The organism is Fangia hongkongensis FSC776 = DSM 21703 (genome assembly GCF_000379445.1).
Classification (GTDB): Bacteria; Pseudomonadota; Gammaproteobacteria; order Francisellales; family Francisellaceae; genus Fangia; species Fangia hongkongensis.
Map to the genome: position 1 here is coordinate 230,687 of NZ_KB902240.1, position 50,465 is coordinate 281,151.

Sequence of the window (50,465 nt, forward strand, 5' to 3'; positions counted from 1 at the left end):
CAAAAATGGACGTTTGATGCAACCAAATTTAGTACACGTAACTTTGATTGTAATGATGACAATGTGATTGCTTTGGGTAAATACATAGCCAAGGCGTTGGCAAGTAAAGATGATTTTCTAATGCTTAAGATAAATTGTTTTGTGAAAGTTGGCAGCGGGCAAGAGGTATATCCTAGTGAAGAATTAGTGTTAGATAAAGGAAACAGTAAAACTAAGAAAAGCAAGATACTATACTCAGTCAATGGAATTGCAGGCATGCATTCACAAAAAATAGGTAATGCACTAAGAAGTATTGATACATGGTACGCCGAGTTTCATGACCCTGAGAAGACGGCAGGTGTGATTGCTATCGAGCCTTATGGCGCAGTAACTAATTTGGGCAAAGCCTACCGAACACCTAAAGAAAAACAAGACTTTTATACTTTTTTTGATCAATGGGCTAGAGGTACTAACCTTAAGCGCATTGAGGATGAGCACTATGTTATGGCTGTACTTGTTCGTGGCGGTGTTTTTGGTGAGAGCGATAAGTAAGGTAAGATATGAAATATTATATTGATATAACAATACTGCCAGATGCAGAGGCAAGTTTAGATTTTCTTTGGCGCAAAATATTTCAACAAATTCATTTAGCGCTGGTTGAAAATAAAAACAAGGATAACAGCTCATCCATTGCTATTAGCTTCCCACTCTACTGTAAGGCTACGTTTCCATTGGGAAATAAACTAAGGCTATTTGCACTATCAGAGAGCCCATTGAAAACAGCAAACATTGATTATTGGCTGAAGAGATTAAAAGACTACTGTCATATCACATCAGTTAAAGCTGTTCCTATTCAACATACATTTGCTTGCTTTAGTAGGAAACAGGTGAAATCCATAGAAAATAAAGCTAGACGACGAGCTAAAAAATTGAACGTTGACTATAAAGAAGCTCTTAAGTTTTTTAAGCATAAAGAATCAGAATTATCATGTACACTCCCTTTCATTCAAGCAGTCAGCCAGTCTACATCTACCCCGCAAAAGCACCAAAACACTTTTCCTTTATTTATTGAAAAAAAAGAAAGTGATGTAGTAATAAATGGATCATATGATTGCTATGGTCTAAGCAAAACTGCAACGGTCCCAATATTTTAACCTTTATTTTTGGAAGGTTGAATCAGCTCTTTAAAAATCAAGCATCTAGAGTTTAAGTAAAATTATTGGTGTTTTTATACAAATCGCCCTTAAACGCTGACTATTACTGTATTTATGGGTATAATTTTACTGTTCACTGCCGCACAGGCAGCTTAGAAACTTCATACGTAAAATAATCTCTAAGATCATCTGTTCACTGCCGCACAGGCAGCTTAGAAAGTCAATGATACCCTTGCAGTAGGTTGTCAACAGTTCACTGCCGCACAGGCAGCTTAGAAAGTCTGAAAAAGGGAAGTTAGCTACAATTACGTGTTCACTGCCGCACAGGCAGCTTAGAAACTTAACAATTAAATCCATCAACGAGGCGTTGAGTTCACTGCCGCACAGGCAGCTTAGAAAGCATCACTTAAGATACACTTTAAAAAGCCCCCGTTCACTGCCGCACAGGCAGCTTAGAAACACCGAGGGCTGACTTTATCTAATGGGAATTTGTTCACTGCCGCACAGGCAGCTTAGAAATTATTGTTAAAGGGCTCAGCCAGTATCTCTTAGTTCACTGCCGCACAGGCAGCTTAGAAATCATGATCTTCTTATTAACGTTGATTATATTGGTTCACTGCCGCACAGGCAGCTTAGAAAAATCTGAGTAAGGAGATAGACATGAGATTCAAGTTCACTGCCGCACAGGCAGCTTAGAAACAAAGGACGGGGGATTGTCAGACGTGGTGGAAGTTCACTGCCGCACAGGCAGCTTAGAAATAGTCAAGAAGAAGCTATTGCGTAATTGATTAGTTCACTGCCGCACAGGCAGCTTAGAAAATTGTATGTAAAGTTATCTTTAATTAAATCGTGTTCACTGCCGCACAGGCAGCTTAGAAAATATACTTCTTTAGCTGCGTCAAGATATGATCGTTCACTGCCGCACAGGCAGCTTAGAAAAGATTCTTGGTTATACGGAACTATACTTATATGTTCACTGCCGCACAGGCAGCTTAGAAAATTATATACATAGATACCACTGTGTCAACAAAGTTCACTGCCGCACAGGCAGCTTAGAAATACCAGTTGAAGTATCTCCGGTATGTCCTCCAGTTCACTGCCGCACAGGCAGCTTAGAAAAGCTTATTGCGCTTAGGCATAATGACGGTTTCGTTCACTGCCGCACAGGCAGCTTAGAAAATATCAGCAGCAATTAGCAGCTTAATAGCGTAGTTCACTGCCGCACAGGCAGCTTAGAAAACTCATTTTTATCTAGATCTGCTAAAGCTCTTGTTCACTGCCGCACAGGCAGCTTAGAAATCAATTAAAAAGTCAATATCCTGCTCACCATCGTTCACTGCCGCACAGGCAGCTTAGAAATCAAAGACATTAGTTGAAGCCCAGTTGCTACCGTTCACTGCCGCACAGGCAGCTTAGAAATCTATCTTTTCATGAGACTTCTTTGCGATTTTGTTCACTGCCGCACAGGCAGCTTAGAAATCATCATAGGATCGAGTAACCGTTTGATTGGCTGTTCACTGCCGCACAGGCAGCTTAGAAATTCACCCACATCTTCTTTTTCGCCCACCCAGTGTTCACTGCCGTATAGGCAGCTTAGAAATTTAAAAGACATCAAGGCTCCGCAAGGATTGCGTTCACTGCCGTATAGGCAGCTTAGAAACAACTGACATAGCCCTCTACCTCTGGCGCAAAGTTCACTGCCGTATAGGCAGCTTAGAAATCTTCTTTGTACTTTTCGCTGTGTTTTCTCTAGTTCACTGCCGTATAGGCAGCTTAGAAATCGCCATCATGATATTTGACGTTGAGTGATTCGTTCACTGCCGTATAGGCAGCTTAGAAAATGCCCTTTAAGCTTGTGGTCATATTAAGATAGTTCACTGCCGTATAGGCAGCTTAGAAATAAAGTAGGAAGGCCATCAGCAGCATTATAAAGTTCACTGCCGTATAGGCAGCTTAGAAATCGATAAAGAAATCAGGCGAGCTAAAAGTGCCGTTCACTGCCGTATAGGCAGCTTAGAAATGCAATTAATACAGGGGTATTGACTGGAAAGAGTTCACTGCCGCACAGACAGCTTAGAAAGGTTGTAGAAATCATATAATATTCATGAGTTTTTCACCACCGCATAGAGTGAAAACGACTAATGCATTGCGCTAAAGCAATGCGCGTTTGAGGGCCATTTGTTATGGATTTTCAAATTGAGTGCTTCCCCTTTAAGGCATGGATAACCGAAAAGGGAAAGGCTTAGAAATATCAGCTCTCTTTTTGAGTCACCAACATCCCCTTTTGCACCGCTTCTCTTTGCGCTACTTCATTTGCCCATCTGATAAGCGATGGATAGCTTTTCACATCTAAAAACCTCGCTGCTTCATAGACTTTATTCAGCACAACACCGCCATACCATGGGAAAATAGCAATATCGGCAATGGTGTATTGATCCCCACAAATATACTGATTGTTTTTAAAATGCTGATTTAACACATCCAGCTGCCTTTTTGCCTCCATGGTAAAGCGATCAATACAATACTCGATTGGCATCGGTGCATATTTATAAAAATGACCAAAACCTCCGCCTAAATAAGGCGCACTCCCCACCTGCCAAAATAGCCAAGATAAACACTTTGTTCTATTTGTTATATCCTCCGGCAGTAGCGTGCCAAATTTCTCAGCCAAATACAGCAAAATGGCGCCTGATTCAAAAATAGAGATATGTGGCGTGAGTGATTGATCAACCAATGCTGGAATTTTAGAATTTGGATTAATCTCAACAAAGCCACTTGAGAACTGATCCCCTTTTCCTATATCAATGAGATGTGCATCATACTTTGCGCCTTGATAACCTAATGCTAAAAGCTCCTCCAACATAATCCCAACCTTGACACCATTGGGTGTTGCTAGTGAATAAAGCTGAAGTGGGTTACCCCCAACTGGCAGCTTCTGTTGATATCTTGCACCAGCTGTTGGCTGATTAATTGAGCCCCATGTGCCGCCTAAATCTTCTTTTTGTTGCCAAACCTCTGGCACAACATAGTCTTTTTCAGTTGTCATATTTGCTTCCACCTTATAGTTTAACCAACATTTTGCCTATATTTTCACCCTTGAATAAGTTAATAAATGCTTCAGGGGCCTTATCAATTCCTTGATAAACATGTGTTTTATAATGAACTTTCCCCGTTTCAAGCCATTTATCCATCTGAGTATAAAACTCAGGCTTCACATCATCATAATCAGAAACGATAAAGCCTTTAAGTAACAATCTTTTACCAATAATTTGTGCTAAGTTAGTGGGTCCTGGCTCTGGGTGATCTAGATTATATTGTGAAATCATCCCACATACGACAATACGCCCATGAGCATTCATATGATTAATCGCAGCCTCAAGGTGTTTGCCCCCAACATTTTCAAAATAAACATCAATACCATTTGCTGCCACCTTCTTTAATATACTATTCAAATCAGGGTGCTTTTTGTAATTAAATGCTTCATCAACACCAAGCACTTCTTTTAACCACTTGACCTTTTCATCACTGCCAACACTGGCAATCACCTTGCAGCCTTTTAGTTTTGCAATTTGACAGACAAGCGAGCCCACAGCGCCTGAAGCCGCAGAGACAAAAACACACTCACCTTCTTTTGGTTTACCAATTTTCAAAAGACCGGTATAAGCGGTCATCCCCGGCATCCCCATCACGCCAAGATAGTCCTCCTCATGCGCCCTTGCTGGCAGTTTAATTAACTCTCGCTCATTAGCAATAAACGCCTCTCGCCAGCCTTTCATGCTAAGCACCATATCCCCTTTTTGATAGCGTTGACTTTTTGACTCTTGAACAATACCAACAGCTGAACCCTCCAGTGCTTGTTTAAGCTGAAAAGGTGGAATATAGGATTTTCGATCAATCATTCTGCCGCGCATATACGGATCAACCGACATCCAGTTATTTTTCACTAAAACTTCACTTTCCTGAAGCGCAGACAGCGTTTTATCAACAATCGCAAAATCGCTTAATTTGACCTCGCCTTGAATATAATGCTTAAGTGTTACTTCTTTTGTCATATTTTCACCTTTGAGAATATTTCCATCGCGTAAACTAAAGATATGTCAAAGTGACAGGCAAAACAAATGGTTTATACCACTCACGAATCATTTTACGGTGTTTAATGTTGAAGAAGTTTTTGATAGTTTTGAGTCATTGGGTTGCAGGTAATAGCTTGGACTATTAGCAATATCTGATGACTTAAAAGAACAAGAAATTCAATGGCAGAAATAGGGTAAAGTGGTTTGCGGGTGGTATACCCCCCTAATGGGATCTTAAGGGATATCAGTTAACTCTCTTTGGAGCAGCAATCCTTTTCAAGATAGTCTATTACCGAACGAATAACGTTAAAATCAGCGCTACAAAAAAGCGTTTGTTTTTCTCTAGATTGATGAATCAAACCCACTTTAACCATCCGACTAATATGATGAGATAAAGTTGATGCTGGGATATTTAACTCAGCCTGAATCTCGCCGACAGACACACCTGTTTTGCCATATTCAATGGCACAGCGTAGTATTTGTAATCTTGCAGGATGCCCAAGCTCAGCAAAGATAGCTGCCGCTTTATTTGTCGTTAGCATTTATTGATCTATTGTCATTGACATTACTCTCTAGTCTAGCTGAATTCTTTATTTGATAGCTAGCATATCTTTTAGGTTTTCACTCTATTTTCTCTAGGATTAATTTGCTCTGCCTCTTTGCAAGATAAGCAAAAACACCCCTCCGATGCACACCAAAACACCTTCTAAATAATAATGGTGAATGGATATATAAGACTCGACAAATACAATCACTCCAAAGGCGAAATATTGAATGAGCGAGAATAAACCGGATGCTGCATTAAAGGCTGTTTTCACATGTGTGAACACTTTGGTGCTGGCAATTGCAAATGCCATGGCAGAGGCAAGATTTAACAATACCCCTGGAATAATATAGATCACTGCACTATCCCATAGTTTCACCCCTAAAAATATCGCCAAAACCCCAGCTATTAAGAAAATAATCACACTTAATTTCATAATGGCTTCTTTACTCATAAAACGCTCAAGAAAGCTGACAATAATGGGACATAAAAGCCCCGGAAGCGCCAAGGGAAACAAGTATAAAGCAAGGTATTTAGAGCCGATAGTAAAGATGCTTGCCAACCAAAATGGCAGCGCAATAATATACGTCCATGCCAAGCCGTTTAAAATGGCGACAAATAGTGCATAACGCAAAAAACCTTTGGTTCTCATATGCATAAAAATCATCATTGCATTTTTAAGAAAACCCACCTTTTCAATCGCGACTGGCTCAGTGTTGCTCTTTAGTCTATACATTGCAATAAAGACAATAAAAAGCCAAAGGAGCACAAGTGAATAACCAAACTCCCAGCCTAAATAAAACCCTATCCATCCTGAAAAAAGTGGAATCATAAATGAGCAAAAATAAACGCCCATAAATGTAATGCCTATTGCTTTTTGCTTTTGCTCCAATTGATCAAAATAAATAAAGGGAAAGCTCCTTGAGCAGACGGATAAGGAGAAAATAATACTTGTTGCAATGATATAGGTAATGGTAAATATCGTTACACTTGTTGTAATCAACATCAATATTGTGATCACAAAACTGAGCACACTTGCAATGATAGCAAAGCGCTTGAGGCTTATATAATCAATTAATGGCCCCCATAATAAAGGGGATAACGATGAGATGATTAAAGAGAGAGACAGTATCTGTTGAATACGCTGATGAGAGACAGCAAAAAACTGACTCATCTCATCAACAAAAGGCAACCCTGCTTTTGTAATCACCCAATAGGCAATCATTAAAATCATTGGATAAAAAACTAATGATTTATTTGACTGCATGCTTTCACCTGTTTTTGTTTTTTCCATGTACGCCACTCCATTTACATACAGCTTAACGCAAACTATTTATATTAACGACTAAACAAGGGTTTTGTTATTTCAACCTCAAGAACTTATCGATTCTCTCATAAAGCATCGCTGTCTCTTGTGGCACAATTTTCGCAAAGTTAATAAAGGCATGAATCATATTATCAAAATGATAGTGATGCGTTTGCACCCCCGCTTTTAATAGCTTTTGCGCATATAAGAGCCCCTCATCTCTAAGTGGATCATACCCCGCAGTAAACACAAAGGTTCTTGGAATATTGCTCAAATTTTCCTCATAAAGTGGTGAGATATTTGCTGCACGTAAATCAGTCTTCTCAGGCAGATATTGTGTTTGATTCCATAGCACTTGTTTTGCTTCTAATAAATAGCCTTGGGCAAACTCTTCCATAGACGCTGTCTCATGCGATAAATCAGTAGTTGGGTAAATCAGCACCTGATCACTTACCACAAAATCTCCTGTTTTTGCCGCTTTATTGACACAAAGCGCGGTATAGTTTCCACCAGCACTATCTCCGATCATGGCAAATTTTTCATTTGTCGCTTTGATATCAGCTGCATGTTCAAAAGCCCATTTTGCCACCGTGTACACATCATTAAATCCAGCTGGATATTGATGCTCTGGTGCTAATCGATAATCTACTGCAACCACCACACAGTTTGTTGCCTTGGCCAAAGAGCGACATGGTGCATCAAAGCCATCTAAAGTGCCAGATACAAATCCGCCTCCATGTGTGTATACAATAATTGGCAGCCTCTTAGCTGGATTTGGATGATAAAGCCTGACTGGAATATCATGATCTGCCCCTTTGATGCTGAAATCTCTAACCGAAGCAATCTCTTCGACTTTTCCGGCATACAACATCAAAGATGCCGCGCTCTTACGAATAGAATCAAGCTTATAGTCAGTTCCTGTTCGGTATTTATTAACAAAACTTAAGAGGTTTTGCAGCTTTTCAGGAATGGCTTTTGTTCCATGATAAAGCGTCAGTTTCTCAGCTTTAAACGCTTTTGAATAAGTGCGCTTGGCATTAGATCGTGCCAAGACATCAAACCAGCTTGATTGGCGCGGTGTTAGCTTATCACTTAGACTACTGATACTCCCTGCAATTCCAAGATCATTACAATCTTCTTTTTCATATTGTGTAAGATTTTCAAGCACCCACAAAATAAGATTTTTTGCTTTATCATAATTTTCAATGCGTGTTTGTAAAATACAATCGTTATTGGTAATTTCATCAGACCATGGGACATAGTCCACAATAAAGTTACATGGCAAATAGTGCATCCCTGCCTCTCTTGCCAAAGCGAACTCTGGAAAAGCGGTCATTCCCATCACGCCAGCGCCCATTGTTTGATAACATCTAGCATCAATCATAGTTGGAAACTGCGGTCCATCGATACATGTATAGGCTTGCCCAAAGTGCATTTTAAAGTCAAATTGATCTTTGTGCTTTTTAACGGTATCGGCAATTTCTTCACTTATTGGATGTGTCAGTGAGACATAAGCCAAAAGCCCATCATCACAAAAGGTAGATTGCCTCACACCCTTTGTTCGATCAATATATTGATAAGGGATTACCATATCCCCTGGCGCCAATGTTTTAAGTAAGCTTCGCACTGATGATAAGGCCAAAATAGCCGTTGCACCATGTTTTTTAAGCGCATAGATATTTGCACGATAATTAATCTTATCAGGCAACAAGCTCTCGTTTTGCCCTGTACGGCACAAAAAAAGTGCCTCTTTGTCCGCTATTTTAATGCGATAAAAGCCATTTGAACACAAACCAAATGGTGTTTCTCTTGGTAATCTCTCAATGATTTCAAACTCGTCGAAATCTTCAAATCCACTACTACCTGTAATTGCCCACATCGTTATACCTTTATTAGATATTTGTTATCATTGTAATCTAAATTCAGATTAATTGTACCTGCCAGCTCCCTTTTAGCACAACAGTTTCACCCAAATATAGCTGCCAAGAAAATACATCAAAAGCCCTAATCACACCGACACCTTCAGGTGTGCCTGTCATGAGGATATCATTCTCTTCAATACTGAAATAATCTGTTATATCATCTATAAGCGATAAAGGCTTATGAATCATATATGGGGTGCTGCCATGTTGCACTAATTGATCATTAATCCACAATTTAAAGCTTAATTTATCAATATTCTCGACATTGAACTCGATAAACTCAGAAAAGACAGCAGAGCCATCAAATGCTTTGGCTTTCTCCCATGGCAAGCCTTTTTCTTTCAAGGAAGATTGAAGGTTTCTATCGGTAATATCAAGGCCAATTCCAACGCCTTTAATGCTTATTGTATTTGACTGATCTTTCTTATTTGAAAGCAAAAAGCAAAGCTCAGTCTCATAGTGATAATATTGATCTTTTTTAACCCTAAGCTCACTTGAAATGCTGGAGTTGGGTTTGATAAAAATAACAGCTGAATCAGGCACTTCATTGCCAAGCTCTTCTATATGCTTTAAATAATTACGCCCAACACAAAGCACTTTTGAAGGCGTTAAATGTGCTGTCTTTAAAATAACTGAATTCATTATGCGTACATCAATGTGTGTTTTTCTCAGTCTAACAAGACCAAAGGGAAGTTCAATAGAAATAAGTACACTGTGTATCTTCTGCTTCTTTTTAGCTTCAGAAAGCGTTATAGTACATTCCAAGCGATAAGATCCGCTCTATCGACTTATATTTAATACAAAAAACAAATTTAACTTACATAAGGAACTTGATCCATGCGACAGGTATCTAGCATCACCACCAATAACCCCTGTTATGGTATTATTGGCCAAGGGCGTTTAGCGCGCCATTTAATCCATTACTTTTCATTAGTGGACATCCCCTTTATATCCACATCATCACGCGATGATAAAGGCATTAAAACTGTTGCCACAAAATGCGATATTATCCTTTTGGCAATAGCTGACAAGGCACTTTTAGATCTCTATCACACTCATAGCATCTTACAAATAAAGCCTTGCGTTCACTTTTCAGGGGCGCTTTATCTTGAGAATATTATCGGTTGTCATCCACTTATGACTTTCTCTTATGAGCTTTATCCACTTCAAACCTATCAAAGTATTTTATTCACACTGGATAGTGATAGTCATTTTAGTACCCTTTTTCCAAAGCTGAATAACCCACATATTCTCATTAATGCCAAGGATAAGCCTTACTATCATGCACTTTGCGTCATGGCAAATAATTTCACTACCTTGCTGTGGCAGCATTTTTTTGATCAGATGCAAAGCAAATTTGGCGCAGCACAAAAGGCGCTTTCCCCTTTTTTAATGCAAACACTTCAGAATATTAACCAAGATTATAAACATGCACTAACCGGTCCGCTTGCAAGAGGTGATCAAGACACCATAGAGAAAAATCTAAGCGCACTTAATAATGATGCATTTAAGCCTGTGTATGAGAGTTTTATCAATGCTTATACCCAACAACAAGCCAGCGACAAGCTGCAACACACCCATAGAAGAGACCATATAACTGAAAAGGAAGTAATATTATGAGCGCACAAGGAAAGACAAAACACCCCTCAAAGCTATCTGCTGGAATGCTGCAAAACTTAAAAAAAGAACATCGCAAAATCTCAATGCTGACTTGCTATGACTATAGCTTTGCCAATATTGCCAATCAAAGTGATATTGATATTCTCCTTGTCGGTGATAGTGGGATTATGACGCTTTTTGGTTACCCCGATACAACCTATGGCACTATTGAGCTTATGGAGATGATGACAAAAGCAGTGGTTACCGGTGCGCCTGATAAATTCATTATTGCTGATATGCCCTTTCTATCGCACAGAAAAGGCATTCATCATGCTTTAGATTCTGCTGAAAGACTCATTAAATGTGGTGCACAAGCAGTTAAAATAGAGGGACTATCAGGTCATAAAGATGTTATTGCCTATCTCATTGAATCTGGCATTCCTGTCATGGGACATTTAGGGCTCACACCGCAATCTGTCCATGCTACAGGTTACAAAGTCCAAGGAAGAAATACAGATGATTTTCAAGCAATTATTGCCGATGCGATGATGCTACAGGAACTGGGTGTTTTTGCAATGGTACTTGAGTGTGTGCCAACTGAGTTGACTGAGAAAATAACCCAAATGCTTGATATCCCTGTCATAGGCATTGGCGCTGGCAATGCAAGTGATGGACAAGTGCTTGTGCTTCAAGATATGCTTGGGATGACACAAAATATTAAACCTAAATTTGTGCGACATTATCTAAATGGTTTTCACACGATTCAAACAGCGCTCAATCACTATCATCAAGATGTCAAAAACGCCAGCTATCCCGATGCAACAGAAAGCTATCATCTTAGAAATAATCAAGTTCAAGGGAATACTGCCACAAAAATCAAGCAATTAATGGAGCAACTATCATGAAAATTTGTCAAGAAATTGATGACTGGAAGGCAATAAAAGAGACCCTTCCTAAAGATAAAACCCTAGGGGTCGTGATGACCATGGGCGCCCTTCATAGTGGGCATGCGAGCTTGATCAAACAAAGCCAAAAAGACAATGATTACACTTTGGTCAGTATTTTTATCAATCCCACACAATTTAATGACAAAAAAGACTTCGATCACTACCCAAATACTTGGGAAAGTGACATTCAATTATTAAAATCACTCAATGTTGATTTTGTGCTCTCACCTCATAAAGAAGCGCTTTATCATGATAACTATCATTATCAAATCAATGAAAAACACTTCAGTCATATCCTGTGCGGGCGTGCACGTCCTGGGCACTTTGATGGTGTATTAACCATTGTGATGAAACTGCTTCTTATCTCTGGAGCAACGCGTGCCTATTTTGGTGAGAAAGACTATCAGCAATACCAGTTGATTAAAAAAATGGCTGAAGCATTTTTTGTGCCAACCAAGATCATATCATGCCCCACTGTCCGTGAGAAGACTGGCCTTGCCTTAAGCTCTAGAAACTTGCGCCTAAATAATCAAGCAAAAGAAAAAGCCATCCGCTTTGCTCATATTATACAAACGCATCATTGCCTTACTGATGCCATTACCCAACTTGAAAAAGAGAATATTCAAATTGATTATTTAGAGGAACATAATCAAAGGCGTTATGCTGCTGTATTTATTGATGGCATTCGCCTAATCGATAATTTCCCCATTTCAGAGATTCACATGACACAAGATAAGGAGCCTTCATGAAGCGCACATTACTTAAATCGAAAATTCACATGGCACATGTAACCGAAGCCAATCTTACCTATTATGGCTCAATTAGTATTGATAAAAAACTATGTGATGCAGCGAACCTTGTCCCTTTTGAACGCGTTGAAATTTACAACTGCAATAATGGTGCACGCTTTGCAACTTATGTCATTCTTGGTGACGATGGCGAGATTTGTCTCAATGGTGCCGCTGCAAGGCATGTTCAAAAAAATGATGTTGTCATTATTGCCTCTTATGCAGAGTTTGAAGAAGAGGAGCTACAAACACACAATCCTGATTTAGTGTTTGTTAATCAAAGTAACTATATTCAAGAGATTCGAAAATATATTGATTCATCGATTAACAAGGCAGATGCCTTAGCTGAACCAACAGTTTAAACCAACTGCTCAAAGTATTTTTTTATCCAGTTTTTAGATTTATCTGGCACTTCTTCTAAGCTTAATACATGCTCTAAAAGCTCAGCTTTTAACTTAGACTCATTACCATACATCTCCATAAGCGCTGTCTGAAACTCATTTAATATTAGCTCATCGGCTTTTTCACCAATCTGCCTGAGAATATTGCGATTTCTATTTTGCCAATAAGCACCCATTGCTTGATCTAGCCATTCAACCATTTCAGGGGTTAGGCTCTTGCTGTCACTTTTTTGAGTAGCGCCAGATTTAAAGCCTTTTTCCCAAATACTATGCTTTAAACCCGCATATTTTTTGCCATAGAGATTATAAATAGCATGATGTGTTTTCTCAGCAATTTTAATGCCAATTTCACTTTTAGGGTCATCATCGATGTGCTCAGCAATTTGCTGACAAATCGCATACCATCTTTTTTCAAAAGCCGCTTTTGTTGCAGGTCGCTTTTGACTCAAGTCATACTCAAGTTCAGCATATGATTTAAGCTCATCAGTATTGAGAACTTCTCCAGCCCATGTATTTTCTAATTTTGTTACCATTTGATACACCTCTATTAACGCTAATGTTGCTTGCCAGTCGATAGAGTTATCCTCTTTCAAGCCATTTACTGTCTTTCTTAACACTTTAATAAGGTTGTTAAGCGCATTTGTCTTTTGTTCAAGAAAATCTAACTGTAATGGTAAAGATTGTGCCAAATTGGAGCGATTGGTTATCAAAAGCTTAATTTGGGATAACTTGAAGCCAAAAGACTTAAGCGCGATAATCTCTTGAAGTTTGGATAAATCCATCTCAGAGTACTTACGATAGCCATTTTGATGACGTATTGACGGACATAATAAATGAATTTTATCATAATAATGAAGGGTTCTTACTGTCACCCCTGTTAACTGACTGAATTCTTTTACATACCAGTGCATCATCAGCGCCTTGTTTTCCTCTTAATTTGGCAGTTTATGGTATGACGTAGCGTTAGAGTCAAGCAGCATGACTAAAAACTATCAAAAACTTCTTCAACATTAAACACCACAAAATGATTCGCGGGTGGTATAGAAGTTAAATAATCGTTTGTGATTGATTTACAGCTCAAGCGCTGTTTTTAGTGCAATTTCAATCATCTGTGTAAAGGAGTTTTGACGCTCTTCACTGGTAGTCACTTCATGTGTGACCAAATGATCTGAAACCGTTAATAAACAAAGCGCATTCTTGCCAGCGGCTTTTGCATTAGCAAAAAGCGCCGCAGATTCCATTTCAACCACTTTGCACCCATGCTCTTTTGATATCATTTTATAGTCATCAAAATTTTTGCGATAAAACACATCTGTACAGTGAACTTTAACGCTGTGTAACGGAATCTCAAGTGTACTTGCCGCAGCTTTTGCCTTATCAACCAAAACTTCTGATGGGCGTGCTAAGCGTGTTTTCTCTCCTGTGACAATCTCAATAAAATCAGATTCCGAATAAGACTCTGTCGCCAAAATAACATCATAGACATTAATCTCTTTGACATAAGCACCACAAGAGCCAATACGGATAATGCTCTTTACATCATAGTTTACAAAAAGCTCGTGCGAGTAAATCCCCATGCTTGGCATCCCCATGCCTGAGCCCATAATGGTCAGTTTTTTCCCTTTATATTCACCTGTGAAGCCCAGCATATTACGCACGTGGTTGACTTGTTGTATATTAGATAAATATTTCTCGGCAATTAACTTTGCACGAAGCGGGTCACCCGGCATGATAACCGTCTCAGCAATAAGTGATTTCTCTTTCGCTTCAATATGTGGTGTTGGAATCATATGTTGTTCTACTCTCTATTACTCCTATTAACAGAAGAGAAATAGTAACATATCCGCTGGCTACACACTATAGCCAGCATTTGAGAAAATTAATCTTCAATCACCCTATCTGTATCACCATGCTCTTTACACATTGCAACATAACGCTTTGAGGTGATAAGGATGTAAAATACGATAGAGATAACAATAACAAACCAAATTTTAGGCACAAAATACAACAGCCATAAATAAAGAATAAATGGCAGAATAAACAATAGAAGCTTTTGTAAACCTACTTTGTGTTGGACACAGGCATAAATCACAAGAAGCACGGTTAAAGTTGCATTCACCAGCATTAAATCATGAAGCGGAATTGTCATCATAATCAAACTTAAAATCACAAAGACGATCAAGCCAAAAATACGTGTTTTAGGTGAGATTGCCCCCATACTAATTGGTGCAGCCATATAACCGATGACATGATAACCTGTTACAACAACCATCAGCGCAGCCCAGCTATCTGCATTGAAAAGCACAATGGCTGCAAGCACCCAGTTAACAAGCATTGAACGCTTTGAGAAATTGTAAATTGGATCTAATTTTGCAATCCAACGCGGCATTTGCCCTTCTGCTGCCATTGCATAAAGCATGCGAGATGAAGCACCAAGATACGTATATCCTGTTGCTGATGGACTAATCACACTATCAGCAATCAGCAAAATGGCCACAAAGTTAAGTCCTAATAGCATCGCTAAGTTTAAAAGTGGAGAGGAAAAATTAAGCCCCTGCCAACCCCCTGATTTCACTAAAACATCGTGCGGCACTGCTGACATAAATGCATATTGAAGCGCCATGTATAAAATCATAATCACAATCACCGATAGAATAATCGATAAAGGGACATTACGCTTTGGATTTTTAATTTCACTTGCAAACGATGCACTGACCTGAAAGCCATTAAATGAATAGACAAGACCTGCACCAATAATGGCCCAAATAGCACTTGTTGGCCCAAAGGCATCGTTGGTTTCAAGATGAAAATTATTTGTGATCCCTGTATGATCCAAGCCTGCTATCAAAAAGATAATCACGGTAAAGATAGGCACAAAAATCTTAAGTACCGTCACAACGTTATTCACTCTTGCTAACAGCTTGACGCCATAATAGTTAATCACAAGATAGATAAATAGAATAAAAAGCGCTAATAGCTTTCCTGTATAGGTTAAAGCACCATGTTCCATTAATACAGCAGAGCCTGAAGCCGCTGATAAATACTGTGTTGTCGCCTGCGCCTCAGTTGCAATCACCACCATAATCCCAAACCAGTTTGCAAAAGCAAAAGGCATTCCAAATATACCGTTATGCGATAGCGAACTTGAACGCGTTGTCGCACCTCTAACAGGATATACTGCAACCACTTTTGATAAACACATCCCCACTAAAAGCACTAAGATAGCAGCTAAAACCCAAGCTAGAAAGGCCCAGTTTCCTGCAATTTTCGCTGATAATTGTGCACTAAAGAGCCAACCTGAGCCCACCATACAAGTGGCACTTAGCATTGTGGCACTTAATAGTGACACATTCGATTTTTTTGGTGTATATTCAGCACCCATTTTTTTCCCCTATTAGTTCCCGTTTGTAACTATCTTACTGATAGATACAACATTCTCGATTTACCCCTAGATGCTCGAGTGTATCTAAGTTAAATAATTTTGTAAATTGAGATTACATAGATTATTGTGAAAAAATCACACCAAATGTAGAAAACAAAAATTAAAGCGCTTGCGCTGCAGCCCAGCCAGAAGCCCACGCCCACTGGAAATTATACCCTCCAAGCCAGCCTGTTACATCCAACACTTCACCAATAAAGTACAAGCCTTTAACCTTGTTACTTTCAAATGTTTTGGAGGAGATTTCATCTGTACTCACGCCACCTAAAGTCACTTCAGCTGTACGATACCCCTCGGTTGAACAAGGCATAATTTGCCATTTTTGAAATAAATCTGAAATATTTTGGATATCAATCGCTTTTAACGCAGCAATTTTGCTACTAAGCAGCTTCTCATCAACAAAATGAGAGACTAAGCGCTTTGGAAACACGCTCTCCAAAATAGTTTTCAATTGCTGTTTAGAGCCCTCTTTTTGCTGCTTTAGGATATATTCCACTAGGGCAATATCTGGCCGTAAGGTGACAGTGATATGATCCTTTGGCTGCCAAAAGGAAGAAATTTGCAAAATAGCAGGTCCACTTAGCCCTCTATGAGTAAAAAGAATATTCTCCTCAAAACTCATTTGATTACAGCTGACATTGGCAAACACTGAAACACCTGCAAGTTCACTGTAAAGGCGCTTATCTTTCTCGGATAATACAAATGGCACAAGCGCCGCTCTTGTCGGAAGTACCTTCAAGCCAAATTCCCTAGCAATATCATAGCCAAAACCGCTCGCACCCATCGTCGGAATCGACAAACCGCCTGTCGCAATGACAAGCTTATCGGCTAAATACTGACAATCATTTGTCGTAACAGAGAAGTTCTCTGTTTGAGCATTTTTATTGATCTTAGTGACTTTTGTATTCAGTTTAATGGTGATGTTATACGCTTTGCATTCATCAAGCAAGATATCCACAATCTCTTTTGATTTCCCATTACAAAAAAGCTGCCCCAAGGTCTTTTCATGATATTGAAGCTGATAGCGCTCAACGAGTGAAATAAAATCCCACTGCGTGTAACGCGTCAATGCAGATTTACAAAAGTGCGCATTTTGTGAGAGAAATTTCTCTGGAGCAACATAGTAATTGGTAAAATTACAACGCCCACCGCCTGACATCAGGATTTTTTTGCCCACCTTATTGGCATGGTCAATCACAAGCACATTTTTCCCTCGTTTTGCTGCTTCTATTGCGCACATCAAACCCGAGGCTCCTGCACCGATAATGATAACTTGTTGTTTCATACTAATAACTTTTCATCACAAAGTTGTGAATTTCATTTGCTTAATATCGTGCAAAACTATCATAATTAGCACAAGTTCCTAAGCATTTTTATTGTATTCATAGAAAATAAAAGAAAAAAGATTATGTTAAACTACTTATCTATCAGCAACTTCACCATAATCAAACAAACTGAAGTACATTTTAAAAAAGGCATGAGCACCATTACGGGTGAAACCGGTGCTGGAAAATCGATATTAATTGATGCTTTAATGATTGTGTTAGGCGCTCGCATAGACAAAACACTTATCCCAAAAGAGCTGCCCTCTGAAATCTCAGCAATTTTTGAAATCGCTAAAATCCCTAAAGCCAAAGCCTTTCTCAAAGAGCATGCCTTAGGTAGTGATCAGGAGTGTATCTTACGACGAGTGATCTACAAAGATGGTAAAACACGAGCTTTTATCAATGGCACACCCGTGACACTTACACAGTTAAAAGCTATCTCTCAGCATATTATCAGTATTTATGGACAAAATGCGCATCACTCTTTGAAAGAAAACTCCACACAACTGGAACGCTTAGATAGCTATGCTGGCATTACACTTGAGGTTCAAGCGCTTGCGACACTTTATCACAAAATCACACAGCTACAGAAAAAAATTGATCATGAAAAAAGCCACATTGAAAAAGAGGCTTTAGAGAAAGAATTACTTAGCTATCAACATGAGGAGCTAAATGAGCTTAGCCTAAAAGACGATGAGTTGGAAACGTTAGATCATGAGCATAGCGCATTGGCAAATGCTGAAAATAAAACACAAACACTCTCTCAGATTATTGAACATTTGTATGAGAGCGATCAGAGTATTATCAACCAGATTTCTCAATTAACACAGCTTCTTAGTTCACACAATACACATGATGAGTTTAAAACATTAAAAGAGCTGTTTGAGCAAAGCATTTTATATCTAAATGAGACACATGATGAGGCCAAGCAACAGCTTGAATCGCTTGAAATTAACCCACAAAAGTTAGGAGAGATTGAATCTAGACTTGAGCAAATTTATGCTCTAGCACGCAAGCATAAGATTGAACCTTCAAGACTATCAGAGCATTTGGCTCATATTGAAAAAAGATTAGCTCAAATGCATGATAGTCATTTGAAGTTACATACGCTTATTAAAGAGCAACAGGTAATTGCTGAGACATACCAAAAAGAAGCGCAAAGCATTTCAACAAAGCGCCATGCAGCAAGCAAAGGATTTGCCAAAGAAGTCCTTAAAATATTAAGAGAGCTTAATATTAAAACGGGCAGTTTCAATGTTCAGCTTAAAACCTCAGCGCAAAAAGGCGTCACTGGAATAGATCACTGTGAATTTCTAATCAACTTCAATAATAATACTGAGGCTGGCAGTCTCGATAAAATCGCATCAGGTGGCGAGTTAAGTCGAATTGGTCTTGCTATTCATGTGGTAGCCTCCAAACGAATTGCACCACCAACACTTATTTTTGATGAGGTGGATGTTGGGATCAGTGGTGCTACAGCTGAAATTGTCGGCAGTCTTTTAAAGGAAGTTTCCCAAAATGCACAAATTATCTGCATCACCCACCAAGCACAAGTCTCCATTCAAGGAGATCAGCAATATCATATTAGAAAAAAACATCTTAAAAATGAAACCTACTCTGAAATTATTGAGCTGAATCCACAAGAGCGCATAGAAGAAACCGCGCGCATTATTGGAGGCATTGATTTAACTGAAAAAACCCTTCAACATGCAAAAGAGATGTATGAGCGCTTTCACTCACACTAATGATTAATATTTACACTTAATAAGCACATTATTGGATGATTGAGTGGTCGTTGCGCGGCAATTTAATCCAGCAAATGAAAAGGCAGGCTTTTTAGTTTTTCTATCAACCACTTTCAGCTTTCCTTTATCCCACATTACCGACAATAGCGCTGCCTTTGACTGATTGGGCGATAAAGCCTGCATTGGTTTTTTAACGATAAGACCAAGTGTACCAAGGTGGGCTCTCTTTGAGGTACTGTTTATTAAATTCTTAGCAATGGTTAAATGTACCAAAGGATAGTTTTGCGGCTTTGGACTTGCACACAACAATTGTAAATAAGAGATATCTGCATTGTTGATTATATAGTTAGTCAATTTCTGTGATATATAACTAAACTGACTCTCTGCCTCTACGCCACCATGATTTTTGTATTTAACATACATTTTGCTTTCAGAAGAAGCACAATAAGCCGGCATAAGCACTGTGATGCTTGCTTTGGTCTCTTGAACTACGGAGGTGGAGCTGTTTTGAGTAGCATAGGCATAACTTGCTCCCCCAACAAGAGCGCCCAAAGCTACACAAAGTTTTAATCGTTTAATTAACTTCATCACATATCTATCTTTATATTTTCACTCAGTTATAGCGCTTTAAAAAAGTGCTACTACTCTATATTTACTCTATAACAAGTTTAACAAGCCAAAACATCATTACTAATAAAGCTTGGCAAAATTTCAATAAACCACTTTCAACTTTACCATTAACTGAATAAACGGCTTATAATGCTACAAGTTTAAGTATAGCTTATTTTGCTTTCCCTATAATAATCACACTTGCAGGCATAATGGAAGTATAAAGTTGTAAACTTGTATTTATTATAACCAAACAACCCACTTCGGTTTTGTAATATTACTGTAACAATTCACTGTTACGCTATTAATAGGTGCAGAGCTTAATAAGGGAAATGATGAGTAAATTACATATGCAAAAGGTCATGGATTACCGTCCTTTGCAGCGTGATATTGTGGATGGCTCACAACGGCGAGACTATAAAAAAATCTTTGAATCTGTCATTGCCGCAGTGAATAAAGCGACCTCACTTTATCATAACAAATGGAAAGAGAATCAGGAAAACGCACTGAAAATCAATCTGATTTTACTCAAGTTTAACGTTAGAATGAGCTCACATAACAGACTTATTTGCTCTGATCCAAAGCTAGTTATGGGGCTTTTGGGGACTGGGTTTAAAGAGCACATGTTCTCTGGAATGAAGCATCTAAGTCAAAAGCACTTTACCCATAGTGAATATCTCTATGATCTGGATAATGATTTGAAGTTTATGGAAACTGAGCGAAATAGTGGTGCGAATCTTGGTAGAACCTCTTGCTATCATTTTATTCGTTTTTTAGTAGACCCGATGATTAATCTATTTAACCTATCAGACTATGGTCATAGAAAGTGCAGCGCTCAAGTCTCTGACGCTAATATTCGGCGGTTTTTCCAATCATGGGTGAATTTTTCACACATGCCACACCATCACCGCTCAGATAATCCTTTTATTTCTGATCATGGTGGCTGGATGTCAAAATCTGAACATCACAGTAGAAACAAATGGCAGCACTTTATTACACAAATTGCTAAATGGGAGACTTCCCTTAGCGAAAAAATTTCAACTGGCTGGGAAGAAGGCACTGAAATTGAAATGTATAATGGAACAGGAAAAAAGAAACTTAAGGCCATCCCTCAGCAGGTAGCACCAGAGGAAATGCTTTTACCTACCTATGACAGAAACCTAAATAATATTCTTCTCAAGTTCAAAGAATTACTTGTTCAAGCAGCGCCACAAACCAGACAAACCATTGATACAGATCCACTTTTATATAACTTTTTTACCGCACTTGAAAGCGAAGTCAATAAAGAAAATCTAAGAGCCAAGTTAGACACATCCGCTAATGGCAGCTTTAAGCAAAATGTTGATAGTGATTATTATCTCTATCAATACGCCACTTATTTTTTAAGCATCTTCCAACAGAGTATTGATCAATATCACCATCATACTGATAATCAAAAAGATGCTTGGAATTATAAATTTGCACGCACTGGTGAAGAGCTAGAATTTAAGGCAGAGTATTTATTAGATCCTTTTACCACAGAAGGCAGAATCAATTTTTGGGGTGAAGCAACCCTTGCAAATTCACTTCACTACCGTGATGGATGGCATGGGAAAACAGGACGAATCCGTGTGATTTATTATGCACTTTTTATTACACAGGTGGAAATCATTATTAAAACCACACGCATCTTGCGCGACAAGCTTGACGCCTCTTTCAAGAAAAAATTATATCAACATGCGATCTATCAAATTATAGATTGTCTCAAATATAGCTTTAAACATTTAAAAAATACCAGCATGTTTGGTGGATCAAAGGGCGAGTTTTCATTTTATACACTCCTTGAGAATAACACTAAGGCCTTTGCGCATGAACTAAATACAACCATTGTAAATGATGCTGTTATCGCATCAACTAAAAACAAAGAACTGACTTATTTGCGCGATATATTTAACTATTGGAATCAAAGCCTTGGTACGATCGCAACGCTCAAGCTCGCATAAAGGCAGATACTAATTACTGTAAATTATTTTTCTTGCCTTTTTTATATATTCATCGCTATAGGCATAGTTACAACAAAACTCATAAAAACTGTCTGATTTTGTCAATATATAGTCCTTTTATGATAAAAAATTGGATTTTTTTGGTCTACATTTGCATTTACAAACAACTTATACCTATCATATACCACTCGCGAATCATTTTGCGGTGTTTAATGTTGAAGAAGTTTTTGATAGTTTTGAGTCATTAGGTTGCAGGTAATAGCTCGGACTATTAGCAATATCTGATGACTCAAAAGAACAAGAAATTCAATGGCAGAAATAGGGTAAAATGGTTTGCGGGTGGTATATCAACTCCCATTTAACCCCGACTACCAATTATCGTCTTTTTACAGCTGCCAGCTGAGGAGGTAATACTTATGGTTTCTCTTTTTAGAATTTTCATGGCTATTGTGTTAAGCGGTATGCTTATACTTGCTTATGCGCAACTTCCACAAGATGAAAAAATAAGGCATATAGAATCACAAGATCAGGCATTATTACAAGATATTTGTAAATATCAATCGGCATTTAGTGGTAACCAGCTCACTACAGGAAAAAGTATTTGTTTAGCAGATGATAATATCAATTATTTGTATCTTCCCGAGGCTTCTAATTATAGCTCACTTAGTATCACTACAGGTTATGGAAGTGGTGATCTTTCGATATATACAAAAAACAACAGTTGGCCAACAAGCGACACATATGATTACCAATCAGCAACGCTTGGCAATAATGAATGTATTGTTGTTTCATCCCCCAAGGGATATTGGCAGTATATTATGATACAAGGTGAAAAGCATGGCGCCTCCTTGGTTGTTGATTTAGGTGCAACGAGTTGTCGCACGCTGGGTAATGGATCTCAAGGCAATAAAGGCTATCCTTATAACTTTGCTCATATCAAAGTTTTTCGTTTTTCATTTATTGATGCTGATTTCAGCTGGAACAATATTTTAGCGGATTTACAAAAAGCTCAAATATATTATAGCGCACAATCCTATCACAAATTTAACCTCACCTATGATCTATCAGAACCTGTCATTGTAATCGATCAACCCAAAGCAACATTTGATGATAATTATCATGCTTGGCGAGAGGTATACAGCGCAAAAATTAAAGAGCGCGGTGTTGATATTAACGCGCCAGGTGAAGGAAATGTGATTATGATCACAGCACCACAAGTAGGAAACTACAACTCCAGTGCTGCGCCACCTATTATGGAACTCTATCATTATCATGCAGGTGTGATTGCACATGAGCTAGGACATGCACTTGGTCTTCGCCATGCCAAAGCATTAGAGGCGGGAGAAGGTAGAGTTATTGGCGATGGGAACTATGAAAAAGAGAGCCTTAACTATGGCAATGTATACAGCATGATGGGAATGGGTGCTTATTCTATGCAAGAATATAACCTGCTTTATAAAAAGTATTTCAACTGGGTCTCTGAACGTGAGGTGCCTTTAGTTCAAAGCTCAGGCACCTACCGCATTTATGCATTTGACCAAAAAACCAATGAGCATTTGCCACTTGGACTTAGAATTCAATCAGGCAATAAACGCTATACATACTGGCTAGAATATAGGACAACAAATGCGCATTATCCAAACACAAAAAATGGGATACTTATTAACCTTGAGGGCTATTTTGCTAATGAAAAAGATAAGCGTTTTTGGGAAACCACATCGTATCTTTTAGATATGACACCCGGCTCCAAAACACCTGGTTGGTGGGCTGAAGATCAAACAGACTCTGAGTTACAAATCAACCAAACTTACGAAGATCATTGGGGTGGTTTTCGCATCACCCCCATCGCCAAAGGCACTCACCCAACAGATAAGCATCCTTGGATTGAGGTATATGTTGAAATATTAAAATAAATGGTGCCGGGAGAGAGACTCGAACTCTCACATCCTTTCGGATACCGGATTTTGAATCCGGCGCGTCTACCGATTTCACCACCCCGGCAAGTTGAAGCGTTTTTCATTCTAACGAAATCTCTTTACATGTCAAACACTATTTCCACTTTCAAATAAATATCTATCAGCCCTTAGAATCTCTGTATAAATCGCATACTACCCAGTTTATATTTTTAGCAAATATTAAAAGCATATTGACCATGAAACCGCTTGCAATAATGATCTAATCCCTACGCTTATAGAATTTGTAAATCACATCGATAACCTGCAAATTTGCGAAGGTTAATCACCCCATTATCTAAAATTAAATATTGGCCTTTAATTCCCAAAAGCTGCCCTTCCACGAGTGGGTCTTTATCCAAATTAAATGATTTAACCTTCTGTGGATAACTTAACACTGGATAGCGAATACGAACTGGTTTTTTATCAACAAATGAAACTGCGTTTTGACCATAATCAGATGTGATATCATCTAGTATTTCAGCAACTTCATTTAAAAACATCTCTTTATAAGATAATAAATCCACTTCTTCAGGCGCGCCTTTAAGCATCTTTTGCCAGCTTGTTTTATCAGCCACATGCTTTTTAAGTGCAACCTCTATAACACCTGACAAAAGGCGCTGGTTTACTTCAAGAATAGGAAGCGCCTCTACCGCACCTTGATCAATCCAACGCATGGGGACATTTTTCTCGCGCGTAATCCCTACTTTCAAACCTGATGTATTTGCCAAATAAATATAATGAGGCTTTAGACAGTGAGCCTCCCCCCAAGTGGGCTCTCGACACGTTCCCTCATCATAATGACAAAGCTCCGGCTTAATAATACAACTATCACAAGCCGCTTTAGAACGAAGACAAACAAAACAATAGCCTTGATTAAAGCTTTTCTTTGTTTTCCTACCACAACCAATACAGTTTATCTCAGAGAGAAATTGAATCTTTATTTGTTTAGAAAGATAGTCATTTACTACAATTTCTTCGTTGTTACTTCTCAGTGCATATTGAGCCATATTCTCAGCATCTAAAGCACTATCCATTTTATGTAAATGTAGTGTCGTATTAATTAACATGCACTACTTTTCCTTTTAAACTCATCAATCACCACTGAGGCATGTTCACAAACTCTCTGCCAATCAACAGGACCATTTTCATCGGCATAGTTAATAGGATCTTCAATATCTTGCAGCATAAAAGCCTCTATTCGCTCAATAGACGAGCTGGATTTATAATCACTATAGATCTCTCCGGCATGCATAATTGGTTTATATGAGGTGAAGGTATTTCGATATATCACTTTATAATCTAGATCCAGACTCTGGCAGGCCAAAAGCCCATCTTCTAGCACCTGTGATTTATCAACATTAATATAAGGCAAATAGTAACTAACCTTCTCACTGTCCCAGTTTCCCTCTAAAAAAGCTGCATAATCTTTATCTCTAAAGCTTTCTGTGCAATCTGGATATACTTGATGATCTCCCGCATGCACTCCCATAGCAATCTCAACCTGAGTGTCTTTTGCTACTGCCAGTGAAAGTGCTACCGATTGAATAATTGAGCTAAAAATCTTATTTCTATTTGGCACAACTGTTTGGCGCATTGTCTCTTCTTGATAATGCCCTTCTGGCACCTCAGCATTATTTTCAATTAGGGTTGAACTTAAAAGCGAAGAAAGTCCCTCTAATGTAATCACTTTATAGTGAATATCAAAGCCTTTATCTTGAAGCAACTTCACTTGCTTTTGCGCGCACATAAGCTCAGTCTTATGTTTCTGACCATAATCAAAAGACAAGGCAAAGACACTATAGTTATGGGCAAGGAGATGTAGTAATAAAGAGCTTGAGTCCATGCCACCTGATAGTGACAGCACTGCATATTTTTTTGTAGTCATATTATTTGGCAAATTTGGTTTTTAGCTATGCCAAAATCCTACCACGCTTTAAGTATTTTTACCATTTCTGACATAAAGAAAAGCCTTCCACCTAGGCAATATCACGCTTTTTTAACTGTCAATATCTAGCGGTAAGCTATTTAACAGTCAGTTTGCGCATAATGATAGGTTTATACGAAGGCTTTTCTTATGATGCCCCCACGGCATAAGGTGGATCTGAAGTCATTCTGAGGCCATTTAGATCATTCTCAGCTGTCACCGAAGCGTTAAAAAACTGCTTTTCTTCTGCTTTATTTTCACGAGAATCTGTTAGCAAAAACGAAACAATCACTCCATAAAACAAAGCGACCGTAATAACAGAGCAAGGTAGCCACACCCATATAAATAATCTGTTTTTTCTTTTTTTATCTACCACTGGCATATCAATACTTAATCCACATTATCAACTGACGATTTTTTTACATTCATATGTAAATTGTTTATATCTCCAGCCTCTTTCGATCCAGTATTTAATGGCACAGGCGCCGCTGACTCATTTTTATCAGACTGCCCCGTTTTTATAACGAAAAAAAACACGGCAAAATAAAGCACAAGCATAACCACAAAAAAGCATAATAGTTTTATGCATAGAGATAACTTTCCCTGCTTTTGAGCCCTCAGCATCTAATGTTAACCATAAAGGTATCTAAATTGCTCTGCATAAGTCAGATACAGTAATGCACTAAAAAACCCGACAAAAATACTTGTCATAGCTACTACAATAAACTTCGTTGCTTTTTTGACTTTATTTAGCATATTACACGCCTCTGGCAAAAATACTGCTATATTTGCCAATATCATGCCCTTGAGACAATAAGTACTGATCATCTACTTTTTGATAGTCAAATGACTCACGCTCAGCGGTAATAACAAATAATTCAAATAGGACAAGTAATGCGAAAATTACTGTAAAAGCAAACGCACTTAGTTTAAGCTTTTGATATCTATTTCTTTTCTTCACGGTCAAGCTCCTAGCATTCAACAACTGCAACAATGCTAACAAACTTATTCAATAAATACAGTTTCAGATATGTATCATCATGTAACATTTTTTATACACAAAACAAATATTAAATTGTCAAATTATTGTTTGAAAGCCCTTCATCTTGCTATGCTCAAAAGCTTGTAAATCTGCTGATTACTTGATTAAGATAATAGATTTCACAGGAACAAGCTCACTATGAGAAAGTATCTTGTTATCTGTTTGAATACGAAAAGCCGCAGCCTTGCCACCATCAAAATTCACAGCAAGATGAATCTGAAGCTTGAGCTTATTAGCGACGCTTGTAAGAATATTGGCACTTTCATTTAAGGTTGCGCCATCCAATAGCGCAAGATATAAACCTTGATTGGTAGTGATATAGATAACTCGCCTTGCAATTGCACTATCATCAAGCTTTTGTTGAGGGTGATTATTGTCAACCAAAATAGGTCCTGCTTGAAATGCCCAAAAAGCATCATTATAACCGCTATCCCCTATTTTATAGAGATTAATTATCCCCTTTTGGCTAATCGTAACAACCGCAGACAGTAATGAGTTTTTAACAAGACGAGAGTATTTTTTATCATGGCTAATCAAAAGGCCATTAACCAAAAAGTTTTCACGATAAAAACCACCATTTGTGGCAATAATCGCGCCACTTTGCATGGCAATTTCCTGTAATGGTTGAATATTTGATTTATCTTGTATAACAAGCGATGCACGCGCTTTATCTTGATTGATTTTAATCAGCGTAAGCGCAACGGGAAAGTGCTTATATTGATAGGCATTAAAGTGATACAACATCCCTATATTATTTAAAAGTCTCTCGGTGCTTTTCTCTTTTAGCTGCCATGTACTACTGTGATCATAACCAAAGGCATTGGTGAGACCAACAAGACCAACAAGAGCCACTGCAATAAGTGCTATTATAAAGCGCAACATTCAGATAATTATAAGCTTAAGCCAATACGACTTGCCACTTCTTTATAATGCCCGATAACATCACCCATATCTTGGCGAAAGCGATCCTTATCAAAGCTCTCTAACGTGTTACTATCCCATAAGCGCATACCATCTGGTGAAATCTCATCACCTAAAAGCACCTTGCCATTAAAGCGTCCAAATTCAAGCTTATAATCAACAAGCAACAAACCTGCCTTTGCAAAAACATCTGACAATATCTGATTTACCTGTAAAGTGACTGCTTTCATCCAATCAATTTCTTTTTGACTCGCCCAATTAAAGGTTAAAATATGCGACTCATTAATCATAGGATCCCCAAGCGGATCATCCTTAAGAAAGAACTCAAACACAGGGGTGTCAAACTTCAAGCCCTTTTCAAGTCCAAGACGTTTGCATATTCCACCCGCTGCATAGTTTCTAACAACGCACTCAACTGGAATCATCTCAAGTTTCTTCATTAAACTTTCATGATCAGATAAGCACCTTACAAAATGTGTGCTTACATTTTCTTTTTCAAGCAGCTCCATAATATAGGCATTAAAAAGATTATTCACACGTCCTTTATCTTGCAAAGAGGCTAACTTAACACCATTAAATGCACTGGCATCATCACGATATTCAATGACAACTTCATGGTCATTTTCTGCTTCATATACTGACTTTGCTTTACCTTGATGCAGTAATGCTTTTTTCATCTTTGTATCATCTCAATTGTGTTGTTTTTAACTTTTTAGTTTTAAGATTTATCTGTTGTTGATAACGCTTTTTTATTCATTGGCAGTTTTTCAGCAATCGCATCCAAAATCGGACGTGATTGATCTATTGGAAGCAGTATCTTTTTCGTATCAAACACTGAGACACGAATCTGCTGCTGCTCTTCTCTAAAGAAAGTACGCCAATTTGTCATGTCACTGAAGATAGAGCCTGTGACTGTATGATCATAAATATACAATAGATAGCTTTGATCTTTTTTATCTTTAATGAGCACTGTTTGATCATTTTTATTATACGCTACATACTTATAGCCAGCACTTTCAACTGCCTGCTTCAACGCCTTTTCAACCGCAGCTTTTTCGCCAACAAACACAAGTGAGGCCACCTTATCATCAATATAGACTTGATACTTAAACCCTAATGTTGTGTTGATAAATCCATAGCTTGTTGATACCAACATTGATTGAGTTAATTTTTGCCCTGAAATAAGTTTTTCCAGTGATTTTATAAGCGCATTTCCCTTGTCATTGGTAACAGGCTTTTCATCCATATCGAATAATGAAACTTCTGTTTTTCTAAACTCATTTTTAACATGTGATAGGAAAACATAGTACGAAACTTTATCTTTATTACTTTGGATAACAAATCGACTATTGTCTTTATCTTCTTTTAAGAGCTTAACATCGAGTGATTTTTTATTAAGCGCCTCTTTTACCAGCTCCCAGCTTAGTTTATATGGCTCATCGATAGTTAATTTTGCTTGATTATCACTATCGTAATGAACTGTCGCATTCACTACCATCATCTGTTGTTGAAGGAGATAATTGGTATCATACTCATTCTGATAGCCTGGTGGTAATAAAGAAGATTCAGCTTTATCAGGCTCACTGGTTGTGAAACTTGTTTCTTTGGCTTGTGGCAAAGTTAATACTGGGTGAATGTCTGGATTTTCAGAGACGGATTTTGGCACTTCAAGCGGCTTACTTTGTGTTACATTTTCACGCGAATAATCAAAGTCTCGATTGCGGAAAAAGTTTCCAAGGCTTGAGCATCCGGCAAGGGTAACCACAGTTGTGGCAATAAGCGCTAATGCTGTAACTCTTTTAAACTGCATATCATACTATATTAAAGAAATTTAGCTCATTATACACAATCTTGAAAAAAACACTTATGGTTTGTTGGCAATTTCTCTTTCAACTTAGCAGCTTGAGTTTTATAAAGATAACCAAGCAAACGCCATAAGAGCTATTTTGTTAAGCTAAATACTTCTGACAAAAACCACACCCACAATCAATAAATACCACTTATTAAAATTAAATATAACCATAAGTTATGAGTTGCATAAAAATTAGTGATTTCACTTTTCCACTGACAACAATTACTATAGAAACATAAGCAAAACAAATTACAAAACGAAAAACAATTTGTTTTACATATAGAACAACCGATCAATTATTTGAAGGAGAAGTACCATGAAAAACTTAATTAACAAACTAGTCATTATCTCATTATCTGCTTTTGCTGTTGGTGCCATGAGTCCAGCATTTGCACATGATAACGATTTTTTACCTAATACAAATCCCACATATTATCACAGCGTATCACAAGATCACGGTGGCAGCGCAAGTGTGAACGCAGAGAGAAGTATTTAATTTAAACAAAGATAATAGGTGAAAGAAAAAGATGCGCTTGCTTTTATATTTAACAAGCCTCAATAATTCCAGCAGCGCCCATTCCTGTACCAATACACATAGTAATCATTGCATATTTTTTATTGGTCCTTTTTAATCCATGAAGCGCTTTTACGGTTAAAATTGTCCCTGTTGCACCAAGTGGATGCCCAAGTGCAATCGCACCACCACATGGATTTACTTTAGCTTGATCCAAATTCAGCTCATTAATCACAGCCAAAGACTGTGCAGCAAATGCCTCATTAAGCTCAATCCAATCAATATCTTTTAGCTCAAGGTTTGTTTGCTTTAATGCTTTTGGAATCGCTTTAATCGGTCCAATTCCCATAATCTTAGCAGGAACACCAGCCACTGCAAACCCTAAAAATTTACCTAATGGCTTTAGGTTATGTTTTTTTAGGTAAGCTTCACTCACAAGCACAACAGCACCAGCACCATCAGATACTTGGGAGCTATTACCAGCTGTGACACTACCGCCTTTTGCAAATACAGGCTTCAAGCGAGAAAGCGCCTCAATGGAAGTATCTTTTCTTGCCCCTTCATCTGTATCAATGGTCACTTCATGATCGACAATTTTATGTGCTTTCATATCGGGTTTTCGATGATGAACATGAACAGGGATAATTTCCTCTTTAAAGTCGCCTCTTTCAATGGCGGCTAATGCTTTTTGATGACTTTTCAGTGCAAACTCATCTTGTGCTTGGCGGGAAATATCCCACTTGTTGGCAACATTTTCAGCAGTAATTCCCATTCCATAAGCAATCGCCACATTTTCATCTTTTGCAAACACATCATTACTAAATGAGATATTATGCCCGCCAAATGGAATCATACTCATGCTTTCAACACCCCCTGCGATAGCAACATCCATATTGCCTTGTGCAATTTCATTCGCTGCAATTGCAATGGATTGAATCCCTGAGCTACAATAGCGATTAATTGTAAAAGCAGGCACACTATCTGGAAGCCCTGCAAGCAACGTTGAAATACGTGCTACATTCATGCCTTGCTCCGCCTCAGGCATAGCACAACCAATGACAACATCACCCACATCTTCAGGGTTCACCTTGGACTCTTTTAGGGTTTCTTTTAATACATCAGCCAAAAGATCATCTGGGCGTTTTTTAGCAAAGCCGCCACGTTTACCTTTTGTTACAGCTGCACGCTTTGCGGCAACAATATATACTGTTTGTTCACTCACCTTTCGGTTCTCCTTTTAAAAATCTCAATCTCTATTGATCATATGATTTCAAATTTAAATACCAACGCTAGTTAGCCAAAAACTAGCCGTTTTATAGTTTACATTCTTAGCTCTCTTACTAGTTTCTAAGTGGTTTTCCTGTCTCTAGCATATATTGCATACGCTGTGCTGACTTCTCAGATAATGCAAGCTCCACAAAGTTTTCAAGCTCTCTCTCAAGTACCCAATCCTCTGAAACCAATGTGTCTTTTTCAATATTACCACCACACATTGCATCGGCAAGATTACAAGCAATCTTATAATCATGCTCTGAGATCTGATTGCCATCTTTCATATTCACCAAAAGCCCTTTCACTGTAGAAATCCCAGCCTCACCAAACACTTTAAACGGACGTTTAAGCGGTGCTCTATAGCCCTTAAAGGCTAAATATTTGGCCTTCTCGATTGCCACAGATAAAATCTCTTTTGTGTTCATAACCACAGTATCGCTGTCTCTTAAAAAGCCTTTTTCAATTGCCTCATAGGCACTTGTTGCCACCTCTGCCATTGCAAGGTTTTTATAACGGCGTTCAAAGTCTTTCCATGGTGCTTGCGCTTCTGAGGCACGCTTAGCCATCTCTTTAGAGCCGCCCCAACCAGGAATAATTCCAACACCTGCCTCAACAAGTCCAATATAACTTTCATGTGCAGCAACAGCTGCATCACAGTGAAGGATGATTTCACAGCCACCGCCAAAAGCAAACCCTTTAACAGCTGCAACGACTGGAATCTTACTATAGCGAAGCTCTTGTGTGATAACCTGATGACCACGTTTAATAACATCATAAACCGCATCTTTTCCATTCATCATAAATAAAAAGCCAAACTCCTCTAGATTGGCCCCTGCTGAGAAAATATCTTTCTCCTGCCAAATCACCATGGCGCTACATTTTTTCTCAGCAATTTTAATAGCCTCTGAAATACCTGTCAGCACTTCTTGACCTATAGAACACATTTTACTTTTAAATGATAAAATACCCACTTCAGAGTCAATACTCCAAAGGCGAACACCTGAATTCTCATAAAGCGTTGTTTCATTTAATTGATTTGTCTCACCAACGACCTTATCTTTTACCAGTTGGCGCTGATAGACAGCTAATTCACTACGATGAATCAGTTTTTTATCAAGATAGCTAAACTCTTTATTATCATGATAAACACCTTCATTTAGATCATAAATCCATGCTGGCAATGGAGCGTTAGAGAGGGATAAGTTTGACTCAATATCACTTTCCAACCACTTAATGACTTGCTGCCAACCTGCCTGCTGCCATATCTCAAATATGCCTTCTTTCCAACCAAATCCCCAACGGATAGCCATATCCATATCTTTTGGATAATCAGAAATATCGCCACAAAGCGCTGCTGCATAGTGAAACATTTCACGAAAACATGACCATAAAAACTTCGCCTCTGGGTGATCACTCTCGCGTAACTTTTGAAGCTTTACGCCCCAGTCTTTTTCTTGCAATATCTCAAGCACTGCTTTATCTGCTTTTTTCTCAGATGCTCTATAGCTTTTTGTTTCTAAATCAAGCACCTTAATGCCATCTTTTTCTTTAACATAAAGCCCTTTTTTGGTTTTTTGCCCAAGCGCACCTTGCTCAACCAAAAGATGAATCCAATCAGGCAGTTGATAGATTTTTTCCCAACCATCTTCAAGGTTATCTTTCATCGTATTTACTACATGAGCAAAGGTATCCAAACCGACAACATCGGCAGTTCTAAAGGTAGCACTTTTGGCTCTTCCCAATTTCTTTCCTGTCAAAGCATCAACCACCTCAAGTGGAATATTATACTTTTCGGTATAATAACAAGTGACTAACATCGAGAATACGCCTAAGCGATTGGCAATAAAATTTGGCGTATCTTTTGCACGAATAATGCTTTTTCCTAAACTGTGCACAAGAAAACTTTCAAGCACATCTATAATTTCAGGCTTAATATTTTGATGTGGAATCAACTCCACAAGTGGCATATAACGTGGCGGGTTAAAAAAGTGTACCCCACAGAATTGACTTTGCAGCGCTTTTGGTAAGCTTTGTGTTAATTTTTCAATACTAAGACCTGATGTATTACTTGCAATGATCGCCTCTTTTTTTACATGAGGGGCAATTTTTTGATACAGCGCTTCTTTCCAATCTAAGCGCTCAGCAATCGCCTCTATCACAAGATCACATTCACTTAGTTTCTCTAAGTCATCATCATAGTTAGCAGCAGTAATATATTCAGGGCTTAAACTTGAGCTAAACGGGGCAGGTTTTAGCTTAAGCAGTTTTTTTAGTGATCCTTCAATCAGTGCATTTTTAGGCCCTTCTTTTGCCTTTAAATCATATAAAATGACAGGAATCCTCGCATTAGCGAAGTGTGCGGCAATTTGCGCACCCATAACACCTGCGCCGAGAACAGCTACTTTATTAACTGTATATTTGTGCATTGAATTTTGCTCCTTCGTATTCTTATCTCTTCTTTTTACAAAATGACTCAAACTTAAAGACTATGCTTTTACGACCAACATCAAAACACGATGAAATAACCATTTGGCAAAATAACAAGCTTATGAGGAGTGTTCACTTTTATTTAGGTCATTTGTAAACATCATCAAATAATCTCTAAGTTAACCTTTTTTTACTCTTCAAAAACTTTTAAATAGCCTTCCATCGCTTCTTCTTTTGATTTTCCCTTTATTGCATTCCAAGCCATCCACTTTGCCCGCTCAACCATTTTGATAGCGGATGGACAATCACCTTGTACATCACCTTCTGTCGCCTGTTTATAAAAGGCATAAAGCTTTAGTTTTTGCGTATTATTTGGCTTAAAATCAATACTTGCATCACGAACAGCGGTTAACATCTGTTGAAATTTTGTTTCTAAATCACTCATTTATATTCCTTAATTTTTATACTTAAAGCTTTAAACTGTTTCTGGGTTTTTCTCATTTTGATAGTAGCTTTGCCATTCAGGGTGGGCGTTTTTAGGGCCTAACACATAAGGGCCAAATTCATCCACTTGAATAACCGCATTGGTTGTTTTTGCCACCTCTTTTAACAGCATGATCTCCTCATCAGAAATCACACCACTAGCGCGCGCTTTATCAATAAGAGACTGCCATGGACCTTTCTCGAGTTTTTTTGCTTTTATGGCATCTTTTATCTTCTGCTGAATAGGAATGGCCTTCAGCATCATCTGATAAGCATGCTCAACTCGGCCAACTGGATCTTTTTCATCTTCAGGGACATAGCATTTTGCTTTCATTCTTTGACGTGTTTTAGCATCTTTTAATAGTGCATGTGAGATTTTTTTCTCTAATATATCTTTTGGCTTTTTATATGGCTTTCCATAAGGGAACGCAATAAACTTCAAACTTGCAGCCAACATTCTATTGGGAAAGTTTCTTAAGGTTTCAACCAACGCATCTTGCGCCTGATATAAACAGTGCTGAAGCGCCCATTCAACAAAGATATCATCCTCACTTTTCTCGCCTTGATCTTTATAATATTTCAATACTGCACACGCCATATAAAGATAGCTCATCACATCGCCCAAACGAGAAGACAGACGCTCTTTTCTCTTAAGCGCACCGCCAAGGCTAATTAAAGCGATATCATTGATAGCAGCATATGCCGTACTTAAGCGTGTGATTCTTTTATAATACACATTAAATTTAGAGTGATAACCAGTTGCTGTTGCGCCACAACTTATCCCATACCAAAACGTTCGTAGAATATTTTTAGTCAGGTAGCCCATATGCTTTTTCATGAGCTTAGAAAAGGCCTCATAGCCTTCTTTCTCATTAGGATTCATCAAACTTTCTGACTCTTCACGAATATAGGGATGACAGCGCATCGCGCCTTGACCGAATATCATTAAATTGCGCGTCATAATATTCGCCCCTTCAACCGTAATGCCAACGGGCGTTGCTTGATAACCACGTGCAAGATAGTTATTGGGACCCATAATGATACCGCGACCACCATGAATATCCATTGCATGATTAAGGACAACTCTGCCAGTTTCCGTTAAATGATATTTTGATATCGCTGAGGCAACCGATGGCTTAATCCCGGCATCAACAGCAGCAACCGTAAACTGTCTTGTTGCATCAGCAAGATAGGCCAAGCCACCCATTTGCCCTAAAAACTCCTCGACACCTTCAAAATAACCAATCGGCGTTTTGAACTGCTCTCTGACCATTGAATATGCTGAGGTAATCACTGTTGATAACAGCGCATTTGCTGTTCCGCAAGCAGGAAGCGAGATAGCACGGCCAATAGAGAGGCACTCCACAAGCATACGCCATCCATCGCCTGCCATTTTCTGCCCACCGATAATCCAATCGATTGGAATAAACATTTTCTCAGCACGGATAGTGCCATTCATAAATGCCTGTGACAGTGGTAGTGCACGATTGCCAATTTCAAGCCCCGGATGATCGTGAGGTAATAATGCACAGGTAATCCCTTCTTGACCCTCTTCTTTCAACAATCCCTCTGGATCACTTAACTGAAAGGCAAGCCCAACAAGTGTTGCAACTGGCGCCAAAGTAATATAACGCTTATTAATATTCTCAAGCCTAATGCCTAAAACTTTTTTACCTTGGTACTCACCATAGCAAACCGTGCCTTTATCTGGCAAAGAGGTTGCATCTGAGCCTGCAGTTGGTCCTGTTAGGGCAAAGCATGGAATATCAACACCTGATGCTAAGCGCGGCAAAAACATATCTTTTTGCTCTTTTGTACCATAATGGTGTAATAACTCACCTGGCCCTAAAGAGTTTGGCACCATCACTGTCACCGCTGCCGAGACACTTTTTGTGGCGATCTTCATGACAATCTCTGAGTGCGCCGCAGCTGAAAACCCTTTACCGCCATATTCTTGACGTATCACTAAGCCAAAAAAACCTTTCTCACGGATATAATTCCATACTTCCACTGGCAAATCACGATCCACATGCGTAATCTGCCAATCATCGAGCATCGAGCATAATCTCTCAGTTTCGTTATTTAAAAAGTCTTTTTCTTCTTCAGATAATTCAAACTTTTTAGCACTATGTAGTTGATTAAAGTTTGGTTTGCCTTGGAATACTTCTTTTTCATACCAGCAATCACCTGCATCTAATGCAACTTGTTCGGTCACAGAAATAGGCGGCATCGATTTTTTGCTAGACTTGTAGATTCTTCTAATCATGAGCATATCCTCATCTTATTGTTATTATCAGCTATGCACTTGTAATTCTGTCTCTTCCACATATAAATCGACATACGGCTTATTTCCCGGAACAGTAGCATAGCTATCTGGATCTTTCCCCATTTCTCTAATAACTTGATCATCTAGAAAATACTTTCCAGTAACATTCTTTTTGATCACCTCGCTTAAAGCATCGGCCATAATCTTAGGATCGCGTGTATGAGCAAGTGCAGCATCGCCGCCTAAAACAAACTTAACCGCCGCTGTATTTAATAAGGTTGCAGGCCAAAGTGCATTAACACTGATTTTGTCAGCTTTAAACTCATGCGCAAGCCCTGTTACCATCATTGAAGAGGCAAACTTGCATAACGTATAAGCCGTATGGTTTCCAAACCACTTTGGCTTCATCTCAACACTTGGCGCAATATTAATAATTTGTCGTAAATCTGAGTTTTTAAGGTATGGCAATGCATATTTACTAGCAAATAAGCTACCTCTAACAATAATTTGGTGCATTAAATCAAATGCCTTCTCTGTCAGTGCTTCAGTCGGTAACAAATAAAGTGCACTTGCATTATTCACCAACACATCAATGCGACCAAAACGCTCACCAACTTGATCTATCGCTGCCTTCAACGATTCTAAATCTCTTACATCACAAACAATGGCTGTCACACTTTTAGCGCCAGCTGCCTCAATTTCCTCTTTAGCACTATGAATGGTACCGGGTAGTTTAGGGTGTGGTTTATCTGTTTTCCCTGTAATAACAACATGCGCCCCTTCTGCTGCCGCTTTCATTGCAATCGCTTTGCCAACCCCCCTTGTCGCACCGCCAATAAAAACCACCTTGTCTTTTAATAATGTCATGTAACAAACTCCTTCAGTTAGCTTAATCAAGTGTTAATATCTTTAATCTTATTCTATAAGTCCTTGCTGTATTTATTTTCATCTGGTTTATTTTTTACACCTAACGAATATATCACTTATTGGAAAAAAAATAACTAGAGTGCATCAAATTCTTCCATATAAATGCTGCACTTGCAATATTTTTCATTTTTTCAGTTATGAATTTATTTACAAAACAACCTCTTAAGCCATACAATTACTTACTATAATCAGAATATCATTACACTAACACTTACGTTTTATAAGATTTTAGAGAAAAACTACAAAATTATTGAAACACATGAGTACTGACTGAGAAATACTTTAAGTAGTACTTGTTTAACCATACGGAGCATGATATATGAACAACAAGCCTTGGCTGCAATATTATCCTGACAATGTCCCAGCAGAAATAAGTCCATCGGAAGATACGTTGATTGATTTATATGATGCTATTACGCAAAAATGCCCATCTAAAGCGGCAATATCCTGTCATGATCATAGCCTAAGCTTTGCTGAAGTGGATCGCTATGCTGAGCATTTCGCTGCCTACCTTCAGCATGAGCTTGGCATTAAAAAAGAAGACCCCGTTGCCATTATGCTGCCCAATTTACTGCAATTTCCTGTTGTACTTTTTGGGCTGTTAAAGCTCGGCTGTATTTTTGTCAGTATCAACCCACTTTACACTGAAGTTGAAGTCAAAGAAATTCTTGAAGACTCAGAGGCAAAAGCTATTATTGTTCTTTCAACCTTTGCCCACTTAATTGAACCCTCCCTTGGTACCTTACCCCACTTAAAACATGCAATGACAACGGATTTGGTTGACCTATATCCCTTTCCTAAAAAGCAATTAATTCACTTTGTTGCAACCTATTTAAAAGGGATGAAACCACACTATAGCAAAGGGAAATTTCATCACTTTAAAGATACACTTAACTACCAAAAGCCCCTAAATAAAGCAAATATTAGCCCTGATGATATTGCTTGTTTACAATATTCAAGCGGAACGACCGGTAAGCCTAAAGGGACGATTCTTTTACATCGAAATATTGTTGCTAATGTTCATCAGGTTTGGGCATGGCTTAGAGGTGATGTTGAACTTGATAAGCAGGTTATTATCGGTGCGTTGCCGCTATATCATATCTTTGCGCTCACAGCGAATCTATTTACTTTTTATCTAATGGGCTCAAAACAGGTGTTAATCCCTAACCCAAGAGACATTAAATCACTTGTTAAAACCTTGCAAAAAACACCTTTCACCATCTTTAACTGTATTAATACCTTATATATGGCACTACTGCATAACGATGCCTTCAGGCAATCCACTTTCCCGCACTTTAAGCACACTTTAAGTGGCGGCATGAGCACAACTGAGCGAGTTGCCAATGACTGGAAAGCCGTGACAGGCATTGAAATCAAAGAAGCCTATGGTCTATCTGAGATGTCCCCTGCGGTCACGATGAATAAATTTGATGATGGTGATGGCTTTAATGGCACAGTGGGTTATCCACTTTCCAGCACAGAGCTCACCATTAGAAATGACCAAGGCGAAATTTTAGCACAAGGAGAAGTTGGAGAAATTTGGGTGAAAGGACCACAACAAGCCCAAGGCTATTGGAAGCTTGAAGAGGCAACCAAAGAGCATTTTTTAGCCGATGGATGGCTTAAAACAGGTGATTTAGGTTATCTTGATCACAAAGGGAGACTCACCATTTCCGGTCGCTCTAAAAATATGCTGATTGTCTCAGGGTTTAATGTCTTTCCAAAAGAAGTTGAAAATGCCATTTTAAAAATGCCTGAAGTTGACAATGTTGCCGTCGTTGGCGCCCCCTCTAAAAGCTCTGGAGAAAAACCAGTCGCCTTTGTTGTATTAACTGAAGGCGCCTCCATTAGCGCAAAAGATATTACCGAGTTTTGTTACACCCAGCTTGCTCATTACAAGACCCCTAAGGATATTTTCTTCCTTGATGAGCTGCCTAAAAATACGGTTGGTAAAGTGATGAAAGAAAAGCTAAAAGAGGAGTATATTCTTAATCAGGGTGAAGCCTGAAAATAAACTTTTTTGCCATTACAAGGTAGTGCCCATTTAACTGTGTCAGTTTAATTTTAACTTTCCTGTTTTTAACATCTAAAACACAGATTGGCATAAATCTAACAAATAGAGTTAGGTGCACACTACCATCTACCCTCTCCAAAACCTTTAAATTGATACTCACCAGAGTTTTCTAAAAGAAGACTCCTAGCACTCATGCCAAAACCCAGATTATTTAGGGGTGAGCTATTACTCTCAACCATAGATAAGGGAGGGTGCTCTTCAATATACAGTGCCTCAGAATATATAGAGCCCCTCCTATTTTTTAATACAACTCTATCGACATCAGTTATTACTGGATTTCCATTTAAATACCCGACATTATCAGCCCTTAAGTCATCCATAGTCCTACCACTTATAGCAAGTTGTTGATGAATGAAATCCTCTGTAGCTTTTGACAGCATCGACTTAAACTCAAGTCTAGGCATCTCTAAAATATCCAAATGTTCCCCTACGGCTTTTATAGATAAGCCTGCTTTTTGGTTTATACTTAGAGAGTTGACTACTCTTGCAGCCCTTAACGCCATAGTTTCATCTCCATCCAACCTACTTACATATTCACTATTAAATAATTTATATACTTTCCCCTCATACTCATATACATCTCCATGATGTCCTGCCCCTAGCTTCTGCCCTCCCTTAAGAATATTATCCCTCATTTTAGACTTTTTAGGTTGCGAGCTACGAGATATAGATTGGTTCATACGACTTCGCATCATATGTCCACTCGGATCACTATACATAATAGGGTTTGCTTGTGATAAATAGGCATACCTATTGATACCACCTCTCCCAAAAGGACTCCATGTGTCGCTACTTGTAAACTGCCTGATTCTTGGGTTATAGGCTCTTGTTCCTTTTCCTAATAGCTGCCAGCTTGTTGACTTATCAGTAAGCTCTCCATTATAACCTAATGTACTGCTTTGTTTATTTGCTTCAGTTTGTATCTTTGTGAGTTTTCCATAGGGCGTATAACGATAACTTTGTACAATCTCACTCATAGCCTCATCTGTTCTTTCGACTAAAGCCAATATACTTCCTGCATAATCTTTAATATACCCCTGATAACTTGCTTGATTGTCCTGAGTATAGTTAAACACCCCAACCTTATCACTCCCCGCATAAAGATAACGTTGTGTAAGAGTTATCTCACTATTTGTACTATCAATTGAATCAACCCCCATTAATCCCAACTGACTATAAAGATACTGCTCATAGTGGTTGTTATGCTTAACACTTATAAGCTCATTCAATCCATTGTAATAATAGTCACTGCTTTGATTTGTGTTTGGTTGAATTACCTGATCAATGCGGCCAAAGCCATTGTAATGAATCTCGCTCCCTATATCATCTATCACCATATTACCCATTTGATCATAGCTAAAGTGGTAACTTGTATTATCTTTACTGTAGTTGTCCAAGCGATCAGGATAATCATTATTATACTGATAGGCCATCTCACTATAACCCCCATTGGCATAATGACTCTCTACAGACAATAAACTCCCCATTGCATTATAGTAATAGCTCTCTGATACTACCCCATCATCTTCAGGACAAAGCGACCCTGAACAGCTATACTCACTTAACTGATTCATCTGATCATAAATATAGCTTTCAGTTGAGTTCACTCCTTCAGCATTCACTCGAACCTTCTTAACAATACGGCCTAAAGCATCATAGTGATAACTTAAAGATGAAAGAAGCACACTTCTCTCGCCAGAAACGCCCTGATATACCAACTGAGTCACTAAACGACCCAACCCGTCATACGACAGCACTTCTGTTGTATTCGATAAATAAGAAAGTCGCTCAGTTAACTGAGCTTTTTGGTTATACTTAAGCGATACTGCATCTTGTAACAAACTGCCTGAAGCACTTTGATACTGTACTGATATCAAATGTCCTAACGCATCATAAATAAAATGACTTTGACCACCTTTACTATCTTTAATCAATACCAAACGATTGATATCATCATATGTATAATCAAAGCCACTTTGTGTGCTGGTTAAATGAAAGCTGGTCTTTGAATCCGACATTTGCCCTGTAGACAAATAGCCATACTCAAGCTCTGATACTCCATTATCAACTGATTTTAATTGGTTATATTCACTGTAATTATAATTGATACTCTCTGATGCCAGTGCGACATTACATAAACAACCGCCCAATAATAAAACACTTAACTTCTTTGTGAAATTCATACTCTCTCCCCATATTTATTTAATATTAAGCATTGAAACTCAAAGTCTCACTACTATGTAGTACACTCAAAAAAAACAAGATCACCCCATCAATGAACTAAGAAGAATAATTGATCAGACCTAAAAAAGTAATTTAGGTATTTGAAAAAAATTTATACTGCATAACACAAAGCGCAAAACCCACTTAGTCGCAATACTTAATTTTTCCACTTACTAAAAATATTTCTATATTTTCATGGGCTTTTTTTTTGATTTTTCATATGATAAACCCATCTGAGTATTTATTATAATAAAGGTTATACTAATGAAAATCATCCTCCTTGGCCCACCGGGTGCAGGCAAAGGCACACAAGCAAAAAAAATTGAAGCACACTTTAACATTCCGCAAATCTCCACAGGTGATATGCTGCGCGCCACTATTAAATCCGGCTCTGAAACAGGTATAAAGCTTAAAAAGATTCTTGATGCTGGCGAGCTTGTATCTGATGATTTTATTATTGAAATCGTAAAAGAGCGAATTTCTAAGGCTGATTGCAAAAATGGTTTTATGCTTGATGGCGTACCAAGAACCCTTGGACAGGCTGAAGCACTTAAAAAATTAGGCGTTGAAATTGACTGTATTGTTGAGATCACCCTTGATGATAACATTATCATTAAACGCATGTCAGGCAGACGCATTCATGAGTCATCTGGGCGCACCTACCATATTGAGAACAACCCACCGAAAGTTGCTGGAAAAGATGATGTGACAGGCGAAGATTTAATTCAAAGAAAAGACGATGCTGAAGAGATTGTCAAAGACAGGCTCAATGTCTACCACAAACAAACTGCTCCATTAATTGAATATTATCAGCACTTTAATGACCCAAGCAACCAGCTTAAAAAACCAGCTTATATTACAGTTGATGGCTCAAAAGGTGTGAATGAAGTGACCGATGTTATTATCTCAAAATTAACTGAAAAGGAAGTAAGCTAAAGCATTACAGCTCTTCAGCCTCTTGATATTCCAACAGGTCACCTGGCTGACACTTAAGCACTCTACAGATTTCTTCAAGCGTTGAAAAGCGCACAGCTTTGGCCTTATTATTTTTTAAAATTGATAGATTTTGCTCAGTAAGTCCAATCGCCTTGGCTAAATCTTTTGAGCGCACTTTGCGTTTAGCCATCATTACATCTAAATTAACAATAATACCCATGTTAAACCTTAAATCGTTAATTCTTGTTCTTCTGAAACAACTTGCGCAATTCTCATCACTCGCGAAATAAGAATAATTACAAATCCTGTAATAAGTGCCACAATATCAATGCCACTTAATGTAAGTGATAAAACACGCTCCCCTGTTGGATTATGATAGCTTAGAATGACTGAGATCAGACCACTGTATATTACCCCAGCAATCACCCAAGCAAACAAAGTATAGCCAAGTGCTTGATAACATCGCGTATTTTTTAAAGTAAAAATGTCGCCTTTTTCATAAGATCGAAAAAGCACAATAAGTTGCCTGAGTCCATACATAACAACACCCGCCGGCAACATTGAGCTAATAAAAGCAAGCAGCTTTGTCACAAGCGTTATGCTATCTGTCTTAATATAACTCAAAAAGTCTGCACCAATGCCAACATCAAGCATCCAGTTTCCACTATTGCCAGAATTAGTAGGATAAAATGTTAGCCAATAATACAAAATAGCAATTGGAATAAGGTAAAAACAAATCTGGAAAAATATTCGATAAAAGCGACTCAAATTTTCTATCTTGTCATACATAATAATAACCCTCTGTTAGTGATTTCCTGAATAATCATATCAAGAATAAAATACAAATCAATAATTTATTATCGAATATCAATAAAATATAATCGTTAAACTTTATTTTTCCTTGAAAAAATATAGTATCATATACCTTCATACACACCTCATTGGTTCTTAGAATATACAAAAAACTGTGAAATCGCGTGTGCTATGTATACAATAGAGAGCATTAAAAGATGCCTTCATAGTAACGTTAATATATTTATGCTCATCTCTAAGCTTGATCACAAACGTGATATCTACTCCAATGCAATTTTGCCGACACTTTCTTTGAACTTGGTTGAGTTTTTCACAACACATCAAGATGATACCCAGCTTATTATTACCCCTGATGCACAAAAAGCGCAGCAGCTATATCATGAAATAAACTACTTACTGCCTGATAAAAATATACACCTTTTCCCAGATCTAGAAATTCTTCCATTTGACTATTTCTCTGCCTCAGAAGACATTCATTCAACAAGGCTTAAAACGCTATATGCAATCAGCAATCATCAGGCAGATATTATTCTGATAGCAGCCACAACATTGTTAAAACTGCTCCCCCCTGTCAGTTTTATCCAAGGGCAGTCCTTGGTGTTAAAAAAAGGCGATACGATAGAGCTCACTGAGAAAAGAAAAATCCTTGAGATGGCAGGTTACCGCTTAGTGACACAGGTTCTATCAAGGGGTGAATTCAGCGTTAGAGGCAGCATTTTAGATATCTTCCCAATGGGCGCCAACACCCCCTTTAGAATTGATTTATTTGATGATGAAGTAGACAGTATCCGAATCTTTGACATTGAGTCACAGCGCTCCTTAAGCCCAATTAATGCGATTGATATTTTACCTGCCAATGAATTTATATTTGATGAAAGAACATTAGATACCATCGCCGAGAATTGGCAGCAATTTTTCCCTCATATTGCAACAAATGCGAGTATTTATCAGGATTTAATGAGCAAAAAATCAATCGGTGGCGTTGAGTTTTATTTAAAACTATTTTATGAGCAATGCGCAAACTTCTTTGACTATTTACCCGAAAATACCATTGTTCATCAAATTTATAATATCGATGAAGCCAAGCAAAAATACTTTAGTGACATTGTGGCTCGCCATGAGCAATTACGCTACGACCGAGAGCGTCCACTTTTAGAGATTGATCAGGTTTATCTTCCACTTGAGCAAATCACCAAAGCACAAAAAGCATTCAAGAATATTAAATGGCTTGCATCTACAAAGCAAAAATCAACTATTTTACCCTATCAAACAATCGATGATATCCGCGTACATTATCAATACAAAGAACCCTACAAGCATTTGCTTAATTTTCTTGAATCCCATCATTTCAAAAAGGTTGTCTTTTGTGCTGACAGCATTGGGAGAAAAGAGGTTCTATTAGAGAATCTTACCAAGTTAAATATAAGAGCCACTTCTTGCAATAACTGGCTGGAGGTTAATCAAACAAGTGCTCAATATATCATAATAAGCGCCCCTTTCATTGAAGGTTTTTTTACTCAAGACAGTGCACTTATTACAGAATATGATTTATTTGCCAATCATGTTGCAAGCTATAAAACACAAAAAACCGAAAGCAAACACCCAAGTGTTGCGATTAAAGATCTCTCAGAGATTACCCCAGGCGCTGCTGTCGTACATATTGAATATGGTGTTGGTCGCTATCAAGGCTTAACCAAACTTGATATTGCCAATCAGGAAAATGAATTTTTAACATTGAGTTATAAAAATAATGAAAAGCTCTATGTGCCCATTCATGATATCCACCTTGTCAGTCGCTATAGTGGAACAGAGCTAGAGCATGCGCCTTTAAATAAGCTTGGCACTGAAAAATGGGAAAAGGAAAAAGAAAAGGCAGCTAAGAAGCTCAATGATATTGCAGCAGAGCTCCTTGCAATTTATGCTGAGCGCAACTTAAAAAAAGGCTTTGCTAATATATTTGATGAAAAAGCCTATCTATCATTTTGTGAAGGGTTTCCTTTTGAGGAAACAGATGATCAGCTGACAGCCATTAATGATGTCATCAAAGATATGATCCGCGAGAGACCAATGGATCGCTTAGTCTGCGGTGATGTTGGCTTTGGTAAAACAGAAGTTGCAATGCGTGCAGCATTTATGGCAGTACATAACAATAAACAAGTGGCCATTTTAGCACCAACTACACTTTTAGCTCAACAGCATTATGATAACTTCAAAGATCGCTTTAGTGAGCTTGGCGCTAATGTTGAGCTGTTATCACGCTTCAAAACCATCAAAGAGCAAAATAAAATCATTGATCAGCTACAAACAGGCACAATTGATATTATTATTGGCACACATAAGCTGCTCTCTGAAAAAATCAGCTTCAATAACCTCGGTCTTCTGATCATCGATGAAGAGCATCGCTTTGGTGTTGCTCATAAAGAAAAAATGAAAGCAATGCGCGCCAATATTGATATTCTAACGATGACCGCAACTCCAATCCCACGCACACTTAATATGGCCTTCTCTGCCATTCGCGATTTATCAGTGATCTCTACTCCGCCTGCAAAGCGCTTGTCTGTGAAAACATTTATTAAAGAAAGAAAACAAAATGTGATACGTGAAGCAATCCTTCGTGAAGTGCTGCGCGGTGGTCAGGTCTATTATCTTCATAATCAAGTTGATACCATTTATGATAAGGCAGATGAGCTCCGTCAACTTTTCCCTGAATATAACATTGCTGTCGGTCATGGACAAATGCGCGAGCGAGAGCTTGAAAAGGTCATGTTTGAGTTTCAACAAAACCGCTATAGCATCCTTGTTTGCACCACTATTATTGAAACAGGCATTGATATTGCCAATGCCAATACCATTATTATTGAACGAGCGGATAACTTTGGTCTTGCCCAACTTCATCAACTTCGAGGACGTGTTGGACGCTCTCACCATCAAGCTTATGCTTACCTGCTAACACCACCTTTTCAATCCTTGCAAAAAGATGCTAAAAAACGCCTTGAGGCAATCTCTGAAACGGCCTCTATTGGTGGAGGGTTTATGCTTGCGAATCATGATTTAGAAATTCGCGGCGCGGGTGAGCTTCTTGGAAAAGAGCAAAGTGGAAATATGCAAGGCATTGGCTTTAACCTTTATATGGACTTGTTAAATAAGACAATCAAAGCACTACAAAATGGTGAGAAGTTTGATATCCATGCGATCAATCAGTCCTTTAGCAACCAAAGTGTTATTGAGCTTCGTATTCCGGCTTTACTACCTGAGGAATACATCTTTGATGTCCATACTCGCCTTGATTTATATAAACGCATATCAAGTGCAGAAAATCACAATGAGCTGAATGATATCAAGATTGAAATCATTGACCGTTTTGGTCCTTTGCCTAATCACGCCCATTATCTATTTAAAGTTGCGCATTTAAAACTTGATGCAACTTCACTTGGCATTCAGCGCATTGAAATGCACTCATCTGGTGGAAAAGTGATCTTTAACCAGCCTCTTTCCTTTGACCCAATGATTTTAATCAGCTTTATTCAACGGCATGCTCAACATTATCGAATTAATAAAGATCAGCATATTTTTATCTTAGCAGCATTAAAGCAAGCTCATGAGCGAATTGAGTTTATTGAGAATTTTCTACAGTCGCTTCTAAAAAAACAATGATACTTTGCTTTTAATTTGCAATGGTCAATCAAATCTAAGTATAAAGTTTTCTTTAGCCCAATTATCAAACACTTTAAAATGCTCTTTTGCTTGCGCCTCATTGTCACTACTAAACACACCATGACAAAGTCCTTGTATATTAGAAATGGCAGGTTCAAGTAAATCACCTTCGCTTACCAGAGCTTTATATGCCTTTACAAACGATAAGTCACACTCGTGTGGCATCTCTTTGATCTTTTTAGCTTCATGACCTATGCTATGCACAATCCAGCCACCACTATATTGAATATTTTTAGCTGAAACCTCTTTTGGCTCTCTATCAAATGAGCTACACAAAAGCCAACTGTTAATATCAATATTTCTTAATAAACGATTGGCAAGGTTAATCTCAGCACCTCCTGTTCTACAGGCGATCTCACACAAGGTTACTTTCCCTTCATGAATAAAATACTCAGCATGAAAAGAAAATAGCGTATTTAGCTCACAGACATCTATCACGTTTTGATGATACTTTTTTAATAAATGGAATATTTCGGATTGCTCAGATAATAAAATCGAGCCCAAAGAGCGCCCTGCATCAAAGTCCTGAATAAAACCATTTATATACTCCCCGCAAGATAAATACAGTACTTTATTGCTGCATGCAAATCCATCGACATGATATAACGCCCCTTTCGTATAACACTCAACCATCAATGCCGGCTCTGTAAAGGCATTGATTTTAAAATTAGACGGTGACAGTTTTTCGATATCTTCCTCAGAGCACAGAATTTTTGTACCAACCCCACCGCCACCTTCTTGTTGTTTAAACACAAGTGGAAAGCCATGACAATCTGCAAATTGATACAAATCGAGAACTGAATGGACTGCTTGATAGTTTGTTACGTTAACTCCTTTAGATGAGAAATAATCTTTCATTCTAATTTTATTTCTAAAACGTTTTAATACTTCCTCATCAATATACTCAAGCCCAAGCCAAGCTTTGATTCGCTCAGCTCTATACATATCAAACTCCGCACAAGCAAAAACACACTGAATCGTCATTTTTTGAGATAACTGATAAATGCATTGCTCTATTTTGGAGCTGCAATCATAGCGTTCAATAACATGAAATGATTGTGTTAGCGCCTCTAATTTCTTTAATTGGCCCATGCAGAGTTTTGAGAGTTTCTCTTTTGATAACAACACCGTGACTTGCTTGGCAAAAGGTATAGATTCAAGTAAATGAATCAGCTCTAAAACATATCCCCGATGAAGAATAACTACGCTCACACTAACTCCTTTTGTTGTAGTTTTATTGATCCTTGCAATACTTCATTTACCTTATCCATATGTTTTTGACATACACTATAACTGTCACCATAAACTACATATAAGCAGTGGCGATCATAAGAGCTCTTCGGTGTTTGCGCCACCTCACTAATGCTTAAATTAATGGTAATCTCATCAAGATTAAGTTCTTCTAATGCCATAAGGTTTATTGGCTTATGATAAATCGCACCCTCAGGGAAATTATAAAAGCAGACACTCGCAACCAAGGCCTTTTTTTCTTTAGCCGGATAACTTATATGAGCTAGATCATATAAATACTTCTCGACTAAATCTATCCCTGTTGCTAAGCGAACCAAACTTACGATCCGATCCCCTCCCACCCTTGGGTGTCCCTCTATAATATATACACCTTTTTCATTCACCATAACCTCGGTATGAGAAGGCCCTTCGTAAAGCTCGACTATATTGAGAAAAGCCTCCACAGCTTCATTTATCTTCTTCTCTCGCTTTGAGGATAACGCTGCCGGCACCAAATGGCCACACTCAATAAAAGCACTATCAATTCTTTTTTCTGTTATCGCTAGTATTTGATGCTTACCTGCTTTAGTATAGGCCTCAATACTATACTCTTTCCCTATTATAAACTCCTCAATTAAAACCACCTCTAACCCTTGGTATCGCTGTATAATGTTGGGGATCTCATCTATATTCTGACTAAAGCGCGTAATCAGCTGACTGCCTGTACCATCAACTGGCTTGATAATAATATCTTGTTTAGTTATATGTAAAAAACTCTCTAGCTCCTCTATACTGAGCACTTGACTCCAAAGTTTATTAATCTTATTACTTGAGGCTAATAACGCGCGCATTTTTGCCTTATTACACAAACTTTGCACGCACTTAACACTATTTCCACTAAGCTTATATGCTTGATTTAGCTTAGCTGCAAGTACAAGATATTTTTCAGTAAAGGATACAAATTTCGTGATACTAAATATTTGATTGGTTTTAGAGATAAATGAGATGATCTCTTGCACCTGCTCGAAGTCGATACTATCTAAGGAAACTTTAATATAGTTTTCTTGGAAAGAATAAGACGCTTTTCCCTCTCGAATATCAATTATTTTAGCCCCTTTTGGCGCTCTTTGTAAGATTGCCTCTATCGCTCCAATTAACACAAACCACATACAGCCTCCTCACGACAACAAATTTGCTTCAGTTTTTTGATAAAGTTCCGCCAAAAGTTCTCTTGATCTTTTTCAGAGAATAAAGCGCGTCGATACTGGGAGCGTAATACATAGAGATCCTCATAATTATCAACATAAAGCATCATATCGAATTTAACATCATTGCCCATTGGTTTATGTATAAATGCATCATCCATGTTATCAGCTCTGCTGCCTCGCTTATCTAGCATACTGATAAAGAAAGTTGTAAGCGGAAAGCTGTCTTGTTCTAACTCTAGGCCAAGTGAAAATAACAACTCATCATATTGATAACTTTGATGCTTTATTGCCTGAAATACGCCTTTATGAATCTTGTTAATATAATCATTTATACTCTTATTCAATGAGTTGTCATACAAACTACGGATAGTCACTAAAGAGATAAAGTTACCGACCATTTTCTCTTCAATCTCACCTATACGACCCAATGCCGGGGTTCCAATCACAATATCATCTTTGGCACAATACTCATGTAAAGATAAGAAGTATACCGCCAGAATAATTGAAAATGGCGTACAGCCTATTGCTTTGGCTGTAAGTTGAATATCTGCACTCAATGTTTTGGTAAGTGAAAAGCAAACCTCATACCCGTGGAGTGTCAACACTAATCCGGACAGTTTTCTTAAGCAAATTTAGATTTTCTCTCAAACTCTACAGGGGATAAATAATCATTATGTGTATGCCTCCTTTTACGGTTATAAAATACCTCAATATATTCAAAAATAGCTTTTTTAGCTTGCTCTCGTGTCTTAAAGTTTTCATGGTAAGTACATTCAGTCTTTAAGGTTCGAAAAAAGCTTTCAGCCACAGCATTGTCCCAGCAGTCTCCCTTACGACTCATGCTTTGTTTAATTTGATGTTGTTGAATGAT

43 protein-coding genes, 1 tRNA gene, 1 pseudogene and 1 CRISPR repeat array (1 of these 46 cut by a window edge) are annotated in these 50,465 nt (G+C 38.2%); of the genes and pseudogenes, 13 read left to right on the forward strand and 32 right to left on the reverse strand.

The window, feature by feature from the left end:
- Positions 1-531, forward strand: the 3' portion of a protein-coding gene (csy3, locus tag A37Q_RS0102525; protein ID WP_018298697.1) for a type I-F CRISPR-associated protein Csy3. 501 nt of this gene lie to the left of the window's left edge; only the last 531 of its 1,032 coding nucleotides appear in the window; its start codon lies off the left edge, out of view; the stop codon is at positions 529-531.
- Between the two features lie 8 nt (positions 532-539).
- Positions 540-1,133: a type I-F CRISPR-associated endoribonuclease Cas6/Csy4 gene (gene cas6f / locus A37Q_RS0102530; protein ID WP_018298698.1), complete on the forward strand. Its 594-nt coding sequence runs from the start codon at positions 540-542 to the stop codon at positions 1,131-1,133.
- A 131-nt stretch (positions 1,134-1,264) separates the two neighbouring features.
- Positions 1,265-3,213: a CRISPR direct-repeat array (repeat unit 28 nt; unit sequence GTTCACTGCCGCACAGGCAGCTTAGAAA).
- A 171-nt stretch (positions 3,214-3,384) separates the two neighbouring features.
- Here the strand turns inward: cas6f and yghU are convergent.
- The 6 genes from yghU to A37Q_RS0102560 all read right to left on the reverse strand — a co-directional run bounded on the left by yghU (position 3,385) and on the right by A37Q_RS0102560 (position 9,620).
- Positions 3,385-4,179 carry a glutathione-dependent disulfide-bond oxidoreductase gene (gene yghU, locus A37Q_RS14450; RefSeq protein ID WP_018298699.1) on the reverse strand — a complete coding sequence of 265 codons (795 nt, stop codon included), beginning with the start codon at positions 4,177-4,179 and terminating at the stop codon, positions 3,385-3,387.
- 13 nt (positions 4,180-4,192) lie between these two features.
- Positions 4,193-5,185 carry an NADP-dependent oxidoreductase gene (locus tag A37Q_RS0102540; RefSeq protein WP_018298700.1) on the reverse strand — a complete coding sequence of 331 codons (993 nt, stop codon included), beginning with the start codon at positions 5,183-5,185 and terminating at the stop codon, positions 4,193-4,195.
- Positions 5,186-5,454: 269 nt separating this feature from the next.
- A complete protein-coding gene (locus tag A37Q_RS0102545) occupies positions 5,455-5,748 on the reverse strand; it encodes an ArsR/SmtB family transcription factor (protein ID WP_018298701.1) in 294 nt (97 codons plus the stop codon).
- Between the two features lie 99 nt (positions 5,749-5,847).
- A complete protein-coding gene (locus A37Q_RS16070; RefSeq protein WP_018298702.1) occupies positions 5,848-7,044 on the reverse strand; it encodes an MFS transporter in 1,197 nt (398 codons plus the stop codon).
- 67 nt (positions 7,045-7,111) lie between these two features.
- Positions 7,112-8,935, reverse strand: coding sequence for an alpha/beta hydrolase fold domain-containing protein (locus A37Q_RS0102555; RefSeq protein ID WP_018298703.1), 1,824 nt, complete (start codon positions 8,933-8,935; stop codon positions 7,112-7,114).
- A 43-nt stretch (positions 8,936-8,978) separates the two neighbouring features.
- On the reverse strand, positions 8,979-9,620 hold the full coding sequence (locus A37Q_RS0102560; RefSeq protein ID WP_018298704.1) for a fumarylacetoacetate hydrolase family protein: 642 nt from the start codon (positions 9,618-9,620) through the stop codon (positions 8,979-8,981).
- Positions 9,621-9,815: 195 nt separating this feature from the next.
- Here A37Q_RS0102560 and A37Q_RS15745 point away from each other — a divergent pair, with 195 nt between their 5' ends.
- The 4 genes from A37Q_RS15745 to panD are packed head-to-tail and all read left to right on the forward strand — an operon-like array spanning position 9,816 to position 12,674.
- Positions 9,816-10,598 (forward strand): Rossmann-like and DUF2520 domain-containing protein, encoded by a 783-nt coding sequence (locus A37Q_RS15745; protein ID WP_018298705.1) that lies wholly within the window; start codon positions 9,816-9,818, stop codon positions 10,596-10,598.
- Complete coding sequence (gene panB, locus A37Q_RS14460) at positions 10,595-11,482, forward strand: 3-methyl-2-oxobutanoate hydroxymethyltransferase (protein WP_018298706.1); 888 nt, start codon at positions 10,595-10,597, stop codon at positions 11,480-11,482. Before A37Q_RS15745 ends, panB begins: the two co-directional genes overlap by 4 nt.
- The gene (gene panC, locus A37Q_RS14465; RefSeq protein ID WP_018298707.1) at positions 11,479-12,273 is read left to right on the forward strand and encodes a pantoate--beta-alanine ligase; all 795 of its coding nucleotides are present in this window, start codon (positions 11,479-11,481) and stop codon (positions 12,271-12,273) included. Before panB ends, panC begins: the two co-directional genes overlap by 4 nt.
- Positions 12,270-12,674, forward strand: coding sequence for an aspartate 1-decarboxylase (panD, locus tag A37Q_RS0102580; protein WP_018298708.1), 405 nt, complete (start codon positions 12,270-12,272; stop codon positions 12,672-12,674). The genes panC and panD overlap by 4 nt, the downstream gene beginning before the upstream one ends.
- On the opposite strand, the gene A37Q_RS0102585 is transcribed toward panD, so the two are convergent.
- The 4 genes from A37Q_RS0102585 to A37Q_RS0102600 form a co-directional block, all read right to left on the reverse strand.
- Positions 12,671-13,624 carry a MerR family transcriptional regulator gene (locus A37Q_RS0102585; RefSeq protein WP_018298709.1) on the reverse strand — a complete coding sequence of 318 codons (954 nt, stop codon included), beginning with the start codon at positions 13,622-13,624 and terminating at the stop codon, positions 12,671-12,673. The genes panD and A37Q_RS0102585 overlap by 4 nt on opposite strands.
- A 159-nt stretch (positions 13,625-13,783) precedes the next feature.
- A complete protein-coding gene (gene deoD / locus A37Q_RS0102590; protein ID WP_018298710.1) occupies positions 13,784-14,503 on the reverse strand; it encodes a purine-nucleoside phosphorylase in 720 nt (239 codons plus the stop codon).
- Between the two features lie 89 nt (positions 14,504-14,592).
- Positions 14,593-16,095, reverse strand: coding sequence for an APC family permease (locus A37Q_RS0102595; protein ID WP_018298711.1), 1,503 nt, complete (start codon positions 16,093-16,095; stop codon positions 14,593-14,595).
- Between the two features lie 160 nt (positions 16,096-16,255).
- Positions 16,256-17,437: a BaiN/RdsA family NAD(P)/FAD-dependent oxidoreductase gene (locus A37Q_RS0102600; protein ID WP_018298712.1), complete on the reverse strand. Its 1,182-nt coding sequence runs from the start codon at positions 17,435-17,437 to the stop codon at positions 16,256-16,258.
- Positions 17,438-17,560: 123 nt separating this feature from the next.
- On the opposite strand from A37Q_RS0102600, the gene recN reads away from it, so the two are divergent.
- The gene (gene recN, locus A37Q_RS0102605; protein WP_018298713.1) at positions 17,561-19,222 is read left to right on the forward strand and encodes a DNA repair protein RecN; all 1,662 of its coding nucleotides are present in this window, start codon (positions 17,561-17,563) and stop codon (positions 19,220-19,222) included.
- A 3-nt stretch (positions 19,223-19,225) separates the two neighbouring features.
- Here the strand turns inward: recN and A37Q_RS0102610 are convergent, their stop codons facing one another.
- The gene (locus A37Q_RS0102610) at positions 19,226-19,810 is read right to left on the reverse strand and encodes a hypothetical protein (RefSeq protein ID WP_018298714.1); all 585 of its coding nucleotides are present in this window, start codon (positions 19,808-19,810) and stop codon (positions 19,226-19,228) included.
- A gap of 356 nt (positions 19,811-20,166) precedes the next feature.
- Between A37Q_RS0102610 and A37Q_RS0102615 the strand changes: the two genes are divergently transcribed.
- Together A37Q_RS0102615 and A37Q_RS0102620 are read left to right on the forward strand one after the other, a co-directional pair.
- Positions 20,167-21,813, forward strand: a complete 1,647-nt coding sequence (locus A37Q_RS0102615) for a hypothetical protein (RefSeq protein ID WP_018298715.1) — start codon at positions 20,167-20,169, stop codon at positions 21,811-21,813.
- Positions 21,814-22,229: 416 nt separating this feature from the next.
- Positions 22,230-23,726, forward strand: coding sequence for a pre-peptidase C-terminal domain-containing protein (locus A37Q_RS0102620; protein ID WP_154648606.1), 1,497 nt, complete (start codon positions 22,230-22,232; stop codon positions 23,724-23,726).
- Position 23,727: 1 nt separating this feature from the next.
- On the opposite strand, the gene A37Q_RS0102625 is transcribed toward A37Q_RS0102620, so the two are convergent.
- The 10 genes from A37Q_RS0102625 to A37Q_RS0102670 all read right to left on the reverse strand — a co-directional run bounded on the left by A37Q_RS0102625 (position 23,728) and on the right by A37Q_RS0102670 (position 29,465).
- A tRNA-Leu gene (locus A37Q_RS0102625) sits at positions 23,728-23,814 on the reverse strand.
- Positions 23,815-24,001: 187 nt separating this feature from the next.
- Positions 24,002-24,829 carry a DUF2797 domain-containing protein gene (locus A37Q_RS0102630; protein ID WP_026196478.1) on the reverse strand — a complete coding sequence of 276 codons (828 nt, stop codon included), beginning with the start codon at positions 24,827-24,829 and terminating at the stop codon, positions 24,002-24,004.
- Positions 24,829-25,653, reverse strand: a complete 825-nt coding sequence (locus A37Q_RS0102635; protein WP_018298718.1) for a 7-cyano-7-deazaguanine synthase — start codon at positions 25,651-25,653, stop codon at positions 24,829-24,831. Before A37Q_RS0102635 ends, A37Q_RS0102630 begins: the two co-directional genes overlap by 1 nt.
- A gap of 187 nt (positions 25,654-25,840) precedes the next feature.
- Positions 25,841-26,074, reverse strand: coding sequence for a hypothetical protein (locus tag A37Q_RS0102640; protein WP_018298719.1), 234 nt, complete (start codon positions 26,072-26,074; stop codon positions 25,841-25,843).
- An 8-nt stretch (positions 26,075-26,082) separates the two neighbouring features.
- Positions 26,083-26,316: a hypothetical protein gene (locus A37Q_RS0102645; RefSeq protein ID WP_018298720.1), complete on the reverse strand. Its 234-nt coding sequence runs from the start codon at positions 26,314-26,316 to the stop codon at positions 26,083-26,085.
- Positions 26,317-26,322: 6 nt separating this feature from the next.
- Entirely contained in the window at positions 26,323-26,448 is a 126-nt protein-coding gene (locus A37Q_RS16515; RefSeq protein ID WP_018298721.1) for a hypothetical protein, read from the reverse strand.
- A 1-nt stretch (position 26,449) separates the two neighbouring features.
- Complete coding sequence (locus tag A37Q_RS0102655) at positions 26,450-26,653, reverse strand: hypothetical protein (RefSeq protein WP_018298722.1); 204 nt, start codon at positions 26,651-26,653, stop codon at positions 26,450-26,452.
- A 177-nt stretch (positions 26,654-26,830) separates the two neighbouring features.
- On the reverse strand, positions 26,831-27,616 hold the full coding sequence (locus A37Q_RS0102660) for a phosphodiester glycosidase family protein (protein WP_018298723.1): 786 nt from the start codon (positions 27,614-27,616) through the stop codon (positions 26,831-26,833).
- Between the two features lie 8 nt (positions 27,617-27,624).
- Positions 27,625-28,332, reverse strand: a complete 708-nt coding sequence (gene purC / locus A37Q_RS0102665; protein ID WP_018298724.1) for a phosphoribosylaminoimidazolesuccinocarboxamide synthase — start codon at positions 28,330-28,332, stop codon at positions 27,625-27,627.
- A 41-nt stretch (positions 28,333-28,373) separates the two neighbouring features.
- Positions 28,374-29,465, reverse strand: coding sequence for a hypothetical protein (locus tag A37Q_RS0102670; protein ID WP_018298725.1), 1,092 nt, complete (start codon positions 29,463-29,465; stop codon positions 28,374-28,376).
- A 358-nt stretch (positions 29,466-29,823) separates the two neighbouring features.
- Here A37Q_RS0102670 and A37Q_RS0102675 point away from each other — a divergent pair, with 358 nt between their 5' ends.
- A complete protein-coding gene (locus A37Q_RS0102675) occupies positions 29,824-30,003 on the forward strand; it encodes a hypothetical protein (RefSeq protein WP_018298726.1) in 180 nt (59 codons plus the stop codon).
- Positions 30,004-30,052: 49 nt separating this feature from the next.
- On the opposite strand, the gene A37Q_RS0102680 is transcribed toward A37Q_RS0102675, so the two are convergent.
- From A37Q_RS0102680 to A37Q_RS0102700, 4 genes and pseudogenes are all read right to left on the reverse strand, one after another.
- Positions 30,053-31,243 (reverse strand): acetyl-CoA C-acyltransferase, encoded by a 1,191-nt coding sequence (locus A37Q_RS0102680; RefSeq protein WP_018298727.1) that lies wholly within the window; start codon positions 31,241-31,243, stop codon positions 30,053-30,055.
- A gap of 118 nt (positions 31,244-31,361) precedes the next feature.
- Positions 31,362-34,165 (reverse strand): annotated as a pseudogene (locus A37Q_RS0102685) (acyl-CoA-binding protein).
- Between the two features lie 30 nt (positions 34,166-34,195).
- Complete coding sequence (locus A37Q_RS0102695; RefSeq protein WP_018298730.1) at positions 34,196-36,469, reverse strand: acyl-CoA dehydrogenase; 2,274 nt, start codon at positions 36,467-36,469, stop codon at positions 34,196-34,198.
- A 27-nt stretch (positions 36,470-36,496) separates the two neighbouring features.
- Complete coding sequence (locus tag A37Q_RS0102700; protein ID WP_018298731.1) at positions 36,497-37,336, reverse strand: SDR family oxidoreductase; 840 nt, start codon at positions 37,334-37,336, stop codon at positions 36,497-36,499.
- A gap of 379 nt (positions 37,337-37,715) precedes the next feature.
- Here A37Q_RS0102700 and A37Q_RS0102705 point away from each other — a divergent pair, with 379 nt between their 5' ends.
- Positions 37,716-39,404 carry a long-chain-fatty-acid--CoA ligase gene (locus tag A37Q_RS0102705; protein WP_018298732.1) on the forward strand — a complete coding sequence of 563 codons (1,689 nt, stop codon included), beginning with the start codon at positions 37,716-37,718 and terminating at the stop codon, positions 39,402-39,404.
- Between the two features lie 125 nt (positions 39,405-39,529).
- Here the strand turns inward: A37Q_RS0102705 and A37Q_RS0102710 are convergent, their stop codons facing one another.
- On the reverse strand, positions 39,530-41,653 hold the full coding sequence (locus A37Q_RS0102710) for an RHS repeat domain-containing protein (protein WP_018298733.1): 2,124 nt from the start codon (positions 41,651-41,653) through the stop codon (positions 39,530-39,532).
- 304 nt (positions 41,654-41,957) lie between these two features.
- On the opposite strand from A37Q_RS0102710, the gene adk reads away from it, so the two are divergent.
- Positions 41,958-42,629, forward strand: coding sequence for an adenylate kinase (adk, locus tag A37Q_RS0102720; RefSeq protein ID WP_018298734.1), 672 nt, complete (start codon positions 41,958-41,960; stop codon positions 42,627-42,629).
- Between the two features lie 4 nt (positions 42,630-42,633).
- On the opposite strand, the gene A37Q_RS0102725 is transcribed toward adk, so the two are convergent.
- Both A37Q_RS0102725 and A37Q_RS0102730 read right to left on the reverse strand, forming a co-directional pair.
- Positions 42,634-42,849: a helix-turn-helix domain-containing protein gene (locus A37Q_RS0102725; RefSeq protein ID WP_018298735.1), complete on the reverse strand. Its 216-nt coding sequence runs from the start codon at positions 42,847-42,849 to the stop codon at positions 42,634-42,636.
- A gap of 8 nt (positions 42,850-42,857) precedes the next feature.
- Positions 42,858-43,418 carry a DUF2975 domain-containing protein gene (locus A37Q_RS0102730; protein ID WP_018298736.1) on the reverse strand — a complete coding sequence of 187 codons (561 nt, stop codon included), beginning with the start codon at positions 43,416-43,418 and terminating at the stop codon, positions 42,858-42,860.
- A gap of 249 nt (positions 43,419-43,667) precedes the next feature.
- On the opposite strand from A37Q_RS0102730, the gene mfd reads away from it, so the two are divergent.
- On the forward strand, positions 43,668-47,096 hold the full coding sequence (gene mfd / locus A37Q_RS0102735) for a transcription-repair coupling factor (RefSeq protein ID WP_018298737.1): 3,429 nt from the start codon (positions 43,668-43,670) through the stop codon (positions 47,094-47,096).
- Positions 47,097-47,120: 24 nt separating this feature from the next.
- On the opposite strand, the gene A37Q_RS0102740 is transcribed toward mfd, so the two are convergent.
- The 4 genes from A37Q_RS0102740 to A37Q_RS0102755 all read right to left on the reverse strand — a co-directional run.
- Positions 47,121-48,368, reverse strand: a complete 1,248-nt coding sequence (locus tag A37Q_RS0102740) for an ATP-grasp domain-containing protein (protein ID WP_018298738.1) — start codon at positions 48,366-48,368, stop codon at positions 47,121-47,123.
- Complete coding sequence (locus A37Q_RS0102745; protein WP_018298739.1) at positions 48,365-49,555, reverse strand: ATP-grasp domain-containing protein; 1,191 nt, start codon at positions 49,553-49,555, stop codon at positions 48,365-48,367. The genes A37Q_RS0102740 and A37Q_RS0102745 overlap by 4 nt, the downstream gene beginning before the upstream one ends.
- On the reverse strand, positions 49,540-50,199 hold the full coding sequence (locus A37Q_RS0102750) for a condensation domain-containing protein (RefSeq protein WP_169710225.1): 660 nt from the start codon (positions 50,197-50,199) through the stop codon (positions 49,540-49,542). The genes A37Q_RS0102745 and A37Q_RS0102750 overlap by 16 nt, the downstream gene beginning before the upstream one ends.
- 17 nt (positions 50,200-50,216) lie before the next feature.
- Positions 50,217-50,465: IS3 family transposase (locus tag A37Q_RS0102755; RefSeq protein WP_018298741.1), on the reverse strand; the 249-nt coding region annotated here is incomplete at its 5' end.

What these genes read in the sequence shown, in the direction of transcription:
- A37Q_RS16515 (WP_018298721.1), bottom strand. Translation starts at nt 26,448, where the DNA reads ATGCTAAATAAAGTCAAAAAAGCAACGAAGTTTATTGTAGTAGCTATG.
- A37Q_RS15745 (WP_018298705.1), top strand. Translation starts at nt 9,816, where the DNA reads ATGCGACAGGTATCTAGCATCACCACCAATAACCCCTGTTATGGTATT.
- A37Q_RS0102710 (WP_018298733.1), bottom strand. Translation starts at nt 41,653, where the DNA reads ATGAATTTCACAAAGAAGTTAAGTGTTTTATTATTGGGCGGTTGTTTA.
- A37Q_RS0102670 (WP_018298725.1), bottom strand. Translation starts at nt 29,465, where the DNA reads ATGCAGTTTAAAAGAGTTACAGCATTAGCGCTTATTGCCACAACTGTG.
- A37Q_RS0102635 (WP_018298718.1), bottom strand. Translation starts at nt 25,653, where the DNA reads ATGACTACAAAAAAATATGCAGTGCTGTCACTATCAGGTGGCATGGAC.
- A37Q_RS0102640 (WP_018298719.1), bottom strand. Translation starts at nt 26,074, where the DNA reads ATGCCAGTGGTAGATAAAAAAAGAAAAAACAGATTATTTATATGGGTG.
- A37Q_RS0102745 (WP_018298739.1), bottom strand. Translation starts at nt 49,555, where the DNA reads ATGTGGTTTGTGTTAATTGGAGCGATAGAGGCAATCTTACAAAGAGCG.
- cas6f (WP_018298698.1), top strand. Translation starts at nt 540, where the DNA reads ATGAAATATTATATTGATATAACAATACTGCCAGATGCAGAGGCAAGT.
- A37Q_RS0102555 (WP_018298703.1), bottom strand. Translation starts at nt 8,935, where the DNA reads ATGTGGGCAATTACAGGTAGTAGTGGATTTGAAGATTTCGACGAGTTT.
- mfd (WP_018298737.1), top strand. Translation starts at nt 43,668, where the DNA reads ATGCTCATCTCTAAGCTTGATCACAAACGTGATATCTACTCCAATGCA.
- A37Q_RS0102615 (WP_018298715.1), top strand. Translation starts at nt 20,167, where the DNA reads ATGAGTAAATTACATATGCAAAAGGTCATGGATTACCGTCCTTTGCAG.
- A37Q_RS0102585 (WP_018298709.1), bottom strand. Translation starts at nt 13,624, where the DNA reads ATGCACTGGTATGTAAAAGAATTCAGTCAGTTAACAGGGGTGACAGTA.
- purC (WP_018298724.1), bottom strand. Translation starts at nt 28,332, where the DNA reads ATGAAAAAAGCATTACTGCATCAAGGTAAAGCAAAGTCAGTATATGAA.
- A37Q_RS0102705 (WP_018298732.1), top strand. Translation starts at nt 37,716, where the DNA reads ATGAACAACAAGCCTTGGCTGCAATATTATCCTGACAATGTCCCAGCA.
- A37Q_RS0102540 (WP_018298700.1), bottom strand. Translation starts at nt 5,185, where the DNA reads ATGACAAAAGAAGTAACACTTAAGCATTATATTCAAGGCGAGGTCAAA.
- A37Q_RS0102695 (WP_018298730.1), bottom strand. Translation starts at nt 36,469, where the DNA reads ATGATTAGAAGAATCTACAAGTCTAGCAAAAAATCGATGCCGCCTATT.
- A37Q_RS0102675 (WP_018298726.1), top strand. Translation starts at nt 29,824, where the DNA reads ATGAAAAACTTAATTAACAAACTAGTCATTATCTCATTATCTGCTTTT.
- recN (WP_018298713.1), top strand. Translation starts at nt 17,561, where the DNA reads ATGTTAAACTACTTATCTATCAGCAACTTCACCATAATCAAACAAACT.
- A37Q_RS0102700 (WP_018298731.1), bottom strand. Translation starts at nt 37,336, where the DNA reads ATGACATTATTAAAAGACAAGGTGGTTTTTATTGGCGGTGCGACAAGG.
- deoD (WP_018298710.1), bottom strand. Translation starts at nt 14,503, where the DNA reads ATGATTCCAACACCACATATTGAAGCGAAAGAGAAATCACTTATTGCT.
- panD (WP_018298708.1), top strand. Translation starts at nt 12,270, where the DNA reads ATGAAGCGCACATTACTTAAATCGAAAATTCACATGGCACATGTAACC.
- A37Q_RS0102595 (WP_018298711.1), bottom strand. Translation starts at nt 16,095, where the DNA reads ATGGGTGCTGAATATACACCAAAAAAATCGAATGTGTCACTATTAAGT.
- panC (WP_018298707.1), top strand. Translation starts at nt 11,479, where the DNA reads ATGAAAATTTGTCAAGAAATTGATGACTGGAAGGCAATAAAAGAGACC.
- A37Q_RS0102725 (WP_018298735.1), bottom strand. Translation starts at nt 42,849, where the DNA reads ATGGGTATTATTGTTAATTTAGATGTAATGATGGCTAAACGCAAAGTG.
- A37Q_RS16070 (WP_018298702.1), bottom strand. Translation starts at nt 7,044, where the DNA reads ATGGAAAAAACAAAAACAGGTGAAAGCATGCAGTCAAATAAATCATTA.
- adk (WP_018298734.1), top strand. Translation starts at nt 41,958, where the DNA reads ATGAAAATCATCCTCCTTGGCCCACCGGGTGCAGGCAAAGGCACACAA.
- panB (WP_018298706.1), top strand. Translation starts at nt 10,595, where the DNA reads ATGAGCGCACAAGGAAAGACAAAACACCCCTCAAAGCTATCTGCTGGA.
- yghU (WP_018298699.1), bottom strand. Translation starts at nt 4,179, where the DNA reads ATGACAACTGAAAAAGACTATGTTGTGCCAGAGGTTTGGCAACAAAAA.
- A37Q_RS0102600 (WP_018298712.1), bottom strand. Translation starts at nt 17,437, where the DNA reads ATGAAACAACAAGTTATCATTATCGGTGCAGGAGCCTCGGGTTTGATG.
- A37Q_RS0102560 (WP_018298704.1), bottom strand. Translation starts at nt 9,620, where the DNA reads ATGAATTCAGTTATTTTAAAGACAGCACATTTAACGCCTTCAAAAGTG.
- A37Q_RS0102545 (WP_018298701.1), bottom strand. Translation starts at nt 5,748, where the DNA reads ATGCTAACGACAAATAAAGCGGCAGCTATCTTTGCTGAGCTTGGGCAT.
- A37Q_RS0102660 (WP_018298723.1), bottom strand. Translation starts at nt 27,616, where the DNA reads ATGTTGCGCTTTATAATAGCACTTATTGCAGTGGCTCTTGTTGGTCTT.
- A37Q_RS0102730 (WP_018298736.1), bottom strand. Translation starts at nt 43,418, where the DNA reads ATGTATGACAAGATAGAAAATTTGAGTCGCTTTTATCGAATATTTTTC.
- A37Q_RS0102645 (WP_018298720.1), bottom strand. Translation starts at nt 26,316, where the DNA reads ATGCTGAGGGCTCAAAAGCAGGGAAAGTTATCTCTATGCATAAAACTA.
- A37Q_RS0102620 (WP_154648606.1), top strand. Translation starts at nt 22,230, where the DNA reads ATGGTTTCTCTTTTTAGAATTTTCATGGCTATTGTGTTAAGCGGTATG.
- A37Q_RS0102610 (WP_018298714.1), bottom strand. Translation starts at nt 19,810, where the DNA reads ATGAAGTTAATTAAACGATTAAAACTTTGTGTAGCTTTGGGCGCTCTT.